Annotated in this window: 49 protein-coding genes and 1 tRNA gene (2 of these 50 cut by a window edge); 20 read left to right on the top strand and 30 right to left on the bottom strand. The window is 47.2% G+C overall.

Translation table 11 applies throughout. The features are described 5' to 3' along the window. Nucleotides 1–955, bottom strand: partial view of an efflux RND transporter periplasmic adaptor subunit gene (locus tag F5971_RS15505; protein WP_036512374.1) — the 5' portion only. The gene continues 98 nt to the left of window position 1, outside the view; the window shows 955 of its 1,053 coding nt (coding positions 1–955); its start codon is at nucleotides 953–955; the stop codon falls past the left edge of the window. Between the two features lie 66 nt (nucleotides 956–1,021). Between F5971_RS15505 and F5971_RS15500 the strand changes: the two genes are divergently transcribed. After that, entirely contained in the window at nucleotides 1,022–1,672 is a 651-nt protein-coding gene (locus F5971_RS15500) for a TetR/AcrR family transcriptional regulator (RefSeq protein WP_051514513.1), read from the top strand. Here the strand turns inward: F5971_RS15500 and F5971_RS15495 are convergent. The 3 genes from F5971_RS15495 to F5971_RS15485 all read right to left on the bottom strand — a co-directional run bounded on the left by F5971_RS15495 (nucleotide 1,633) and on the right by F5971_RS15485 (nucleotide 5,770). Further along, the gene (locus tag F5971_RS15495; RefSeq protein ID WP_246187827.1) at nucleotides 1,633–2,877 is read right to left on the bottom strand and encodes a glycosyltransferase; all 1,245 of its coding nucleotides are present in this window, start codon (nucleotides 2,875–2,877) and stop codon (nucleotides 1,633–1,635) included. The genes F5971_RS15500 and F5971_RS15495 overlap by 40 nt on opposite strands. Before the next feature lie 9 nt (nucleotides 2,878–2,886). After that, complete coding sequence (locus tag F5971_RS15490; protein ID WP_193495863.1) at nucleotides 2,887–4,434, bottom strand: plasmid pRiA4b ORF-3 family protein; 1,548 nt, start codon at nucleotides 4,432–4,434, stop codon at nucleotides 2,887–2,889. 112 nt (nucleotides 4,435–4,546) lie between these two features. Continuing rightward, a complete protein-coding gene (locus tag F5971_RS15485) occupies nucleotides 4,547–5,770 on the bottom strand; it encodes a pyridoxal phosphate-dependent aminotransferase (RefSeq protein WP_193495861.1) in 1,224 nt (407 codons plus the stop codon). Between the two features lie 89 nt (nucleotides 5,771–5,859). Here F5971_RS15485 and uvrB point away from each other — a divergent pair, with 89 nt between their 5' ends. After that, the gene (uvrB, locus tag F5971_RS15480; protein ID WP_193495858.1) at nucleotides 5,860–7,881 is read left to right on the top strand and encodes an excinuclease ABC subunit UvrB; all 2,022 of its coding nucleotides are present in this window, start codon (nucleotides 5,860–5,862) and stop codon (nucleotides 7,879–7,881) included. A 59-nt stretch (nucleotides 7,882–7,940) separates the two neighbouring features. After that, a tRNA-Val gene (locus F5971_RS15475) sits at nucleotides 7,941–8,017 on the top strand. 222 nt (nucleotides 8,018–8,239) lie between these two features. On the opposite strand, the gene F5971_RS15470 is transcribed toward F5971_RS15475, so the two are convergent. The 4 genes from F5971_RS15470 to F5971_RS15455 all read right to left on the bottom strand — a co-directional run bounded on the left by F5971_RS15470 (nucleotide 8,240) and on the right by F5971_RS15455 (nucleotide 10,858). After that, a complete protein-coding gene (locus tag F5971_RS15470) occupies nucleotides 8,240–8,752 on the bottom strand; it encodes a hypothetical protein (RefSeq protein ID WP_036512366.1) in 513 nt (170 codons plus the stop codon). Between the two features lie 8 nt (nucleotides 8,753–8,760). Then, nucleotides 8,761–9,945 carry an AAA family ATPase gene (locus F5971_RS15465; RefSeq protein ID WP_036512364.1) on the bottom strand — a complete coding sequence of 395 codons (1,185 nt, stop codon included), beginning with the start codon at nucleotides 9,943–9,945 and terminating at the stop codon, nucleotides 8,761–8,763. A gap of 195 nt (nucleotides 9,946–10,140) precedes the next feature. After that, the gene (locus tag F5971_RS18580; protein WP_425489367.1) at nucleotides 10,141–10,407 is read right to left on the bottom strand and encodes an LPD1 domain-containing protein; all 267 of its coding nucleotides are present in this window, start codon (nucleotides 10,405–10,407) and stop codon (nucleotides 10,141–10,143) included. Nucleotides 10,408–10,561: 154 nt separating this feature from the next. After that, nucleotides 10,562–10,858, bottom strand: a complete 297-nt coding sequence (locus tag F5971_RS15455; protein WP_081763865.1) for an HNH endonuclease — start codon at nucleotides 10,856–10,858, stop codon at nucleotides 10,562–10,564. A 94-nt stretch (nucleotides 10,859–10,952) separates the two neighbouring features. On the opposite strand from F5971_RS15455, the gene F5971_RS15450 reads away from it, so the two are divergent. The 5 genes from F5971_RS15450 (at nucleotide 10,953) to dksA (ending at nucleotide 15,795) form a co-directional block, all read left to right on the top strand. Next, nucleotides 10,953–11,351, top strand: a complete 399-nt coding sequence (locus tag F5971_RS15450) for an antitoxin Xre-like helix-turn-helix domain-containing protein (protein ID WP_036512358.1) — start codon at nucleotides 10,953–10,955, stop codon at nucleotides 11,349–11,351. Then, on the top strand, nucleotides 11,345–12,031 hold the full coding sequence (locus tag F5971_RS15445; protein WP_036512353.1) for an RES family NAD+ phosphorylase: 687 nt from the start codon (nucleotides 11,345–11,347) through the stop codon (nucleotides 12,029–12,031). Before F5971_RS15450 ends, F5971_RS15445 begins: the two co-directional genes overlap by 7 nt. A gap of 133 nt (nucleotides 12,032–12,164) precedes the next feature. Continuing rightward, entirely contained in the window at nucleotides 12,165–14,171 is a 2,007-nt protein-coding gene (gene thrS, locus F5971_RS15440) for a threonine--tRNA ligase (protein ID WP_193495856.1), read from the top strand. A gap of 9 nt (nucleotides 14,172–14,180) precedes the next feature. After that, on the top strand, nucleotides 14,181–15,383 hold the full coding sequence (zigA, locus tag F5971_RS15435) for a zinc metallochaperone GTPase ZigA (RefSeq protein ID WP_193495853.1): 1,203 nt from the start codon (nucleotides 14,181–14,183) through the stop codon (nucleotides 15,381–15,383). A gap of 4 nt (nucleotides 15,384–15,387) precedes the next feature. Next, nucleotides 15,388–15,795, top strand: coding sequence for an RNA polymerase-binding protein DksA (dksA, locus tag F5971_RS15430; RefSeq protein WP_193495851.1), 408 nt, complete (start codon nucleotides 15,388–15,390; stop codon nucleotides 15,793–15,795). Nucleotides 15,796–15,887: 92 nt separating this feature from the next. Here dksA and F5971_RS15425 read toward each other — a convergent pair whose 3' ends face one another. Genes F5971_RS15425 through F5971_RS15405 form a run of 5 tightly spaced genes read right to left on the bottom strand, consistent with a single transcriptional unit; the run spans nucleotide 15,888 to nucleotide 22,427 of the window. Continuing rightward, entirely contained in the window at nucleotides 15,888–19,955 is a 4,068-nt protein-coding gene (locus F5971_RS15425) for a pilus assembly protein (RefSeq protein WP_193495849.1), read from the bottom strand. A gap of 8 nt (nucleotides 19,956–19,963) precedes the next feature. Beyond that, entirely contained in the window at nucleotides 19,964–20,476 is a 513-nt protein-coding gene (locus tag F5971_RS15420; protein WP_193495847.1) for a pilus assembly PilX family protein, read from the bottom strand. Further along, nucleotides 20,476–21,423, bottom strand: a complete 948-nt coding sequence (locus F5971_RS15415) for a PilW family protein (protein WP_036512333.1) — start codon at nucleotides 21,421–21,423, stop codon at nucleotides 20,476–20,478. The genes F5971_RS15420 and F5971_RS15415 overlap by 1 nt, the downstream gene beginning before the upstream one ends. Further along, nucleotides 21,420–21,884 (bottom strand): type IV pilus modification protein PilV, encoded by a 465-nt coding sequence (pilV, locus tag F5971_RS15410; RefSeq protein ID WP_051514508.1) that lies wholly within the window; start codon nucleotides 21,882–21,884, stop codon nucleotides 21,420–21,422. Before pilV ends, F5971_RS15415 begins: the two co-directional genes overlap by 4 nt. A 15-nt stretch (nucleotides 21,885–21,899) precedes the next feature. Continuing rightward, the gene (locus tag F5971_RS15405; protein ID WP_036512331.1) at nucleotides 21,900–22,427 is read right to left on the bottom strand and encodes a GspH/FimT family pseudopilin; all 528 of its coding nucleotides are present in this window, start codon (nucleotides 22,425–22,427) and stop codon (nucleotides 21,900–21,902) included. A gap of 276 nt (nucleotides 22,428–22,703) precedes the next feature. Between F5971_RS15405 and F5971_RS15400 the strand changes: the two genes are divergently transcribed. The 6 genes from F5971_RS15400 (at nucleotide 22,704) to F5971_RS15375 (ending at nucleotide 28,320) form a co-directional block, all read left to right on the top strand. Beyond that, complete coding sequence (locus tag F5971_RS15400; RefSeq protein WP_193495845.1) at nucleotides 22,704–23,282, top strand: HAD family hydrolase; 579 nt, start codon at nucleotides 22,704–22,706, stop codon at nucleotides 23,280–23,282. Nucleotides 23,283–23,361: 79 nt separating this feature from the next. Next, entirely contained in the window at nucleotides 23,362–25,161 is a 1,800-nt protein-coding gene (locus tag F5971_RS15395; RefSeq protein WP_246187825.1) for a protein adenylyltransferase SelO, read from the top strand. Nucleotides 25,162–25,206: 45 nt separating this feature from the next. Continuing rightward, nucleotides 25,207–25,887 (top strand): pseudouridine synthase, encoded by a 681-nt coding sequence (locus F5971_RS15390; RefSeq protein WP_193495842.1) that lies wholly within the window; start codon nucleotides 25,207–25,209, stop codon nucleotides 25,885–25,887. Between the two features lie 130 nt (nucleotides 25,888–26,017). After that, nucleotides 26,018–26,236, top strand: a complete 219-nt coding sequence (locus F5971_RS15385) for a VF530 family protein (RefSeq protein ID WP_036512323.1) — start codon at nucleotides 26,018–26,020, stop codon at nucleotides 26,234–26,236. 86 nt (nucleotides 26,237–26,322) lie between these two features. Next, nucleotides 26,323–26,856 (top strand): Slp family lipoprotein, encoded by a 534-nt coding sequence (locus tag F5971_RS15380; protein ID WP_193495840.1) that lies wholly within the window; start codon nucleotides 26,323–26,325, stop codon nucleotides 26,854–26,856. Between the two features lie 246 nt (nucleotides 26,857–27,102). Next, nucleotides 27,103–28,320, top strand: a complete 1,218-nt coding sequence (locus F5971_RS15375) for an MFS transporter (RefSeq protein WP_193495837.1) — start codon at nucleotides 27,103–27,105, stop codon at nucleotides 28,318–28,320. A gap of 5 nt (nucleotides 28,321–28,325) precedes the next feature. On the opposite strand, the gene F5971_RS15370 is transcribed toward F5971_RS15375, so the two are convergent. After that, nucleotides 28,326–31,544, bottom strand: a complete 3,219-nt coding sequence (locus F5971_RS15370) for a DEAD/DEAH box helicase (protein ID WP_193495835.1) — start codon at nucleotides 31,542–31,544, stop codon at nucleotides 28,326–28,328. A gap of 329 nt (nucleotides 31,545–31,873) precedes the next feature. Here F5971_RS15370 and F5971_RS15365 point away from each other — a divergent pair, with 329 nt between their 5' ends. From F5971_RS15365 to F5971_RS15350, 4 genes are all read left to right on the top strand, one after another. Beyond that, on the top strand, nucleotides 31,874–32,347 hold the full coding sequence (locus tag F5971_RS15365) for a sigma-70 family RNA polymerase sigma factor (RefSeq protein ID WP_246187824.1): 474 nt from the start codon (nucleotides 31,874–31,876) through the stop codon (nucleotides 32,345–32,347). A 1-nt stretch (nucleotide 32,348) separates the two neighbouring features. Then, entirely contained in the window at nucleotides 32,349–33,362 is a 1,014-nt protein-coding gene (locus F5971_RS15360; protein ID WP_193495830.1) for a FecR domain-containing protein, read from the top strand. 69 nt (nucleotides 33,363–33,431) lie between these two features. Continuing rightward, on the top strand, nucleotides 33,432–36,170 hold the full coding sequence (locus F5971_RS15355; RefSeq protein WP_193495828.1) for a TonB-dependent receptor: 2,739 nt from the start codon (nucleotides 33,432–33,434) through the stop codon (nucleotides 36,168–36,170). Between the two features lie 8 nt (nucleotides 36,171–36,178). Continuing rightward, a complete protein-coding gene (locus F5971_RS15350; RefSeq protein ID WP_193495826.1) occupies nucleotides 36,179–37,300 on the top strand; it encodes a cytochrome-c peroxidase in 1,122 nt (373 codons plus the stop codon). A gap of 34 nt (nucleotides 37,301–37,334) precedes the next feature. Here the strand turns inward: F5971_RS15350 and F5971_RS15345 are convergent, their stop codons facing one another. Together F5971_RS15345 and F5971_RS15340 are read right to left on the bottom strand one after the other, a co-directional pair. Then, nucleotides 37,335–39,110 carry an ABC transporter transmembrane domain-containing protein gene (locus F5971_RS15345; protein WP_193495824.1) on the bottom strand — a complete coding sequence of 592 codons (1,776 nt, stop codon included), beginning with the start codon at nucleotides 39,108–39,110 and terminating at the stop codon, nucleotides 37,335–37,337. Between the two features lie 61 nt (nucleotides 39,111–39,171). Continuing rightward, on the bottom strand, nucleotides 39,172–40,617 hold the full coding sequence (locus F5971_RS15340) for an aminotransferase-like domain-containing protein (protein WP_193495822.1): 1,446 nt from the start codon (nucleotides 40,615–40,617) through the stop codon (nucleotides 39,172–39,174). Nucleotides 40,618–40,780: 163 nt separating this feature from the next. Here F5971_RS15340 and F5971_RS15335 point away from each other — a divergent pair, with 163 nt between their 5' ends. Continuing rightward, nucleotides 40,781–40,981, top strand: a complete 201-nt coding sequence (locus tag F5971_RS15335; RefSeq protein WP_036512308.1) for a DUF1127 domain-containing protein — start codon at nucleotides 40,781–40,783, stop codon at nucleotides 40,979–40,981. Between the two features lie 180 nt (nucleotides 40,982–41,161). On the opposite strand, the gene F5971_RS15330 is transcribed toward F5971_RS15335, so the two are convergent. After that, nucleotides 41,162–41,341 (bottom strand): PLDc N-terminal domain-containing protein, encoded by a 180-nt coding sequence (locus F5971_RS15330; protein WP_223116344.1) that lies wholly within the window; start codon nucleotides 41,339–41,341, stop codon nucleotides 41,162–41,164. A gap of 123 nt (nucleotides 41,342–41,464) precedes the next feature. Here F5971_RS15330 and lipA point away from each other — a divergent pair, with 123 nt between their 5' ends. Next, nucleotides 41,465–42,508 (top strand): lipoyl synthase, encoded by a 1,044-nt coding sequence (lipA, locus tag F5971_RS15325; RefSeq protein WP_193495819.1) that lies wholly within the window; start codon nucleotides 41,465–41,467, stop codon nucleotides 42,506–42,508. A gap of 83 nt (nucleotides 42,509–42,591) precedes the next feature. On the opposite strand, the gene F5971_RS15320 is transcribed toward lipA, so the two are convergent. The 13 genes from F5971_RS15320 to F5971_RS15260 form a co-directional block, all read right to left on the bottom strand. Further along, the gene (locus F5971_RS15320) at nucleotides 42,592–42,909 is read right to left on the bottom strand and encodes an AzlD domain-containing protein (protein ID WP_036512303.1); all 318 of its coding nucleotides are present in this window, start codon (nucleotides 42,907–42,909) and stop codon (nucleotides 42,592–42,594) included. Beyond that, complete coding sequence (locus F5971_RS15315; protein WP_036512300.1) at nucleotides 42,902–43,633, bottom strand: AzlC family ABC transporter permease; 732 nt, start codon at nucleotides 43,631–43,633, stop codon at nucleotides 42,902–42,904. Before F5971_RS15315 ends, F5971_RS15320 begins: the two co-directional genes overlap by 8 nt. 52 nt (nucleotides 43,634–43,685) lie before the next feature. Further along, complete coding sequence (locus F5971_RS15310; protein WP_193495817.1) at nucleotides 43,686–46,934, bottom strand: SbcC/MukB-like Walker B domain-containing protein; 3,249 nt, start codon at nucleotides 46,932–46,934, stop codon at nucleotides 43,686–43,688. Nucleotides 46,935–46,944: 10 nt separating this feature from the next. Further along, nucleotides 46,945–48,174 (bottom strand): exonuclease SbcCD subunit D C-terminal domain-containing protein, encoded by a 1,230-nt coding sequence (locus F5971_RS15305; protein ID WP_193495814.1) that lies wholly within the window; start codon nucleotides 48,172–48,174, stop codon nucleotides 46,945–46,947. A gap of 2 nt (nucleotides 48,175–48,176) precedes the next feature. After that, entirely contained in the window at nucleotides 48,177–50,957 is a 2,781-nt protein-coding gene (locus F5971_RS15300; protein ID WP_246187828.1) for a sensor domain-containing diguanylate cyclase, read from the bottom strand. Then, the gene (locus F5971_RS15295) at nucleotides 50,936–51,217 is read right to left on the bottom strand and encodes a hypothetical protein (RefSeq protein WP_193495810.1); all 282 of its coding nucleotides are present in this window, start codon (nucleotides 51,215–51,217) and stop codon (nucleotides 50,936–50,938) included. The genes F5971_RS15300 and F5971_RS15295 overlap by 22 nt, the downstream gene beginning before the upstream one ends. 81 nt (nucleotides 51,218–51,298) lie before the next feature. Further along, on the bottom strand, nucleotides 51,299–51,541 hold the full coding sequence (locus F5971_RS15290; protein WP_193495808.1) for a protein kinase domain-containing protein: 243 nt from the start codon (nucleotides 51,539–51,541) through the stop codon (nucleotides 51,299–51,301). Between the two features lie 110 nt (nucleotides 51,542–51,651). Continuing rightward, nucleotides 51,652–54,180 carry an EAL domain-containing protein gene (locus tag F5971_RS18425; protein WP_223116342.1) on the bottom strand — a complete coding sequence of 843 codons (2,529 nt, stop codon included), beginning with the start codon at nucleotides 54,178–54,180 and terminating at the stop codon, nucleotides 51,652–51,654. 93 nt (nucleotides 54,181–54,273) lie between these two features. Further along, complete coding sequence (locus F5971_RS15280) at nucleotides 54,274–55,338, bottom strand: DUF1176 domain-containing protein (RefSeq protein WP_193495805.1); 1,065 nt, start codon at nucleotides 55,336–55,338, stop codon at nucleotides 54,274–54,276. 162 nt (nucleotides 55,339–55,500) lie between these two features. Next, nucleotides 55,501–55,872, bottom strand: a complete 372-nt coding sequence (locus F5971_RS15275; RefSeq protein WP_193495802.1) for a VOC family protein — start codon at nucleotides 55,870–55,872, stop codon at nucleotides 55,501–55,503. Nucleotides 55,873–56,160: 288 nt separating this feature from the next. Then, nucleotides 56,161–56,583, bottom strand: a complete 423-nt coding sequence (locus F5971_RS15270; protein WP_036512281.1) for a GNAT family N-acetyltransferase — start codon at nucleotides 56,581–56,583, stop codon at nucleotides 56,161–56,163. Nucleotides 56,584–56,796: 213 nt separating this feature from the next. Next, nucleotides 56,797–57,243 carry a hypothetical protein gene (locus F5971_RS15265; RefSeq protein WP_157682351.1) on the bottom strand — a complete coding sequence of 149 codons (447 nt, stop codon included), beginning with the start codon at nucleotides 57,241–57,243 and terminating at the stop codon, nucleotides 56,797–56,799. 17 nt (nucleotides 57,244–57,260) lie between these two features. Further along, nucleotides 57,261–57,671: the 3' portion of an esterase/lipase family protein gene (locus tag F5971_RS15260; protein ID WP_193495800.1), read on the bottom strand. It continues 924 nt past the right edge of the window; 411 of the gene's 1,335 nt are visible here — the last part of the coding sequence; its start codon lies off the right edge, out of view — the gene reads right to left on this strand; it ends in the stop codon at nucleotides 57,261–57,263.

Genomic DNA, 57,671 nt, shown 5'->3' with positions numbered 1-57,671 from the left:
CATATTCCGTTGTAAGTTCAAGAACATCAACCGAAACGGGCTGTGCCTGCCCTTCAATCACTTGCCAAACCTGAGCCCCCAAACCTCGCTCATCCAATGCAGCCAATGGAACTCGTAGCACATCCTCTGCATTATCGGATTTAAACAAGGTCACCTGCACGACACTGCCTAACAGCAAAGACTCATTTGACTCCAGCAAACGATAGCGTGCCCGCCAACTGCGACTTGATGAGTCTGCCGCGCCAGCTATTTCACGTAATTCAACCTGTATTGAACGCTCACCTCTTAAATCTATCTGCCCTACTTGAGGAGGAGATTGCCCATCTGGCAGATAAACTTCGATCTCTTTATCGCCTTCTTGAGCCAAGGTTGCCAGCACCTGTCCTGCTGCAACGACTTGCCCCGCCTCAACCTCAACATTAATCATTACACCTGCATGCTCAGCGCTGAGTTCTGTATAGGTGCGAGTATTTCGTGCTTGTGCCAATACCGCACGTGCTGACTCACGCTGACTCAACGCTTCCCGCTCGGCCAGCTCAAATCGTTCAAGCGCTTGGCGACTAATGTAGTTCTGCTCCAGCAGCTGCTGTTGACGCTTCAGCTCATTGCGTGCGGTCGCGAGCGCTGCATCCGCTACCGCCAACTGAGCCATTGCGCTTCGTTCAACCTCGTCAACATCACGTGGGTCCAGTGTGAATAAAGGATCATTGGCATTAACCTTTTGTCCAGCAACAACATGTTTTGTCAAAACCCGACCATTTAGCTGAAATGCGATTGGCGACTCATAGCGCGCTTTTACGCTACCCGACAGTCGCACGTCCGCTCGCTCATCTTGAACCACTTCACGTGTTAACACCCAAGGTATCGGCTTTGATTCAAGACTTGTATAATCCTCTTTAAAGCAGCCACTCAACAGAAGAAGTGGTAACAACAGAACGCAGACTTTCTTTAACATAACGGTAAGCCCGATCAGAAATTAATTACTGAACGCAATCGTACATTAATCTATTTGGAATGCAAAGTGCCAACGAATGAACGCGCAGGCCGCCCTGTCGACCCGAGCAAAGATTTAGCCATTATTTGTGCTGCCAGAAGACTTTTATTTAGTGAAGGGGCATCTGCTGTCTCGATTGAAGCTGTCGCTAAACTAGCAGGCGTTTCGAAAGTAACCGTCTATGCACGCTATGCTAATAAAGAAGAGCTTCTAAAAGCCATCACCGAGACAGAAACAGCGCAGCTCATGATCGGTCTTAATATAAGTCCGCAAAAACAGTCGGATGTCAAAGATGCTCTGATCACGTTTGGCACACATTTGTTATCATTCTTGATTAGTAATGAATGCCTGCATTTTATGAGAATGCTCGGAAATCCTGGCTGTTTTCCAACAGACGCTGTCAATCAACTGTATGCAATGGGGCCTGAATCCACCCATACGCAACTCGTACAATGGATGAAAGATGCGCACGCAGCAGGCTTGGTGCAGATTCCACAACCCGACAAAAGTGCGGAAATGCTACTCGGGATGCTATTTGGTATTGATATTGTCAGAGCCATGTATGGGCAACCCTGTATACGACATGTAGAAACGGTTCCAGAGCACGTCGAGTGGGTGGTAAATCAATTTTTACGCATTCACTCAGTGGAAGGCGAATCTACTTTCAGCGAAAGCTGATTTTTAGCCTCAATCCATTGAGACATGTACTGTGTGCTCTTCATACTGTGATGGCGCAGCATTGAACTCATGAAATGCTGCCCTCGCAAACCATTGAGCTGTGAATGATGCATAACCAACTTTTCAATTAAAGCCGATGCATGCAGAGAGGCTAAAAAGCGCGATGCCAGCAGAGCATCACCCCGTTCTTGTGCTTGGTGCCAACGAGCGGAATCCTGATAAAGGGCTACGGCCTTTTCAATAAAATCCTGATCGTCGTAGGCAATAGCACCGGGCCAATCGTCACTGATACCCTCCGCCCCCACTGGGGTGGTCACACTCGGAGTGCGTACCGTCATGGCATCAATCAGCTTACCTTTAATCCCCGCACCAAAACGCAAGGGAGCCAATAATATACGTGCTTGGCACATCACCTGCAAAGCATCGTCCACCCAGCCCTTAACACAAAAGCCATCTTTAGCATTGTGTAACTGGGTCGCTTTGGGCGGTGGATACGCACCGTATATATGCAACTCCGCCTTTGGCAGTTTTTTACGTATACTCGGCCACAGATGTTGCTTTAACTGCAGCACCGCATCCCAATTCGGTGCATGACGGAAGTTCCCGATCGTAATAAAATGCTGACGCTCATCGAAGCTGGGTAGGTGGCATGATGACTGAGCTTCAACCATCAAAGGGATATAATGCAACTGTGTCGCAGGGACATGAAACTGATTCTGTAAGAGTGTCATTTCCACGTCTGATATCATCAATGTCAGATCACTGCGAAAGATCGCTGCGATTTCGCGCCACGCCATCGGCGTATGCATATCGCGCAACTCAAACTCTCGCCCCTCCTTGACCGCTTGATGACGCCCATCTCTCAAACTGTGTAGATCTTCGGTATTCAGGACCCTGAGCGCACTGGGTAGACACTTCTCTACACGCCAGCCAAATTGCTCCTCCATCATAAAACGATCAAAAACAACGATATCAGGTGCCAGATGTTGAATAAACCGATCAAAGGATGCTGAGTTCAGCTCTATGCTATGGCAGGCTATCTCGATACGAGACAAGTCGGCCATGTGCTCTGTCATCTGTGCCGGACTTGCAAAATGCACTTGCCAGCCCTGACCTCGAAACACCTCCAACAACTGCATCATCCGACTGCCCGCGGCAGAGGACTTAGGTTCAGGCCAGACGTAACCGATTACCAATAGCTTCAAAGAAACACCCTAACCATTTGACTTAACAGGAGAAACCCACTCTAGAAAACGATCTGAAAGCGACGTTCTTTTTAAACTCACCAAGACAATACGCTCAAGTGGCGACTCGCTCTCATAATCGTGCTGATACTCTATTAAGCCCGTTAAACCGAGCAGCATCTGTATCCGATGCGTAAACGCATGCCAAAGCGTAGACTCAGGATCATAACCGCTAGAATCATCCGCCTCCTCTAACATCATTGGAAAAGTTGCAACGAGACGCTCAACGCATTGATCCGTCGTCACCCAATCATTTCGGGTCTTTAAAAAGCGCATCAAAAAGAGAGAAGTCAATCGTATGGACTGCAGCTCGGGATTTCCGTCTAGGTAGCCCCAGTTTAATTTCGTAATCAAGCACTCGATCATCGGCTGATACAGCTTCGACCATTGTTGTTTTTCTAAGGCCGCTTCTGATTTACGCGTCAACAAAAGACGCCCCTTTTGCACACGGCATAAACCAGAATTCTGAGCCAAGAGTCGAGTAATGTGAACCGGCAAAGAGTCTTCTTCACTTCGCAATCGCGGCTGATACACATCAAACCCATAAAAATAGCGTTGGGTATCGAGTGCATCATGCATAGCACGCACGACGGTCAGGGGCAGATTTCCTTTGGGCGTGAGTTTATTATTGCCCTGAAGAATCTCATCTGCCAAAACCTTAAACATCGCCAAAAAAGGCACTTGATCTGGTGTGGCATGCTCGGGATGAAAACGTATCACCTCTTCAGCCTGAAAGGGTGTGTAGAGCAAATCATGCAATTGGTTGGGACTCAATCCCAACAAGTCATCTTCAATCGGCTGCTCAAACATGGACCGAAAAAAGTCCTCGATGACTTCATAGCGCATTTCATCGGTTTCAAATTCAAACTCTTGCAATAACGCTTCAAGCTCCGATTTAGCATCATCTGCTGCGGCGCGAATTTCGGGATCTGTCATCAATGGCCCAAAGCGCGTCACTAAATCTAAATCCTGGTTGACACGCTCAGTATCAAAACCATCGTTATATAAGTCATCATAATTAAACCAAGGGTAACGATCGCTAAAAACCTCAGCACTTAAATGCTGTACAGCTGACTGCAACTCTAAATACCCTTCAACCCCTCTGGAAGACTCTGGCGGACACGCCCTTTCACCCGCCAAACACAAAATCACGGGCTGATCATCATCAGCGAAATAAGGCAAGGTTTTTTCAAGTTGAATGAGATGCTCCCAGCCATCTTCCTCGTCATAGCCATACATTAAGCTAGGCTGCTTGGTATGGAGAACATCACTTAACGTATATAGCGTTTCATCACGCTCTTCAAGCGCTGCGCTCGAATCACCATAGCAATTTCCCGCCGCATCTTCGAAATAATGCTCACCAATATCTTCCCAGCCCATGGTGACCTGCAAGATACAATGCAATTGATATAGGGACAGATCACTGGGAAGCAGTAATCGACGCCAAATTTCAGGCTGCGCATGCTTTAGGGTAACTTTAATTTGAAGCAGAATGGGGGCATTATTCTTTGAGGGCATACTTCTCTAACATGCATTGTGACAAATGAAGGGATGAGTATAGAGACTCATTGCAGGCTTTGGCAACATCAATAAAAAAGGGGCTAGATCGCCCCTTCTCTGCTAAATCATCTTAGCTTAGTGCTTTTTTGATACGTGAAATCGCATCTTCCAGTATATCCATACTGGTCGCAAAGGATAAGCGCATATTCCCCGGAGCACCGAATGCAGATCCTGGAACCAGTGCCACGCCTGCTTCGAGCAGCAAGTATTCAGCCAATGCGATATCGTCAGCAAACTCTGGGCGGCTGTCGATCACCTTGTGAAAGCTTGGAAATGCATAGAAGGTTCCGTCCGCTGGGATACAATCCACCCCTTCGATTTCATTCAAAGCATTCACGACAAACTCATGACGTGCTTTAAAGGCTTTTACCATTTCAGCCACACAGCCTTGATCGCCATTCAATGCGGCTTCAGCGGCAACCTGGGCAATAGAGCATGGGTTTGATGTGCTTTGTGACTGAACCTTGGTCATAGCAGCAATCAACCAAGCAGGGCCTGCTGCATAACCAATACGCCAGCCCGTCATAGAATAGGCTTTGGATACACCATTCAATACGATGGTTTGATCGTAGAGTTCAGGACATGCATTTAAGATATTGCAGAAAGGCTCATCCCCAAAGAGAATGTGCTCATACATATCATCGGTTGCGACCAAAATATTTGGATAGCGCTTCAGCACTTCACCTAAGGCCTTTAATTCGTCTAGTGTGTATGCAACACCAGATGGATTTGAAGGACTGTTTAACACAACTAAGCGTGTTTTATCAGTGATGGCATTTTGCAACTGTTCCGGAGTGATCTTGAAACGCGCCGCTTGGGTCGTTTCAATAATCACTGGCTTGGCATCCGCAATCAGGACCATGTCCGGATAAGATACCCAGTAAGGTGCTGGGATAATTGCCTCATCGCCCGCATTCAATAATGCTAGCGCCAAGTTGAAGAAGCTTTGCTTCCCGCCACTGGAAACCAATATTTGATTTGGTTCGTAATTAAGGCCATTATCACGATTAAATTTGGCTATAATCGCTTTTTTAAGGCTTGGCGTCCCATCAACCGCAGTATATTTTGTAAAGCCGCCATTGATCGCGTTGATCGCAGCTTGTTTAATATGCTCTGGGGTGTCGAAATCGGGCTCGCCCGCACCTAAGCCAATGATGTTTTTGCCAGACGCTTTAAGTTCAGCCGCACGTTTAGTAACGGCAAGAGTCGGGGAAGGTTTGATACTGTTTACGCGGTCGGAAAGCTGCACGTCCAAGCTGAAATCCTCGTTATATTCTGGGGCACAAATATCCATCAAAAAACAGCGCAAATCATACAGTATTGCGCTCGCGGTCTAAATCCCTATAAGGGTGAATTTACATTTAATTTTTACAGGAGTCGTCTGTGAAGCAACGTTTCAGAGTTCAATCAGCCTTTAAACCCGCGGGGGATCAGCCTACGGCCATTGCTGCCTTGGTTGACGGCATTGAATCCGGCTTAGCCGCGCAAACTTTGCTTGGCGTTACCGGGTCGGGCAAAACCTTTACGATTGCCAATGTCATTGCAGCTGTGCAGCGCCCTACAATCATTATGGCGCATAACAAAACGCTGGCGGCTCAACTTTATGGCGAGTTTAAAGAGTTTTTCCCTGACAACTCTGTTGAGTACTTTGTCTCTTACTACGACTACTATCAACCCGAGGCTTATGTTCCTTCCTCCGACACATTTATCGAAAAAGATGCATCCATAAATGATCATATTGAACAAATGCGCCTTTCAGCCACCAAGGCCTTACTTGAGCGAGAAGATGCCATTATTGTCGCGACAGTATCGGCTATTTACGGCTTAGGTGATCCTAAGTCCTATCTCTCGATGATGTTGCATTTAGACCGTGGTGATCAAATTGACCAACGCACGTTATTGAGACGCTTAGCAGAGCTACAATACACACGCAACGATATTGAACTGCACCGAGGTAATTATCGTGTGCGAGGCGATGTCATCGATATCTTTCCTGCAGAATCCGAGATGGAGGCTATTCGTGTGGAGCTGTTTGATGAAGAAATCGAACAACTTTCGTACTTCGACCCTTTAACGGGTGAGATCCTTCGCAAAGTCCCACGTGCAACCATTTATCCAAAAACGCATTATGTAACACCCAGAGACACGCTAGTGGAGGCAACGCAACATATAAAAGCAGAATTACAAGAACGCCTGGCGTTTCTTAAAGAGAACAACAAACTGGTTGAAGCTCAACGTCTTGAGCAACGCACAATCTATGATATCGAGATGATTCTTGAGCTGGGCTACTGCTCTGGTATCGAAAACTATTCCCGTTACTTATCTGGACGCGATCATGGTATGGCCCCACCTACCCTGTTTGATTATCTGCCCGACAATGCGTTATTGGTGATTGATGAGTCTCATGTGACCGTTCCGCAGATTGGTGCGATGTATCGGGGTGATCGGTCGCGCAAAGAAACTCTGGTTGAATATGGTTTTCGCCTACCCTCTGCGCTGGACAACCGCCCCATGAAGTTTGAGGAGTGGGAAACGATTGCCCCTCAAATGATTTTTGTCTCTGCCACGCCAAGCAAATACGAAGCCGCGAATGCGCAACAGGTCGTTGAGCAGGTCGTACGCCCAACAGGATTAATCGACCCGCTTGTTGAAGTTCGCCCTGCCTCTTCTCAGGTTGATGATCTTCTGGGGGAAATTGATACAATTGTCCGAAAAAAAGAACGTGTCATCGTCACTGTGTTGACCAAGCGGATGGCCGAAGATCTAACAGACTACCTATCAGAGCACGGTGTCAAAGTTCGCTACCTTCATTCGGATATTGATACGGTTGAGCGTGTCGAGATTATTCGTGATTTACGGATTGGTGAGTTTGATGTGCTAGTTGGCATTAACTTACTTAGGGAAGGTATTGATATGCCCGAGGTTTCCCTCGTGGCTATTTTAGACGCCGATAAAGAAGGATTTCTACGCTCAGAAACATCCATGATTCAGACGATTGGCCGAGCGGCACGTAATATCAATGGTCGCGCCATTTTATATGCGGATCGAATCACAGGATCAATGCAGCGTGCCATGGATGAAACGGAGCGCCGTCGGAATAAGCAGATTCAACACAACCTTGAGCAAGGGATCACGCCTAAAGGTATTTTCAAATCTGTTGCAGACATTATGGAGGGTGCCCAAGCACCTGGCTCTCGTAAGTCATCGAGAGGCGCTAAAAAAGCGGCTGAAACAAATGCCGAGTATCGCGTGAATGAAGCGATCCTATCGCCGAAGGATCTTGCCAAGGCGTTGAGTCGTTTAGAAGATCAGATGTATGAAGCGGCACGCAATCTGGAGTTCGAAAAAGCAGCGAAATACCGTGATGAACTGGAGCGACTGAAGCACAGTACAAATATTTTATAAAAATCGTTAAAAAACAGTTGCAAGGATCTCAAAGCTCTCTATAATATGCACCACAAAACAGGACTATAGCTCAGTTGGTTAGAGCACCACCTTGACATGGTGGGGGTCGCTGGTTCGAGTCCAGTTAGTCCTACCAAATTTACAAACAAAAACAGCGAGTTAGCGCAAGCGGCTCGCTGTTTTTGTTTGTGAGTTTCCATAAAGTTTCCAATACACCGAACGCCCACTGGTCGCTTATTTCTCAGATTACTACCCCAAACACTATTGACTTCCGGCCCAATAATTTTTTAAAAATCAAATCGCCATGATCAATCTTCACAAGATCATTATTGATCATCTAATACTCAATAAAGTAAAGCTAAGCACCTAGCAGCAAATCGCGAACTTCAGCCACAGATGAGTTTTGTGTTGCTGCCAGCACTGGCTGGCTAAATAAAACAGCATAAGCTTCCGGCCGAGTATGGTGAGCAGCTAAACGTGGGTGTAGACGTTGCTTTAATGCTTGACTACTTTCATGCGCTTGCACTCCCTCCCCCAAAACATCCAGCAATGCCCCTTCTAAGCACTGTGGTTGCCACAAAATAATACCGTAACCCGCTGCTTGGGCATTTTTTTGCTCGGCAGGTGTTGGTGGAATATCGGCATCTAGCACTAAGTAGCGCTGATTGTACGCTTCAGCCTGATAAGCGCGACTCGCATGGGTAATGATATTGCCGGGCGAACCACCATCACCGGCTTTTACCGTGACTTTACGGCCACTATATCTTTGCTGAAACAAATTCTTCAGATGATCAATAAAGGCTTTATCATCACTGCCTTCACCAACAATCAGTAGTGTTGTCAGGCTTACGTGGCGTTGCTTCCTTGGCATCCTTCCTCCTATAGATCCGGCACTGCACCCAGTGCGCCTGCCATATACTTGGCATATAGGTTATCGTCGGCACGCAGGCCAATAATCTCATCCGCCCTCCAGGCTTCGCTGAATTGCCCAACCTTTTCTACCAGATAGATTTGATGCTTTTGCAATAGATTAAGCACTTCAGGCGTATGACAAGTAAAGATTAACTGCGCTTGCTTGGGGTTGGTATGCTCCAAGCGGAACCAGTCTAGCAGTATGGGAACCAGATGCGGATGTAAATCATTATCCAGCTCGTCAATTACCGCCACGCCCCCCTGTTGCAGCGTCTTTAAAATAGGCTCCAATAACACAAAAGCTGATTGTGTACCGCTGGATTCTTCAAAAAATGGCAGTTCAAAACTCTCGCCACTCGATGTTTGGTGCAAGCCAAATGGTACATGAATAGTACCCTCTTTACCCGTTTCATCACGGCTGACCAATTGCTTAATTTCAACACGGCTTAAGCCCAGATCAAACAGGCACATCGCCTCTATCATTGGTTCTATCAGCTCAGGTGTTTTAGCAAATCGTTCAGCCGCACGAATAAGGGCGCCATGCTGAAAATGTCTGCGACCGGAACTGGCTACATTGGTTTCAATGTGCTGAAAATAGTCCACAAATTCTTTGGCTTCAATGACGTCAAAATTATGCGCGGCACTAATGATAGAGGCATTGCTACGAATTTTTTCTGCTTGAGGTTTGGCAAAACCAAAGCCTTTTTGTTTAACACTGTAACCGTCTGCGTTTTTTTCTCTTTTTATCAAATAGCTAAACTGATTGCTAGTTTTTTCAAATATGGCCTCAAATTGTACCTCACCCTGATTGAGCTCAAGCTGATAGCGGTAATCTTTGTCATTTAACCGAAACTCAAGCACCAATAAAGTTGGTTTATCTTCAAGCAAACGATGCGAGGCGTAGGGAATATCATCATCCGGTGCAGTGCCTAAAAACGAGTCAGTAATAAACCAGCTTAAGAATGCCAACGGCTTTAACAGCTGTGTTTTACCCGAGCCGTTGGCACCAATAATAGCGACTGCTTTATTAAAACGCTCACCATTAAGATGAAGATCATACCCTGACGGAGTCGGCTTTTTGCCAAGCGCAAAATCGATTACTGTTGTTTCTGCAAAGCTATAAAAGTTACTGATAGTAATTTTTTTAAGCATAAAAGGTCTATTTCAACAAATTTTTGTTTATTTTGCGCTTTTAAATTAAGTTAAACAAGCCTTAGTCAGCTATCCAAGCCAGCATTAAGCCGCTTAACTCCACCATCAATAGCTAGGCAATTATTGACAATAACCGCGGTCTATCACATTCGCTGATACATCAGCTGTTTAGCCCAGCGCCCTTATCTCCAGTCATTATTTCGCACGGCTTCGTTTTCTAAGCGCATGACCCAAATGAAAAAAATAGTCCTCAAATGCGGCGTTTATTCGGCTTCTTTCGTCTCCTTGTGGATAGAGCCCTAACTGAGCCTCCTCAGATGATTTCGTCCCTTTCACCAAAAAATGATTACAAATCGAATGATCCTGCACGAAGGCTTCAAATGCTCTAGCTGCCATTTCTTCAGGCAAACTCCAATATAAAGTACCTTGTGCGCTATCGACTTGTTTAGATGATTGAAACAACTGACTTGAATCTCGCCCCTCCTCGTCAAGGAATTTTCGGCTCGCGTAACCCAGCGGCCCACTTCAACAGAACGAAAGTCATACAACTTGCGAATACTCAGAAAATCAACGATTTCACCGTAACGGTGTTCGGGTCCTCGGCGATAGTAGGATTTCATAAACTCAGTACTTTTTGTTTTCGGATCCAGACTATATGAGACGCCATGTCAGGATCTGACTTTAATGCCTCAAGCGAGTTAAACCGCAAGGCCAACTCCATCTCATCATGTCGTCTATGCACCGCTCGATGACAGGGATAACACAACCAAACGCCCTGTTGGAGTTGCTCTAGAGTGTAATGTTTTTGGAATCGTGCTCGACGATGAACCTTGCGGGGTATCAAATGATGAAATGTCAGTGGCGCATCTCTCTGGCACAACTCGCAGTGAGTATTTTCAGGTTTCTTTCGCACCTTGATCTCCTTTAGGCTGCAGTAGAGCACTCAACTTGATAAAAGACCCATATGAGACTAATATAACAATACAATTCAATATGGGATCAAAGCAATGACAACGGTAGCAGAAGCCCAACATGCTCCAAGTATCAACCATGGCGCAGCGTTTAAAATGGGCAACAATATCCTTGATAAATGGGGATGTTCTGCTGCTCAAAAGCAGGCCATCTTGGGCATTCCAAAAAGTTCGTTTCATCGCTATCAAAAAGATGCCAGTACCGTCTTTTTAAGCAGTGATCAGCTTGAGCGCCTTAGTTATCTTGCCAACATTCATCAGGCACTCAGAATGGTGTTCTCCAATCCTGATAACGTGTATGGCTATATGGGTATGGTTAATCATAATCCATACTTCAATGGCAGAACACCGCTATCAATTATAAGCACAGGCAATTTTGGCGCATTGTATGAGGTGTTTAAACGAATCGATAGCATGAGAAGCGGGCAATGGTAGACAAGCAACCGCGCATTTCTTTTTCAAAACAAGAAGCCTATCGAATGGTTAACTCAAAGTTCCCTCCCATTACGTTGTTCGATGACGTAATAAGCGCGGAGGACTTTGAGACGGCCTATGCCTTGCAAGCATTAACCAACCCTAGAATTCTTAACGCGCTTGGCGACCTAACGCTTATTCCTACAGAGGAGATACCTTTTGGTATTACAGGGGTAAATTATGCAACAGCCCCATTTACCCATGTTAATCCTGACGGTTCTCGTTTCAGCGATGGCTCATTCGGCATACTTTATCTTGCCGATACCACCGCCACAGCCATCGCAGAGACTCGATATCACCAAGAAAAGTATTTTCGCAATGTTGAAGGTCTCCATTACGACACTGTTGATATGCGATGCCTCAAATTTACGTTTTCGGCCGAGCTTATTGATGCAACATCGATTGATACAATCCACGCACCCGATGATTACACGACGTCCCGAATTTTTGGTGCGCAGGTTAAAAAGTCAGGAGAGGCTGGACTTCAATACCGCTCTGTCAGAAATGAAGCGTCTATTTGCTGGGGACTCATGTCTCCTTCATTTGTAGAGTCCGCCGTTCAAACGCGGCACTTTGAGTTCGTCTTTGATGGTGAGAGTATCTCAAAGGTTCGTGAGCTCAAGTACACTATGAGTTCATAGCACCTGAGTTTTCCGCTTCGAAGTCAAAAATCGCCAGATTTATAGACATTCCATAAAACCCACCTACCACCACACATCAAATATTATGTTATAGTATAACAAACAAATCTGCTTTTGGCCTTCTGAGTTAACCATGAATGATCTAAACCAAACGACCGATGTTCTTACTATCACCTTGCCAAACAAGGATGAGATCCACTTACCCTCACCCACTACACTGCTAGAAATCGCACAAAGAATTGGACCCGGTCTGGCAAAAAGCGCCATCGCGGGTCGTGTAAACGATCGGTTAGCGGACCTATCTGACCCGATTACAAGCGATGCCAGCGTCCAAATTATTACCGCCAAAGACCCAAACGCACTAGAGATCATTCGGCACTCATGCGCCCATTTGGTAGGGCACGCCGTCAAACAACTCTATCCTGATGCCGAAATGGTCATAGGACCTGTGATCGAAGATGGTTTTTATTACGATATTGCATACGACCGTCCTTTTACGCCAAATGACTTGCAAGCGATTGAGGAGCGGATGAGAAAACTCATCGCGCAGGACTATCAAGTTATCAAGAAAATGACGCCACGAGATGACGTCATCCGTCTTTTTAGTGAACGTAATGAGCGCTATAAATTACGTTTAATCGACGATATGCCCGATGAGACATCACTGGGCCTCTACTTTCATCAAGAATACGTGGATATGTGCCGCGGCCCTCATGTTCCCAACACGCGTTTTCTAAAACACTTTCAGCTGACTAAACTCTCGGGGGCCTATTGGCGAGGCGATGCCAGCAACGAACAATTACAGCGTATTTATGGCACTGCATGGGCCGATAAAGAAGCATTAAACGCCTATATAAAGCGGATTGAGGAAGCAGAGAAACGCGATCATCGCCGTTTAGGACGCCAACTGGGATTGTTCCATTTTCAAGAGGAGGCACCTGGCTCCGTTTTTTGGCACCCACACGGCTGGACTCTGCTTCAGATTCTCATCAATTATATGCGTCGTCGACAAAAAAACAGTGGCTATGTTGAAGTCAATACTCCCGATCTTATGGATAGAAGCCTCTGGGAAACCTCGGGTCATTGGCAGAACTATCGTGATCATATGTTTACTACGCAAACCGAGGATGAACGGCATTTAGCACTCAAACCCATGAACTGCCCTGGCAGCGTCCTTTTGTATAAACACGGTCTAAAAAGCTACCGTGATTTACCCATACGCATGGGTGAGTTTGGCAAGGTTCACCGCTATGAACCATCAGGATCGCTTCATGGCTTATTGCGCGTCAGGCACTTCACTCAAGACGATGCTCATATCTACTGCACGCCTGAACAAATGAATGAAGAGTGCCGTCGTGTTGTTGAATTAGTCTTAGACATCTACAAAGAATTTGGATTTGACAATATACATCTAAAGCTCTCTACCCGCCCCGAGAACCGAATGGGCAGTGATGCAGTATGGGACCGTTTAGAGGAAGCACTTGTCACCTCTCTAGAGTCAATGAGCTTGTCTTACACTTTCAACCCTGGTGAGGGTGCTTTTTACGGCCCTAAACTTGAATTTGTTTTACGCGATGCCATTGGACGCGACTGGCAATGCGGAACACTTCAAGTCGACATGAACCTGCCGGAAAGATTCGGTCTGGAGTATGTTGATGAGCAAGGCGAACGCCAGCGCCCAGTCATGCTGCATCGCGCCCTGTTTGGATCTTTAGAACGCTTCATTGGTATTTTAATTGAACATCATGCGGGTAAATTACCGGCGTGGCTTGCTCCCGTTCAAGCGGTGGTCATGTCGATCACAGAAGCTCAATCCGATTACGCCAATGCAGTGACGGATATCCTTTCAGGGGCGGGTCTTCGTGCAATAGCAGACATCCGAAATGAAAAAATCAGCTACAAAATTCGTGAACAAACACTGCAACGCATCCCCTACTTATTAATTGTGGGTGCTAGAGAGGCCGAAAACGCTCAGGTCACTCTAAGACACCGCGATGGAGAAAATTTAGGCACCTTCTCAGTTGAAGAAGTAGTAAAGCGTCTCAACACAGAATGCGCCGCACCCGATAGAGAAACACAGGAACGTCAGCAAGCGGCAAGACTCGCCGCTATCACACACTTAACCGCCTCAACCTGTTAGGGGTTTCATATGAATACGCTCGCAAAACGCTTACCCGTAACGGTTTTATCAGGCTACTTAGGCGCCGGTAAAACCACCGTCCTGAATCACATACTCAATAACCGCGACGGCCTCAAAGTAGCGGTGATCGTCAATGATATGAGTGAAGTGAATATTGATGCGGCACAGGTTCAACAAGAAGTCTCGTTAAATCGATCTGAAGAAAAACTGGTCGAAATGAGCAACGGATGTATTTGTTGTACCCTGCGTGAAGACCTGTTGATCGAAGTCAGAAAACTTGCAGAAGAAGGTCGTTTCGACTGTCTTGTCATTGAATCTACTGGGATCTCTGAGCCCCTACCAGTTGCAGAAACCTTTACCTTTGCAGATGAAGACGGCATAAGTCTTTCAGACATTGCTAAACTCGACACCATGGTGACTCTTGTTGATGGCGTTAATTTTTTACAGGATTATGATGCCGCCTATTCACTTCAGGACACGGATGAAAACCTTGGTGAGGAGGATGAACGGAGTGTCACGGACCTGCTAGTGGAACAGGTGGAATTCAGCGATGTTATTTTAATCAGCAAAACAGATCTAGTCAGTGATGAGGATATCAAGCGTCTAACCGGTGTGCTTCGAAGCTTAAATACGGATGCTGACATTATTCCGATACAAAAGGGTGCCGCTCCCCTAGATAAACTACTGAATACGGGACGCTTTAGTTTTGAGCGAGCACAACAAGCACCTGGTTGGCTGAAAGAAATACGCGGCGAGCACATTCCTGAAACGGAGGAATACGGTATTTCCAGTTTTGTGTATCGGGCACGCCGCCCTTTCGATCCCGCCAAATTTTATCAATTTTTAAATACCCGAGTGACCGAAGGCAAACTTATTCGCTCTAAGGGGTTTTTCTGGCTAGCCACTCGACCCGAGTTTGCAGGTCAATGGAGCCAAGCAGGTGGCATAGGTCATCACAGCATGGCCGGGCTTTTCTGGAAAGCTGTACCCAAAAACCGCTGGCCTGATGATCCTGAATACTTAAAGTCGATTGAAGACATATGGGTAGAGCCCTTCGGTGATATGCGACAAGAGTTGGTGTTTATTGGCCAGAACCTAAATCAAAAAGCCATGATTGATGCACTCGATCACTGCCTGATCACCGACGAGCAATTATTAGCAGGTAAGTCGGAATGGGCTTTACTAGACGATCCTTTTCCGGCTTGGGAGTAGGATCATGACAATAACAAAAGAGCAGCTACTCCAGGCCTCTGAATCAGCGTATATGAATGATGAGCAGCTGGATTTTTTTAAAGCATTACTGGAAGAAATAAAATTTCAGACTCTAGAAGACATTGAAGCAAGCAAAAATGAGCTCTCACATCCACCTGAAATGAATGATGAGGGAGACCGTGCAGCTTATGAGGAAGAGTCCAGCATTCGGCTCAGGACACTTGATAGAGATCGAAAGTTAATCCCAAAAATTGATGCTGCTCTGAAACGAATTAACGATAAAACGTATGGCTACTGCTTGGAGTCTGGAGAGCCCATTGGCATCCCCAGACTCTTGACTCGGCCCACTGCCGAGCTTTGTATTGAAATAAAAACACTCGCAGAAATGAAAGATAGGAATTACTCGAAGTAAGCTAAGGCCAGGGTTTGTTCCTTGGTCTAGCAATACTGAGTCAACCTGAATCACCTCCACCAACGGGGTGCAACGCACCCACAATAAGATCTTTAAAATAACACTTCACGCCATGAAGTCCGGAATATAATATCCGGCTGCAATTGAGTCTCGGATGAATCACAGTTGCCTTCTTCATCACAGGTAATCATTTTGTCTTCAATAAACACTGGATTTCCAGTTGGACTGGAAGTGCCCAGCCCAGACACAGGCACTTTTTCATCATCAAAGGTCACATAATCGGACTCATTAAACACTCCATCGGAATTCACATCAAAGAAGCTGTAACTCAGTCTTCCACCAGTAAATGGATCTATCACCATCTGATAGCCGCGACCACCCGGCATACACCGATCACTAAAATCAGGTATTCGAGTTGTTCCCAGGAGCACCCGACCTCTAAAAACATTACTCAGTACCATGCGTTCCCCTTCCTGACCAAACGTTGGGGAAATCAAAGGAATAAACCAACCAGATTTACCTGCCATTTCGTTTGTAGTTCCCTCGCTTATCACACGCAGATCGCGACCAGCGGCAACGACTTCAGCAAGAATTTGTCGCTCAACCAACTGATCTTTTTTAATCAACGTATTAGAATCCTTTAGTCCATACCAAGTTTGTAAAGACTTATCCGTAACATCTTCAGCGACTAAATAGCGTCCTGTACCAAAGAAGATCCAGCGTTGCAGATCACTAGTATACGGATTCTGACCCAACAAAGGTGCACTCGATATGGGTTGCCCACCTGTCTCGAATAGCTTGGTGACCACTGGATTCGGGCTCAATAGACTTGAGAATTTCCATAAATTTCCCTTTTGATCACCAGCAAAGACTAAATCTATAAAGCCTTGCTTAGATGAATCCCACACCGAAGCTGCCGATAACCCATTGCCTCCACCCACTCCAGTATCTATCCATTCCATTTTTCCAGTATCAATACTAACGAGTAATAATTGAGCCTTGCCAGACTGACTGTTTAATCCATTACCGAAAATAACACGCCAATCTCCATCCGCCACTTGAGCAATAACAGGTTTTCCTAATATCACTCCAAGTTCTGGAGCACTGTCAGCACTAATTTCCCACAGCAGGCTAATATTATTAGGGTTCGTAACATCTAAAGCAAAAATCCCCTTGCCTCCCAAGCCTAGACTACCCACAAGCACACTTCGCCATTGATTATTAATAAAGACATCCGCAGCCGCCAACTCCCCATCGACTAGATAGGCATGCTCATAGTCTGGATTTGCCAACTCAACCATTTGACCTTTAATCACTGCATTCGGCACAAATGCAAAGGTCTCAACACCCGTGTTTGCATCAAAACTATGCAGCATACCCGAGTTACTGCCAGCATAGACTCTTGCAGCACGCGACTTTTGAGATCTTGCCCAAGTTAAATAGCTATTTGCGCCTTTAAATGTATACCCTTCGTATCGTGCCACATTTTCTGGGCTGCCTATATAAATCGGAAGGGAATTAATAAATGTACCCAATACAGACTGCCGAGTCCGATATACGCCATTAGGTTGCGATTGCTCTAAACTACGATCGCCCCGCAAATAGTTAACAAGTGTTTCATCCCCAAGTGCCGATTTTTGTTCAGCAGTTAAAAACTCAAACACAAACGGCACTAGTGTAGGCTTATGATTTACACCATAAGTACCGGAGTGAGTATAGATCTTGCGCCCACCAATTGCTTCCCAAGTTGGCAGTTGCTCATTGGCTCTCCAAACACGTTCGTTGCCGCCAGCGACAAGTGGTTTATAGGCAACTAGATCGCCACTCCAATGATTAGAATTATATTCAGTCGTAAAGGTTAACGTATTGCTGTTGAGCTCGCTGCTGGTGGCAACCACACCTCCACCAGAGGCAAAGCGTTCAGAACTGATATTTTTGAATGCATCTTCTAAGCTTTGCACCATTTTATCGGCTTCACTGGCAACATAAAAATTCCGTGGACGTTTGTCGCCTGTTTGGGTGAGTACATCACCGGAATCATGCCACCAATGATCAGGAATTGGGCCAGTGAAGGTCTCCGGATCAAAATCATCTGGAATCTGCAATCCACCATATTTAGCGGCCAACCAGTACTGATTGCTGTTTTTGCCCGCTAAAGCTTGACCTTCTCGCACATCGACCCAATGCGTTGATAGGGTTTGCTTACCTTGAAGATTCGGCCTTAGATCAGACGTTCTTGCATGATAGGCCATGCCCACCATATAGGCTGAGTTCTCGCGTCCAGTGAAGGGGGTATTAATGGTGATACCCTCCAGCTTCGCCACCTTATCCGTCCAACTCACAACGCCTTTGTCTCCATAGCTCGTATCTGAGGCAACTCGCTGAGGAACCGAAGAGGGCTCACCCTCCATCCGAGTGTTACCGGGCAGGTTTTTATCTCGGTGCGTATTCACATCTCCAATACCTAAAATAGCACCTGCTTGGCACCAATACTGGTAGGGATCGTCCCAATCAGTGATTACGGGAAAAGCATCCGCTAACTCCCAACGCTGCTTGTCCGTCAGTTGACCTTCTGGAACCGATGAATACGCCAGGATAGGTAGCTGATTCTTCATGTAGCGTAACGCGTGATAATACAGCTCACTGACTGGGTCATGTGATTTGTGTTGTTTTTCTGTTAACTGTCCAAATTTATTCAAATAGTTAATAACACCACTATTAGTTATATGAAAGTTTGAGTCTTTGATTGCATAGTAGGTATTGGTGGCACTTGCATCATTAGGATCTGGATTAGTGACAAGCACCCCTGTAACGGGATCCCATTCCCGATTGGGGTTCTCTTCCATTTGTCCTGATACTGGATTTAAGCGAACAGGGCCAACATACTTCTGTCTAGCTCGCATAACACCACCATCACGGAGTGCGTCATGATCGTTTAAAAAAGCGAACACGCTATAACGCATTCTTGATGCATACTCCTGAATTAAGCCTTCAGGTTTCCAGCCTTCTTTATATTGAACACAATTTGATTCAAGCAAACCTTGTACGCATACGGCCACTCTCACATAGAAATCGATGGGTGCTGACGACAGGTGAATATTATTTAAGACACCGCCCACACTGTCTTTATTGGCAGCACGAAACTCCAAACGATGTTGACCCGTTCGATTTGCATTGAGCGTTAACTCAATCACTTGCCAACTCGTATTGCTACCTGACAAGCTACGAATCAATGCTCCATCCCAGTAAACGTTTATGTTTGAAGAGTTCACATGACCTGAACGTGGCGCATATGAGAACTTCAACTGGTAAGTTTCTCCACTTCGAGCAGAAAGATCTCGATATAGATTGGACGCATCATTTGTATTCCGCTCTAACTCGATGACTAAGTCATCTCCCCCGGCGACTCCAAACGCAGAGGCTTTATTAATCTCTACCAGCCCATTGGGATTATCCGTTTGCCAAAAACCATCTCCCAGCCGATTGACAGGGACATTGGTGCCAATCAAGGCCGTTGGAATTTCAAAATCCACGGACTCTGATCTTACAACGCGCATACGATTCCCTAATCCATGCGCCACTTCTGATACCAACGCATTCGAGAAAGGTGTCACTTGATTCACATTGTTTTGCAAACTACGATTGCCGAAATACTGATTATTGCGATCATAACGAGCTTTCTCTAGCCAAGTAACTGTCGGAGTATCTTTTACTCTCAGCCCCCCCGTCAGCGCTTTTCGGAAGGGATCAATCGTCTGCGTTGCAGCCCAGTTAAGATAGTTACCACTCCACATAGCCCCTTCACATGAATACCCTGTCGTAAACATGAGTGGAAAAAAGTGCTCTTCCGATTTATTGGCAGAGGTTTGATAGCCATAACATTTATCTGAATCAAAATAACCTGAGTAACGCTGATTAAGAGAAAACCCACCCAAATTGGCAACACTCAAAATGGTCGGCCATTCCACTGAGGGGGTGAGTACTAAATTCGATGGCAAGTTTGACACTACCGTTAAAGGCTTAGTCGGAAGTTCAAGGGGCGTTGCAAATACCGAACCCGCATATGCAAAGAATAAGGTACTGGTAAACAACAAAGAGACTCTATTCTGAATAGCGAGTCCTTTTCGAGAAAACTGACGAAGCATTTGTCGAGTATCCATTTTAGTTCTCACTGAAGTTTTACCATCATTTGTAAAATCACTCTTCCACGCTCATCCCCAACCGAGCCACTCACGCTCGTCACTCTAAAATATCGAGTTGGGATTTTGGCGGACTCGCCATAGTTTTGAGTGGAGGACTGGGTTAAGTTCGATAAATCCTTTGATGCACGTGTTTCAAGGTATTGAATCATGTACTCGGCTCCAGAAGAGCCCGCACTCACCCACCCCTTCTCTTTCTGATCCGGCATACTGGCAGAACAGTCATTCGAGACTAGAGTGCAGTTTATAACCTGATTTGAGGAGATGAATGCATGAATATCTTTTTTTGCTTCTTGCAGTATGAGTGCTTCTGCATCATTTAGCGCATCCTCAGCGCGCTGAAACGCAAACGAGCGCTCTTGTAGATTGCCTGCCATTCGTTCTTGAAATAGTGTGGAGCGCATGACCGACAGACCTAAAACAGTCGAGATCAACAACATCACCAACGCGGTTAATAAAGAAACACCCGCTTGCCTTTGCATTAGTTTCGCCTCGCGATTGTATAGCAAAATCCTTGAGAACCTACATCATTGCAAAAGTCTGTTTCCGACATTAATGATCGCTCAATACGTTGAGACGGATGCGAAATTGACTCTAGACCAAAGGCAATTTCAATCACATTTGCGTTTCCTGCCCAAGAACGAATATTGAGCTGCGTCACGCCAGGGACAACTTCATCTATCACACTATTGCTTCCATCAAGCCTTACCCGGAACAATGCTCTGCCACTTGAGTTACTGGGCGAATGACCAACGTACCAAGTTTCAGCATGCAAAAATCCAAGAAGGGGTAAGGTATAGGATGACAAATTTAAAGACGCATCAAAAAAAATTGATTTTTTATTCGTACCCGTTGGGGCTGTAGCATTAAACAAAGCGACTCCACCGGCATCACACGCCATTAAGGCATCGCCCACGGACACATCATGCTCGGATGTGCTCAAATCAGAAATAACTCTAAAGCCTGAAGCAAGCCTTTCAGTCACTATCCAGGGATCATCTGCCATTCTTCTGATCATCAGAGCACTCGTGCCGTTTATCCGCTCCCCAACTTGATCACCAAATGCCACGGCTGGACTCGCTACATTCGCCGGATATACGGTTAATGCGTCATTCCAAGATGCTCCAGCCCACCAGGGTGACGGTGTGTTGGTTAGCAAGCTTTCCAATGGCTCATCGGGAGCACATCCTGTTGAGCCTGCTTCTCTGACTTCTCGCGCAAGGATTTCAAACGTCAAGCGAGCGCGGTCTTGCACTTCTGCAAGGGTTTGATTGGTTTTAAACGTTTCAATATTGGCTAAAACCACTGAGGTAATAGCACCCACTAGGACCAATCCAAGCAACATTGAAATCATTAACTCGATTAATGAAATTCCTTTGCTGTAGATGGGTAACAAACATCTTTCAAGTTTGTTTCGATTTAAAGTCATAACGTTATATCAACCGAAAATTGAGAAACGGCTAGGGCTTTTGCATCAGATTCGTTTAGTGCAGCTCTGGAATCATCCCACTCTACCGTGATTTGACATGCACGAACGACGCAACTGATTTGCCCTCGCGCACCGTTAAGTTGAGTGGATAAGTTTCGCCTCCACACCTGAACAGCTTGTGCTTGATAGGAACTGCCAGACGGAGTCGATGCGGACAAGGCAACGTTATAGACTGAATAGTCCTGTGTTTGAGAATCAGCCCTCATCATATCGACCATCGAATATACTTGACCCACCACTAACGAGCGATCCATCGCACTTTGACTTTGTTTAAGCGCAGAGACTTGCAGCGATGCGAAGCCTAAAATTCCGACAGTCACCAATAGTAAGGTAATGAGTATTTCTAAAAGACCAGCCCCATGTTGAGAGAAGTACCGAACTGTTCGCAATTTGATTGGCATTGAATGGGCGTCTCCTTAACACACGGCTTTAACTGGATCCAATGTCATGATTTGCTGGGAGGATATCCCTAAAACCACTCTTCGAGTCCGCTCAGGTAGTGCCACTGAACACACTTCGATCCAAGGTTGGGGGTTAGAAGAGAGTAAATTACGGCCTTCATACGCAAAACCATTCCCTCTAAAATCAATACGGTTCCCGTTTAAATTGGATTGAACCTGCAATATTCCCGGAGTGATATCACCGCGCATACTGACCTGATTAGACTGATTATCTCTCAGGAGCCAAAAACGCCAAGGACCCGCAACGGTGGAACAGGCTATTGCTGTCTCAGAGTCCGCCTTACAAAATGAAAAGCTTGTATTACGTTTAATCGCCTCAGAGCGTGCCAACGACAAGGCTGCATGAATTTCATTAATCTGCGAATTAACACGATTACTCAGAACAAATGTCTGGTAATTGGGTAAAGCAATTGTGATTAGAATCGCAAGCACCATGATGCTAACCATCAATTCTATTAAGGTAAGGCCTTGATGACGTTTCATACGCTCACTGTTTCAAACAAGATCTTTCCGTAGTATAGATCAAAAAAATTTGATAATGAACAAATATAACTCACCCACATTCCTCAAGCGACACTCTGATCCCTACAGGCATGTGCAGTTAGAAAATAACGCAGCGATTCCCTTCAATCCGTCCTTTCCCCTGCAGGATTACGCTCTGAAAAAGAACCCATAGCTTAGTCAAAAGCGTACCTTTTTTTAGCTCATAACCAACATGAATGATAAACTCTTTAAACCAAGACAATGCGAGGCCATACAATGAAGCACATTCGGGGCATAATTTTCGATTTAGATGGCACTCTGGTGACCTCATCTCTCGACTTTTTGGCCATTAAGCATGAAATTGGCTGCCCTGATCATGAGGACGTGTTGTGTTTTTTGAAATCCCTGCCTGAACAGAAACAACACGAAGCTATGAGCATTATTCATCGCCACGAATTACGCGATGCTGAACGCAGTGAGTGGATGCCAGGCGCTCGGGCTTTTGTCGATCAATGCCTCGCTGAGAATATACCCATGGCGATCGTGACTCGAAACTCGCATCACCCTACAAGGGTAAAAATCAAGCGCAACTCAATCCCTATTCACCGTGTCATCACTCGGGAAAACTCAAAACCTAAGCCCGACCCTAGCGCCTTGCTCCAGATTGCAAACGACTTCGGACTCTCCACCTATTCAATGCTGATGGTAGGCGACTACAAGTACGACTTAGAGGCGGGTCGGAACGCAAAGATGCACTCTTGCTTAATTAACTATCCTTCTTTACCTGACTATCATCACCTAGCGGACTACACGTTTGAGCATTTTGATTTACTGCACCAAGCCATGTTTAAGTGATTCATAGACAAATAACTGTTAGTTTGAGTCCAAAGAGCCAGCGATAATATCCATTACTGCCAAATTCAGGGTTATTCAATTGAAAGCAAATAATAAAATAGGGTCTACCACCGCAGATAATGAGTTAAAGCCGGATGACTCCCAGTCGCATAACGGGCCTAATACTGCTGAAAAAAACGCTCCAACCATTGCAATTCTCGATGACCTTGCCAAACTGGCCAATTATTCACTGTTAGACGCGCTCAATTGCGACCCTGATGCAACCTCTGATGGAGTGGATCATAATCCACGACAGGTTTTCTCCGGTCATTATGTCCCTGTTAAACCCACTCCTATCGAAAACCCTGAATACGTCGCACATAGTAAAGACTTCTTTCAAGAGTTGGGACTTGCTGATGACCTCGCGCAATCCGAAGCCTTCCTGCGCCTATTCTCTGGTGATATGAGCCAAGTCCCTGAACCCATGCGTGACCACGGATGGGCCTGTGGCTACGCGCTGTCCATTTACGGTACTGAATACACTCAGCAATGCCCTTTCAAAACGGGTAACGGATACGGCGATGGACGCGCTATTTCAATACTTGAGGCTGTGATCAAAGGGCGTCGGTGGGAAATGCAATTAAAAGGGGGTGGTCGAACGCCCTACTGCCGTGGTGCTGATGGCCGAGCTGTTTTGCGATCTAGCGTTCGGGAGTTCCTAGCACAAGAGCATATGCATGCGCTTGGCGTTCCTACGTCACGGTCTTTAAGCCTGTATGTTTCAAAGTCAGAAAAAGTTAAGCGGCCCTGGTATTCAGAGGGGTCACACTCTCTCGATCCGGATAGATGGGTACTGGAACCTGTTGCCATCTCAACGCGTGTCGCACCTTCGTTTATTCGGGTGGGTCAACTCGAACTCTTTGGCCGTCGAGCCCGAAAACAGGAACACCCGCAAGCTATGATTGAGCTGAAACAACTCGTACTTCATTTAATCGATCGAGAATACAGTCAGGTCATCGACCCATCGCTCAGTCTGGAGGCGAAAATACTGTTACTCGCACGAGCGTTTCGTGATCGTTTAACCTCGCTGGTGGCAAACTGGATCCGTGTCGGCTATTGTCAGGGCAATTTTAACAGCGATAATTGTGCCGCTGGTGGCTTCACCCTTGATTACGGCCCGTATGGTTTTTGTCAGGCATTCCACCCCTACTTCCAACCCTGGACAGGTGGCGGACGCCATTTTTCGTTCTTTAACCAACCCATGGCGGCAGAACGAAACTTTCAAATGTTTTGCTCGGCCTTGCGCCCCTTGCTTGAAACTCATTCAGAGGCTGTGGTGCAACTTGATGAGATTCAAGAAGGCTTTACAGAGGTTATGCAAACTGAGCTGGAAAAGATGTGGGCTGCCAAACTGGGCCTCAATACATTTAACTCAGAGTTATTCAGCGAACTCGTCATGCTTATGCTACAAACGCCCGTTGATTATACGATCTTCTTCCGCGAGCTCTCTAATCTACCTGATGATATAGCGCCCCTTACAAAAAGTTTCTACACGGAGGCCATGTCTAAATCAGAGTCACAACAATTGGATGCGCGCTGGGCCGACTGGCTCACTCAATGGACGTCACTGATCGCGGAAAGAACAGCACTACTCTCTCGTGATGAAATATCCAGTCAGATGAAATGCGTTAATCCTAAATACACTTTACGGGAATGGCAGGTGGCACCTGCTTATCAGCAAGCGAGTGAAGGTGATTACGCTCTTCTTCGAGAAATTCAAGACGTCATGACACAGCCCTATGCCGAGCAGTCGAAGGAAGTGGACGATAAATATTACCGACTGCAACCCGCTGCTTTTTTTGAGGTGGGTGGTTTATCGCATTACAGTTGTTCGTCGTGACAGACGAAGTATTCGGCGACACGTATCAAGTATGAGCAATCATTAATGGCAGCCGCATCTAATCGACTCGACCGTTTTTTAGCACGCAGGTTGCAGCGCTCACTAAAACAAATACGGCTGGACCTCGTTAAAGGACAGGTAAACGTCGACAATGAACTTTGCGATGATCCCTCTCGGTTGGTGAATCAATTTACCCAAATTGATTACGATGGGCTGGTGCTGCAAAACAACCAGCCTATCTACATTCTGTTACACAAACCCATTGGTGTGGTATGCGCGACGAAAGATGCTCAGCATAAAACGGTCATTGACCTAATCCACCACCCTCAAAAAAACGAGCTGCATATCGTCGGTCGACTGGATTTAAACAGCTCTGGTCTGGTGTTACTCACCAACGATGGTCGCTGGTCGAGTGCACTGACCGATCCTAAGCATAAGGTGAATAAAGTCTATGAAGTTGAAGTCGAGTACCCGATTACCGAGGACTACATTACCGCCTTTGCACAAGGCATGTATTTTGAGTATGAAGACCACATCACCGCACCTGCTTTGCTGAAAATTCTTTCAGTAAACAAAGCACAAGTCGTACTAACCGAAGGTAAATACCACCAAATAAAGCGTATGTTTGGTCGGTTTCGCAACCCTGTACTTAAACTGCACCGAGTTGCAATTGGAAATTACACTTTACCGCCTGATTTAAAGGTTGGTGAATGGCAGTTACTCTAAATGCACAAGGTGTATTATTTGTTTTTTCGGCGACTAGGCCGAATACTCAAACATCTCTGTTAGAATTTGTTCTTTGTAGCCAGCGATGGACCTACGCATCGCCTTTAAAAATGACAACCGGATTGACACAATGAACCAAGAGCAACCGAACAACCCTTTACATGGTTTAAGTCTCGAAAAAATCGTCACTCGCTTGGTCGAGCATTACGGCTGGGAGGGTTTACATGCACACATCAATATCAACTGCTTCCACAAGGATCCATCAATCAAATCGTCACTCAAGTTTTTACGCAAAACCCAGTGGGCTAGAGACAAAGTAGAATCTCTGTATATCAACACCTTTGCTTGACATCTTCCAGCCTCAGAATGACTGGGTTTTACGCGCTATTCGATAAATCACACATCGACTAATGTATCGTCACAGGAGCCTTCGACATGAACCGTATGATGCTTTTATTAACCGCCCTTGTGATCAGTGGCTGTGCTTCGATTCCCTCCGATTTGCAAACAAATACTGAACAAGCACTCCTGCCTTTTTCAGCGACAGCGACGAATGGACCAACGGGCCAAAATGTGCGTTGGGGCGGTGAGATTGCCAAAATACAGAACCTACAGGAAGGTAGCCTACTGGAAGTGGTTGAGTTTTCATTGAATAGCACAGGTCGTCCAGTGAAATCAGATACCAGCGGTGGTCGATTCCGTATTTTAGTATCTGGATTTATCGACCCCGCTATTTATGTGCCGGGTCGCCTCGTCACAGCCTTGGGCAATTTCTCAACCACTGAAGACGATAAGGTAGGAGAGCAATCTTACGTGTTTCCGGTACTCCATGCCCAACACCTGCATCTTTGGCCTGAGGTTAAAGAGTCTCCAACCCAACAATGCAATTGCGATCCCTTTTTTCTACACAGAAGCCTTATGATGCGGCCGATCATCGTCGTACCCGCCGATTCGAAAAGATCTGACTAGTCGCTAACTTGCATTAATTTACCTGTAATTGGCAGACTCTCTGCCTCAGATCAATCCTATTGAAGGAGCCCTATGCAGGTTGGATAACACTTGCATAAGGACTCTACACGACGTCCATCAATTTAATTTATGCTCTTTGCCATGGCCTACTCACACCAAAATCGGTTATGTTAGGTCTCCTTTCAGACGATGACGCACCTAAAGGTTATTCGGTCGCGCCACAGCAGCTATTTCAGGATTTAAACCATGTCATTAAGTCAACGTCCAACGACCTGGGTGATGATCTTTCTTCCCTTTGCTCTGGGCTATTATCTTTCTTACCTGTTACGGACCGTAAATGCCGTCATTTCGCCCGAACTGACAAGGGATCTAGCCCTGTCTGCAGCGGATCTTGGCTTATTAACCAGCGCCTACTTTTTGACCTTTGGTATCGCACAAATTCCGCTCGGCATTGCACTGGACCGTTATGGACCCAAGCGAGTTCTAGGCTGTCTATTGCTGCTGGCGGCTGGTGGTTCTGCCGCCTTTGCAATGGGGAATTCATTGGGACAATTAACCTTGGCACGGGCACTAATCGGCTTCGGCGTGTCGGCCTGTTTGATGGCAAGCCTAAAGGGCTTTGCTATGTGGTACCCGGCTGAGCGTCAAAGCTCAATGACGGGCTATATTATGGCCGCCGGTGCATTGGGCGCATTGACCGCCAGCACGCCGATGGAGGCCATGCTTCCCTTCCTTGGATGGCGCGGTGTGTTCTGGCTCATTGCATGTATTGCTGCCGCCTTGTCAGTCTTTGTTTTTATCGCCCTCCCTGGGGATGCTCAACAAACCTCACGGGAATCGCTTAGCGCCACATTAAAATCGGTCGGAAAAATCTTTGTGGCACCAGACTTCCTGAGATTTGCAGGCTCTGCAACTTTCTTTACAGGCGGTTTCATGGCAATGCAAAGTCTTTGGGCTGTGCCTTGGCTCATGAACGTCAATGGCTTATCCCTTAGTCAAGCGGCCAGCTATTTAATGACGCTCAATCTTGGCATGTTAACGGGACAACTCTCGGTTGGTATCTTTGGGACAAGACTGAGCCAACGAGGCATCACTCCACTGAACTTTATGCAAATAGGCTATGGCTTGATGCTGATTGTGCAAGGCTTGATTTTGTCCGGTTGGGGTCCGATTTTAGTCTTTTGGTTCATGCTTGGCATGCTATCAGCCGCCAATGCACAAACCTATATTGCAACAGCGGCTAACTTCCCTAAATCCGCCTTTGGACGAGTCAGCACCGCCATCAATCTGATGGCTTTCGCAGGCGCCTTTATTGTTCAGTGGGGACTGGGCATTGCACTGGATATTCTTCAGCAAAATGGCGTATCCATGTCCGGTTCATTGCGCATGGCATTCGCCGGACTCATCGCCTTGCAAATACTGAGCTTTATTCCTCTGGTATATAAAAAACGCTTAGGTAAATAGAGGCCTTAAGCCAACAAAGCCAACAAGGTTTCTTGATCCGTTGGTATACCTGCACGACCTGTTTCATCAAACAAGGCATCGGCCAGTGCTTGCTTTTGCTGTTGCATCTGCTGGATACGCTCTTCCACCGTATCCGCTGCAACCAGCTTGTACACAAACACAGGCTTATCTTGGCCTATACGGTACGCACGATCCGTGGCTTGTTGCTCAACCGCTGGATTCCACCAAGGATCCAAATGAATAATGGTATCTGCCGCCGTCAGGTTTAAACCACTGCCTCCGGCTTTCAAACTAATCAGAAACACCGGAACATCGCCAGATTGGAAACTGTCGATTGCTTCCTGGCGCTTTCGCGTCTGGCCTGTCAGCTTGCTGTACTCCACATTCAGCTCTTTTAACAAGACCTCTAGCAACCCCAATACGGCGGTGAATTGCGAGAAAATCAGCACTCGCCGCCCTTCGTCTAATAACTCAGGCAATGTATCCCGCAGCCAATCCAGCTTAGCACTTCCCTCTATCTGAGCAGCCTTGTCCAGCTTTACCAGTCGAGGGTCAATACAGGCTTGGCGCAGTTTCAGAAGTGCATCAAGAAACTCAATGTGGCTGCGAGCCAAACCTTTCGTCTCCACTAATTGTCGAATCCGTTGTTCCATACTGATGCGAATACTCTCGTAGAGCTCACGCTGCTGTCCTTCGAGCTCCACATACTGAATGATTTCCGTCTTGGGTGGCAGCTCTTGTACGACATCTGTTTTGGTTCGGCGCAGCATGAAAGGCGCTACCCGCTTCGCAAGTGCTTGCTGCGACAAACGATCCCCCTCCTGCTCAATGGGATGGCGATAGAATTGATTAAACGACTTTAAACCTCCAAGAAGCCCTGGCATTGCAAAATCCATTAAGGCCCAGAGTTCACCCAAATGATTCTCCAAGGGCGTTCCCGTTAAACAAAGGCGATTGGCTGCATCCAGAGTGCGAACCTGCTGAGCAACCTTAGTATTGGGGTTTTTGATCGCCTGCGCTTCATCCAGCACAAGTAGTGAAAACTTACGCTTTTTATAGCGATCCGCATCACGCAAAAGCAGCGGATAACTGGTGATCACCAAGTCACATTTACTGATTTGATCAAACTGTGTGGCGCGGTTCGAACCATGAATCAAACAGGTTTTTAACTCAGGGGTGAACTGAGCTGCTTCGCGTTGCCAGTTGCCCATCAAACTGGTCGGTGCCACCACTAGAACAGGCCGCTTATATAAGCGCTTCTTGTCTTTCAAGCTTTGAATCAAACAAAGAGTCTGCAGCGTTTTGCCCAGACCCATATCATCCGCCAGAATGCCACCAAATCCATACGCTTGTAAAAACCCCAACCAGTTCAAGCCTTGCTGCTGGTAGGGGCGCAATTGTGCTTGAACATGCATAGATAAAGGTAACTCTTCTAGCCCAGCATAGCTTTTAAGTTGTTTGACAAGCTTGGTGGTGAGCGGTGCCTGACGCTCATCCAATTCCAACGTGTCAGCCAACTGTGCTGCCTGAAAAGGGGGTAAGGAGACAGGTTTATCGAGTTTATTTTGCGAATAAAGCTCTAAAATCAAGCTATACAAGGACTTCAAGGGTTGCGTATCAATTCGTATCCAGCCATCCGTCAAAGGCAAACAGAGTTCATCCGGACTGCCCTCTTCTAGCCATTGTGCAACAATATCCTGTGTACTCAGACTTCGTTTATCATCAACGGGCAGATTCAATGCAAAATTGAACCAATTATTTTTACCATCACGAAGATGAATATCAAATGCCGCCGATTGCACTGGCAATGCATAATCCGGGTCAATCTCAATCTGCCAGCCTTGAGCTTCTAAGTCAGACAGCCCCGTCTCCATAAAGGCTTGCCAATCATGCAACATCTGACGGCCATTAGGATTTTTGGGCACCCAAACATCGCGAAAGCCGCCCATCCGCCTTACCAATCCCAACTCATAGGGTAGCAACTGCTGAAGCCAAACCTCCTCAGCAGACACATCTCGTTGAACAAGGTAGGTTTTGCCATTGTGTACACACACCTCAGGCTGGGTAGAGATCATGGCATCAAAATCAAGACCAACTCGATAGCCACCGTAATCAAATGCGACGAGGACACCTGGCAAAAGAACACCGCCATCAACCTCTCCCACGAACACTCGTAAACACGGAATTGGTGTATTCTCAATAACTGTATCGACCTCTTCAGGGAGCGGAACTTGCTCTGGAGTCAGATAACAGCGCAATGTCGCACTAAATTCAGCCATTTGTGCAGGTTCGATAGGTGGCAACTGAAGAAGGTGCGTGATTTGCTGACTATCGAGTAACGACTTTAGCACTCCGATACCATTGCGTTCTAAATCCATATAGCGCGGTGGATTAACGGGCAGGAGTTCCCAGCGGCTGGCATCCTGCACCTCAGGCAATAAGTGCTGTCCTTCATCCCCCTCTTCCCAGCGCCAACTTAGAGTTGTTGTTGGAAGTAATTGGATAGGCAATAACGCTGAATTCGACGCTTCCACCCGATACATGCGCTCAGTACTGAGTACTTGGTCCAGCAGGAATGCCCCTGACTCCCCTTCAATCTGAAAACCTGAAGGGCCTTGCGCGCAGCCCATTAAAAGACGCAATATCTGCACATCAATTGGAGACATGAACTCCGGTGCTCTATAAATCAAGCTGTAAGGTTCCGGAGTATAGCGACTGATCTGACTCCACGTTCCATCCTGTCGCAAATAGGCCTTGCGAAGACTCAGAAACCATTGGTCAGATGCGGCCTTATTCAAAAAATACAGTAGATAGAAGCGACTGGGAATCGGTGCTAAAGCAGCGGCGCGATCCGACAAGGGCAAAGCATCTAGCCACTCCCGCCAAGCAGTGGTACCCTTTTTTTTGGCATTCGCCTGTTTGATCTCATCAGCGTGCTCAACCTGTTTAGGTTTAATTGATAACCAATGAAGTGCAGCGGCGACGCCATGCTTGCAGTCAAGTGTCACTGGGCATGTACAGATAGATGAAGGCCCATCCTCCGTCATAAACACATCGACATCATAACGATTTCGGCCTCGTCCCTTCACCTGTGCACTAAAGGTCTCACTCGCCTCGTCATAGCCTAACATCTTCACACGCTTCTGTTTGAAATACTCCACTCCTCTCTGAAAGGTTGCAGAATCCGTCATTTTTTGGATGCCAGTGATAGTGAAGTTGAGCATAGTGACCAATGTAATCCTTAACCAAGTGGGCATTTTATCAATAGATTGCGATTGTAACGCTCAACAAGGATAAACACGAACGCTAAGTCGAAATAAGTTAACGGATTTGTTTCCCTCCTTAGCTGTGAAAACAGATAGACATCCCTTTCATCACTAAAGATAAACCTTAAGCTTAATCATTTGCATTTATAATTAGATATCTATATGATCAAATGCATTCCGTAACAGGCTAGCCAGTGTATTAGCCAGCGCAGGGTCCTATCCATCAACTTCGTCATCCTGACTGCCTCATAATGCTTAAAGAACCTTCGACTCATAATGATTTAGGTATGCTCTACCGTCAAAACAGGCAATGGTTATTGGGTTGGCTATGCAAGCGGCTTGGCTGCAACCACAGAGCAGCAGATTTGGTGCAGGACACCTTTGTGCGTTTATTGAAGCGAGATGAATGGCAGCATGCTCGTGAACCTAAAGCCTACTTAATGACCGTTGCAAAGCGGGTATTGATTGACCATTGGCGACATCAGCGCATTGAAGACGCCTATCTTGAAGCATTGCAGCATCTACCCGTTGCCGACGCGCCCTCACCGGAAACCCAACATCAACTCCTTGCATTGCTTATTGAAATTGATCGACGACTGGATGGGCTTCCGGAGATTACCCGCCGTGCTTTTTTGTATGCTCAGCTTGATGGCATGACCTACGCTGAAATTTCCGAGCAGCTTAACATCTCGGTCAGTACGGTCAAACGCCACCTGATTCAGGCGGCCAGCCGATGTTACTTTCCTGACTTGAACCTCTGATATGACCACACCACTCCCTCATCAGAACGAAGCCTTTCAGCCAACACACGACATACCTGATCAGGTGGCACAACATGCCATTGAGCTTTTAATGGACTGGCAAACCCAAGCGGCTCCAAACACATGGGATCGAATCCTTGATTGGCGCCGAGAACACCCTGATCATGAGCGCGCCTGGCAACAGATTGAAGTCACTTACAAACACTTTGCCGCACTCTCTCCAGCCTCCACCGAGCTTGCACGCCAAACACTTAACTCATCCCAGCAGACTCGCAGGCGTACTGTAAAAATGCTGACGCTGCTCTGCGTTGGTGTTGGTGGCGGTTTACTGCTCAGCCAGCAACCCGATCATACGATCCAACAGGCCTATCACCAAACGGACACAGGAGAGCAGCTGACACTTGAGTTAACGAACGGAAGTCTCGTACAGCTCAATAGCCGGACGATTATTCAACTTGAGCGCAACTTGGAGGATATACAGATACGTTTACTGCAGGGCGAAATTTTTATTCGCACGGCGGCACTGGACTCAAGTGCTCCACGCCTACCCTTGTTCGTTACCACACAACAAGGGCTACTCACGCCCGTTGGCACAGAGTTCAATGTGCGTCAGTTAGCAACGACAACCGAAGTCTCCGTTCTAGCCGGGCAGGTCTTGTTGCTTTCCGGCCCAATCACACAACCTCACGTCATCCCGACTGGACACGTTATAACCTTTTCTAAAGATCAGCTACTTGAACAGCGCCCCATACACCCATCGGATGCGGCATGGACACATGGCATGCTAATCGCAGAAGGTATGCCCCTACGGCAGTTTATTAATGAACTGTCTGTTCACCACTTGGGTGTGATACGGCTAGATCCTGCGCTAGACACCTTAAGAGTCTCTGGGAGTTACCCAATCCACGATACCCAGAACGTCCTAGAAAGCCTCAGCTATAGTCTGCCGATACAGTTAAAGCACGTCTCGCGCTACTGGATTTCTCTGCATCCATCAAAGGAACTTAAAAAATGAAAAAAGATGGACTGATTTTCATTCTTAACCGTCAAGGTAGGTAAATGACGTTTCTTTGAGGATGTATTCATGTCATACACGGTGATTGCTGTACCTTTTAAACGTAAACCTATATCGCATTTGCTGTTGCTCGGTACCCTTTGTGTCGGTATCCCGGCGGGCATGCTCCCCTCCTCTGTAATGGCCTCATCGATGCAGGAAGCATCAACAAGCCGTCACTGGAATATTTCGGCAGGTCCCTTAGGACAAGCGCTCAATACACTGGGTCAACAAAGCGGCATTCTACTTTCTTACTCAACCGATTTAGTCGAGGGTAAATTCAGTGCGGGGTTGTCCGGTCATTACACGGTACAAGAGGCCCTCGATCTTTTACTGTCTAGCACCGGGCTCCAATCATCCCCCATCATGAGTGGCGGTTTTCTAATCCGCGCTAGAGGTCAAACAGATACAGATCAAACCGTTTTATTGCCTCTAATGAGAGTTGAAGGTGGATACGCTCGCTCAGGTTTTTCATCTCTTGAAAGCGGTGAAATGCGCAATGCCATGCGAGGGGATCTTGCAGAATCGCTCAGTATCATCCCGTCAGTTCGGGTTGCAGATCGTAGCAGCTCCAGCTTACAGCAAGGGGATATTAAACCAGCCGAGTTTTCCATCCGAGGTGCCGCACCCTATCAAAACAAACTGATGCTAGATGGTGCCGCGATTGATAATCTAATGGACCCTGCACAGCGTGAGGGGGTGGGTAATTACACCAGTGTTGCTGGCCACTCGCAAAGTATTTTTATCAATAGCGACTTTCTGCAACACGTAGAAGTCATCGACGTAAATGCATCCGCAAGTGAAGGAGGATTCACAGGCGGGGTGATCAAGGCAGAAACCAAAGCCTACCAAGGTGAAGATAGCTTTAGCATCAGCCGTCGTATGACCCGTGACAGCTGGACAACCTTTCATGTTGACCCTGTGCAGCAGGGTACGTTTGGTGATGCGGCGGCCCAGCTGCCTGTCGGACTACCGGGTGAATTTCAGCCCAACTTTCGCAAAGACCAAACCAGCATTCAGGGTGCCACTCGCTTAGGGGATATCGGAGTGTTTGCAGGATTGGACGAGAAAACGTCTCGCATCCGACAGAAACAACATGTCAGCATTGATTTGGCTCACTTTGCTGAAACAGGTCGTATTTTCAGACCCAGTGAAGAGCGCACTCTCGACACCTATTCCCGCTCAGGGGTGCTACGTCTAGATATGCTTGAACAGGATTATCTTCTGAATGCATCCTTAGCCTTTAGCGAATACGATCAGGATAGTTTCTTCATTAACTTCCCCGATTCCGATTTTGATAGCCGACACCAAGGGCTGAACCTTAGTGTTAATTTTGCTAAGAACTTCGGCGATACGCGCATGGATTTGAATGTCAGTGCAGGGCTCAGCTCAGATGAGCGCTACTTTGAAAAAAATATTATGGACCAGTACAAAAACACAACGGTCTATGACGGCGGCATGATCGGTGGCTATGGTGAGTTAGAAAACGAACAACACACCCTTAATACCACACTAAAATTCAGTTCTCCCTTGGCTGATACCTTAAGCTTTGATTATGGCGGTGAACTGCGCTGGACTCACTTCCGTCAAAATCGACTCAATGATTTTATTTTCAATGAATACAGACTGGATTTTACCCAACCACTGCCTCCTCAAATAGGCCTGGGGTCTTGGTCTCCGGCGGATCAATTTAAATACCGCCAAGTCATTTACCAAGCAGGTAAAACACAATTTTCCAACCTAAACTCAGCGGCTTTTGCTGAATTGCACAGCGATCAGCAACGTATTTTCTGGCGCACGGGTTTGCGTCTTGAGCGAGATGCCTGGCTAGGGAATACCAATGTCGCACCGCGATTAAGTGGGGGGATTTATCTGGATGACGAGAAACGTTACCGCCTCAGTGCTGGCGCAAACCGCTATTATGGCAAGTCGTTCTTAGCCTACCGACTCAGAGAAAAAGAGCGTGATTTAATTGTCGAAACCTCACGGACCTCTCCTACTGGTGAGTTTATGCCAGTTGACCTGAGTCGCCGCTGGCTCTACCAAGATCTCGATACACCTTACGATGATGAAATTAATCTGGGCATTAGTGGCCCCGTATTATCCGGTGAAGCGGGTCTTGTCATGGTTGAACGACGCGGAGAACGGCAGGTACGTACACAGCAAGACACTGCAAAGGATCTCAAATGGTTTGATAACTCAGGGTCCAGTCGTACTCACCAGATTGATCTCTACTGGCGCTCAACACCAGCCGAATGGCTAGGTGCCTATTGGGCTGTCAATACCTCTGCATCCTGGATGGACAAACAAACTGACACAACCTATGGCAATGATTCATCGGGCTATCTGTCTAGCATCAACGGCGATGAAGAGGTTTGGTTTGACGGTAAGCGCATCCTTAAGCGAGATCTACCTGCCAGTAATTTTGCCACACCCGTCAGTGTCAATTTAGACCTGATTACTCGCAGCCCTAATGATCGTATTCAATTGCGCAATGCCTTTGCCTTCACGAATGGCTATCGTTACTTACGTAACCTGGGTCGTGATACAGCGACAGGTCTAAGTCGATACGATGTTTACAAACAAGGCAGTACGCTTCGTTGGGACATGAGCCTAGACTTCCGCTTACTGGAGTCAAAAAACTCACCCTATTTACGCGTTGATGTCGTCAATGTCACTGACAATCAAAACGTCGTGAGTGCTGAATCGAATGTCCAATTGTTTGGAGTGGGACGCCAGTACTGGCTGGAACTGGGGTATAGGTTTTAGGCAAGACGATGCAGAGAAGAGTATCCATCACCCGCGTCACAATCCTGCTTGCCGTGTTGCTCTTCGTGAGTCTAGCAAGGGCAGCAACGGATCCAATGATCGAGGCTTACCGACAGCCTCCGTCCTTGTGGCCTATGGCGAATATCGATCCGGGCGTTGAGGCTGCAGAGCTCGCGCCCTTGCCCAGTCTCGACAGCCTCCCTGAATGGCAGCAACTAACACCCGACAAAGTCGTATTGGGCAAACAGCTGTTTTTTGAACGCCGCCTGTCTGCTTCAGATCAGATCGCCTGCGCATCATGCCATGATCCAGACCTAGGCTGGGCCGATGGGCGTCGAGTTTCCATCGGCCACAACCGACAACAGGGCGATATGAATGCACCCAGTATTATCAACAGCATATTTCTACATGAGGTCTTCTGGGATGGTCGAGCAGCCAACTTAGAGGAGCAAGTCATTGCCAGCTGGAGCAACCCCATCGAGATGGCCGGAGATCTTGAAATCTCAGTCGAAAAACTGTCTAAGATAGACGGCTACTCACCCTTGTTTGAGGCGGCCTTTGGTGACCCACAAATAACGGTTGATAGAATCGCAACGTCTATCGCCTCATTCATGCGCAGCGTGAATATGACCGACACCCCCTATGACCGCTTTCTTAAGGGTGACTATCAGGCGCTCAGTACTGAACAGATACGCGGCCTACATCTCTTTCGAACTAAAGCTCGTTGCATGAACTGTCATCATGGCAGTCTGCTAAGCGATCAACAATATCATCATTTAGGGACCTCTTTTGAACGGGTCGGCAATTTTCTTGGGCGCTACCGCATCACCGCGAACACTGGAGACATGGGGGCCTTTCGGACACCAGCACTCAGAGGTATCAGCGAAACAGCACCTTACATGCACAATGGTTTTGCTCGCGACCTGGACATGTTACTTTCGCTGTACAATATCGGTTGGTGGCAAAATGCAGCACTGCCTGACAAACACTTAGACCTCCCCTTAGCGCAGCTTTCCTCCCTCATTCAACCGCTTGAATTGAGCAAAGATGAAGTAGCAGACCTCAAAGCATTTTTGCTGTCACTAACAGGCCACCTGCCCTATATGAAACCACCGCAAGAGTTACCCTAACGACCACAAGCGTTGATCGGTATAAAGGTTATTCTTACACCCTATCAACGACACGGGTCTCTGCTCCAAACTGCAACGCGGCCAGACGTTGATACAGACCGGACTGCTGCAAAAGCTGCTGGTGTGTACCGGATGCCACCAATTTTCCCTGATCCATCACTAAAATTCTATCGGCGGAAATCACCGTAGACAGCCGATGCGCAATCACCAGCGATGTGCGCCCTTGCATGAGCTGATCCAAAGCGGACTGAACCAGTTGCTCACTCTGAGCATCGAGTGCACTCGTCGCTTCATCTAATAAGAGAACCCGAGGGTCTCGAAGTAAAGCACGCGCAATCGCCATGCGTTGACGCTGTCCACCCGACAACTGAATTCCACCGGAACCCAAAGGGGTTTTTAAGCCTAGCGGCAAACGTTGGATAAACTCCCAAGCCTGCGCCTGCATAGCCGCTTCAATTAAGTTCGCTTCTGTTGCGTCGGGACGACCAAACCGTAAATTGTCTTCCACTGTCCCCGTAAACAAGATCGTTTCCTGAGCCACCAGCGCCATACAACTGCGCAATGCTTGAGGATCCAAAGCTTTAATATTAACGCCATCCAAGCGAATTTCACCCTGTACCGGATCATAGAAACGCAGTAACAGTTTCAACAAACTGGATTTACCTGCACCCGAAGGTCCGACTAATGCAATACGCTCACCGGGTTGGATCGTCACAGACACCTCATCGACGACCGACGTTTCTGGGCGTGCGGGATAGACAAAACGGACCCCTTGAAAAACCACTTCACCACGCAAAGGCTGAGGCAAAGGGGTTACCGATAAGGGGGGCAAAATACTAGGCGTCGCATCCAGTAGCTCAAGCAAACGTTCAGCTGCACCCGCCGCCCGTTGCACTTCTCCAGCAACCTCGGCCAGAGTGGCGACAGCGCCTGCTGCGATCATGGCATAAAACACAAAAGCTGTTAGCTCCCCTGGGCTCATTCGGCCCGCCAGCACAGCATGCCCACCCTGCCAGAGAATCAATCCAACAGCCGAGAAAATCACCATCAGCGCAAAGCCTGTTAACAACGCACGCTGAACAATCCGTGCCCGCGCACTCTGAAATGCCTGCTCCACTCGGTGCTTATAATGACGCTGATCTTCAGCCTCGTGCACCGAAGCCTGCACCGTTTCAATCCCTTGAATCACTTCCCCCGCATAACTCCCAAGCTCGGCAACCCGATCCTGACTGGAACGTGACAGACTGCGCACACGTTTCCCAAACCAAACCACCGGTATCACCGTCACTGGAATACCCACCAACACCAACAAGGTCAACTGCGGGCTGGTGATGAACAGAAAAATTAGTGCGCCGATAAACGTCAACAGATTCCGCAAGGCCATGGAGATCGACGAGCCAAATAGGCTTTGCAAAACGGTGGTATCCGCTGTCAGTCGGCTTTGAATCTCACCTGCACCATTGCGAGCAAAAAACTCAGGTTCCATGGTCAGCAAATGCTTGAAGACCTGTTCTCGAAGATCCGCCGCCAAACGCTCACCTATCCAGCTGACATAGTAAAAACGTGCGGCTGACGCAATGGCCATCACCAGAACTACAACCAATGTCACCAGCAAACCAAAATTCAGCCACTGAACGTCATTCGCAGCAAAACCTCTATCGACAACCAACCGCAGCCCCTGCCCCAGCAACAACACGCACCCGGCTGCGACAATTAAGGCAATGGCCGCCACCGTCATCTGTATTTTGTAAGGCAACAAAAAAGCGGACAAGCGCAATAACAATCGAGGGTGTGTTTTTAATTGAGTCATGTGGCTCCTGAGAAGATGGCAGACAAACATTACTGTGAGTGTAGCGTGATCAAGCGTGATTTTATGCCACTTCTGCCTCATGCTGTCGCGCCTCTCGCACCATTTCTGAGGCAAGCTCGCCAACCGTCCGCACTGCGCGTTCTATAGCGGGTGTTAGAGTAAACGCATAATTCAGGCGTAAACATTGACGATACTTGCCAGAGGCTGAAAACAAAGATCCGGGCGCGACATAGATCGCGTGTTTTACCAAGCGTTCGTTAAGGCTCACACAATCCACAGCAGCAGGCAACTCAACCCATAACAGAAAGCTGCCTTGAGGGTAGCTAATACCCGAACCTCTAGGAAAGTAGCGTTGCACCCAGCTAATCATGATATCGCGCTGCCGCTGGTATTGACGAATAGCATAACGAAGATGGCGTTCGTAATGCCCTTTAGCCACAAACTCTGCCAACGCCAATTGCGGCAATGTCGCCGAAGCGCCGGTGGAAACATACTTCATATGCAAGGCAAGATCACTGTAACGACCGGGTGCCAGCCAACCCACCCGCAAGCCAGGGCCTACCGTTTTAGAAAATCCGCTGCAGAGCAAAACGCGCCCATCCTTGTCGAAGGACTTTACAGTGCGGGGTCTAGGGTGTGTAAATGCCAAATCTCCGTAAATATCATCTTCGATGATGGCAACATCAAAGCGCTGGGCGAGCTGAAACAAGGCTCGCTTACGCGTCTCAGGCATGGTGTACCCTAGCGGATTATTGTACGTCGGCGTAACTTGTATTGCTCGGATTGGCCACTGCTCTAACGCCAGCTCCAATGCTTCCAAGCTTACGCCAGTTTGTGGATCGGTGGGTATTTCCAACGCTTTTAAGCCATTGGCTTTCAGTATCTGCATAGTGCCGTAAAAACTCGGTGAGTCCACCGCCACGACATCGCCAGGTTGGGTCAACGTCCGCAATGAAATCGCCAACGCCTCTTGGCACCCCGTCGTAATGATAATGTCGTCTGGATGCAACAGACAGCCGGAAGCCGTGGCTAAACGCGCCACCTGCTGACGAAGCTCAGGACTGCCGTTTAGTTTATCGTAATTGAACCCATTCAAGTCATTGCTTCGGTGTAAGCCGGACAGAATTTTCGACAAGGGTTTAAGCGTGTCATATGCCAAATTAGGCACTCCACGTCCCAACAGCAACCGCGTGTCATCACGCTGAGTGGCGGCAACCAGCTCCAATACCTGATCCCATTGCGAAATATCCAATGGACGTCGTGCAGGGCGCGACACTGAGGGTAATATCAAAGGCACTTGGCGCGGCAGTACAAAGTAGCCCGACTTAGGCCGCGACTCAATCAACGCCGCATCCATCAATTGCCGATAGGCCTCTTGAGCCGTTGAGATACTGACGTCTAATTCTTGGCACATTGCGCGGATAGAAGGTAAACGATCCCCCACTCGATAAAGGCCATGCTCAATACGTTCCCGCAATACACCCGCGACTTCTTCATAGCGCGTCATAACAACCACCCAGTTCTAGTTTAACAACAATACAGATGATCTAAAAATTGACCATACAGACGTAAAAATAACCAATCTGTATCTTAAAAATACAAAAACCTACATCTGTATTCAAAGCGTAGCACCGAATATTCTAGTTAGGCAAATTAAGAGGAGATAAATCATGAAATACTTCAGCCTTACACAGCTTTGCCATCAACTACGCAACTATCTCGAATACCGCCGCAGCCACCAGCAATTGCTTAGGCTCGAAGAGCGCTTGCTCAAGGATGTTGGCATTACTCGTTCACAAGCACAGAAAGAAGGACAGAAGCCCTTTAGGAAACACTCGTTATTTAAGAAACACGTGAATAAAGACAGTTGAGTATGGCCTGCTCAACGATATATAGGGTTATTAGCCAGACTGATTCATGTTCGCCCATAGCCGACACTACAGAACTGTTGGCTAAGTTAGGCTTTTTGAACCGAAAACACACCATGGCACTTAAGCCACTTCCATCAGGGAAGGACGTTAGCCTTCCCCTTTTTATCATTAAAACATCATTCATTTCGGTCCCATTAAGTACCAGATAATTAAGCCCAACAAAGGTAACAACAGAATTAACACCACCCACAGTACTTTAGAGCCGTTAGTTGCGTTACTTTGCAGAATCCTGATGATGGCATAGACATTCAACGCCAACAACACAAGCCCCAGAAGACCCGAAATTTCAATCGATATCATAACCGTTTCCCTCATTCTTCGAAAAAATAGCTCTACTCAGCCATCCTCAGCACACCTAGTGTTAACATCTATGATAGACTATAGCGTATTCTTGCAACCGGTGATCAGAGAGCACAGCATCCGATGAGCAATGGTAAAACCCGCGTCCCGAGTGGACAAAAATTTCGTACAGAACAAGGCATTGCTGCCATCAAAGATGGTATCAAGCAATCTCACAACTCATCCACCGAAACCTTTTCTCCGAAGCCATCGTGGCTGCGCGCAAAGATGCCCGGCGGCGCTCGCTTTGAAGCCGTTCGTCACAATGTAAAAGAACATCGATTGAGCACCGTATGCCAAGAGTCCCACTGCCCGAATATCGGTGAATGCTGGAGCAACGGCACGGCTACAATCATGCTGATGGGCTCTGTTTGCACACGCGCCTGCCGCTTTTGTGCTGTGGACACTGGCAATCCCAAAGGTTGGTTAGATGTTGATGAACCGGAAAACACGGCTAAGTCCGTCGAATTGATGGGTTTACGCTATATCGTGCTGACCTCTGTCGATCGTGATGATCTTGCCGATAGTGGTGCTGCTCACTATGCCGCTTGCGTGTCCGCAATCAAAGCACGCACTCCGCAAGTGATCGTCGAAGCCTTAACACCCGACTTTGACGGTGTAGAAGAACACATTGAGCTTGTCGTTGATTCTGGGTTACAGGTTTTTGCACAGAACATTGAAACCGTTCGCCGCCTTACCCACCCCGTCCGCGATAAGCGCGCAGGCTATGAAAAAACCTTGCGAGTTCTTGCTCACGCCAAACAGTACCGTCCTGACATCATCACCAAAACCAGTATTATGGTGGGCTTAGGCGAGACCGACGAAGAGATTTTTGAAACCTTTGATGACTTACGTGCTGCAGGCGTCGACATTGTCACACTGGGTCAATATCTGCGCCCCACCAAAAATCATCTGCCCGTTGAGCGTTATGTGACACCAGAGCAGTTCAACCACTATCGTGAAGTGGGATTGGCGAAAGGCTTTATGGAGGTTCCCTCTGGTCCCATGGTTCGCTCAAGCTACCGTGCTGATCGCGTGTTCGAAAAGAATAATCTTGGCTTGGCCGCGCCAGCAACGGTTCCGGTCAGCAATGCAATTAACCAAATTCCGTTGAAACAAATCAACTGATATCGTATCTAGGCAGAGCGCTTAAGGGCTCTGCCTAAATCTCGCAATGGTGATCGTTACTTTCTGTCAATCACCAACACAGGTTAATTTATCCACCATCGCAACAATGCAAAACTGACCATTCCAACAACAATTGTCGTCAATAGGTCTTTGCGGACCCAAGCAACGATAGCGGCGATCCCTCCAGCTATCAACCATGGGTTTCGCCAATCCAACCATAAACTGCCCTGTGGCATTGCAATCGCCGGCATGACGATTGCGATGAGTACAGCAGGTGGAACAAAGCCCAGCGCTTTGATGACGCCCTCCGAAAACGTGACTTTCCCTGCGATTGCGAAAAGTACGTATCGAACACTGAACGTGGCTAAAAACATACCTAGAATTAATACAACTTCATTCATGGCTCGCACCTCTTTGCGCATACTGCCGACGTTGTTCTAACCAAAGCAGCGACACTCCAACAGCAATGCCGCAAGAGGCCGACAGTATTAATCCTAATTTATGAGGCATTGAATAGGTCGTTAAGGCTAAGGCTCCCGACACAATTACCGCCGCCCACATCGGACGGGATGTTAGATACGGAATAATCATACCAATGAAGGTCACCGACATAGCAAAATCTAACCCCCAGTTGCCGATATTTGGAAAGACACCACCTAACGTAATGCCAATCAACGTACAAAGCGACCAATTTAGGTACATAGGAATAAACGAGCCCAAGTAAAACCAGTGAGCTAAACGCTTATCCTTCTGCACCAAAAAACGGTTACTGACGGCGGCATAGGTCTCATCCGTAAGGCCAAATGCCATTAATACACGCCAAGGATGAGACAAGTGCCCCACGTGGGGCACGAGGCTTGCGGAATACAGCATATGACGTAAATTGACGATAAGTGTTGTTAAAACAATGATCGGGATACCCGCCCCTGCCGCCAACAACCCCAAGGCAATGAATTGACTGGAGCCCGCAAAGACGAATAGCGACATTGCAATGGCGCCGAAGGCTGATAAACCACTCGTCTGTGCAAGCGTACCAAATATAATTCCAAAGGGTATCGCACCTACAATCAGTGGCAAAGTGGCTTGAGCGCCCGCTAGAAATTCGTGCCGAGGTGAAGAGCTCATATCAACCTTATTAAAGAGACGCTAAAAATGGGGAATCGCATGTTATTCACTTTCAAGACAGATGTTTACAACCTGCGCCAACAATACGGCTTCGTCCACCCGTCTGGGGAATAACATTTATTTGGGTGCTGATCCTCTCTTTCAAGGCCGCCACATGCGAAATAATCCCAATCATTTTTCCATCCTGATGCAAACTCGACAAGGTTTCCAGCGCTGTCTCCAATGCCTCTTCATCCAAAGTGCCAAACCCTTCATCCAGAAATAATGAATCAACACGAACATTTTTACTCGCCATCTGCGAAAGCCCTAATGCAAGCGACAAACTCACAATAAAACTCTCACCGCCCGATAGATTTTTGGTCGAGCGGATTTCGCCAGCCTGATAGTTATCCAACACATTTAACTCAAGGGGCTGCATTGCATCCCTAACCAATAGGTAGCGGTCTGTCATTTTTTGTAGCTGACGATTGGCATAAACAATCATCATTTCGAAGGTCAACCCTTGTGCAAAGTTGCGATACTTTTTGCCATCAGACGAGCCTATCAACTGATGCAGGTTACCCCAACGCCTACACTCAACTTGCTGTGCTTCAATCGCTTGTTGCTTATCCTGGATACGCAGTTTAGCAGCAGCATTCTCCCTTAAGCGATGCCGACTGGTTACCAGTCGTTCACTAAGAACGTGGAGTGCTTTAGTTTGCTCATCAAGTTGTGCTTGCAGCACTTCAATAGGCTGATCCGTCAGTTGCTTGGCCTTCTCTTCCGCCAAACGCTGACGACAGTCCTCCTTGCGCGTTTGAATTTGGGTGTTCTGAGCATCAAGGGCTTGAGCTTTTTCGGACCAGGCATTGCGCTCCGAGATAGACAACCTGGCATTAAGATAAGCTGTCTCGTCCGCAAAATTCTGTGACTGCAATGCATGAGTGAACTCGACATCTAACACCGCAAGCTCTTTTTCGCGCTGCTCAGTATCCTTTTGCAAGGTTTCAATTTGTGCCTGCAGGCGCCCGAAGCGATCAGCGGTTTCTGCATACTTATCCCTCGCCGCTTTTTCCGCTGACTCTGCGAAGCGGACAGTATCCTGCAAACGCTGCTCTTCGATATCTGGAACCCGATCTCCATACCGCTCAGAACGCTCAGATAACAACTCATCTCGTGTGATGTTGATACGCTCACGTGCTTGCTGTTTCTCCAATAATACAGTCTGCTGAGTTTCGATAATGGCTTTCTGACTCTGGATTTTACTCTGCAGATCGTAGATTTCTTTCTCTAGCTTAGACTGAAGCACATCCTGTTGCTGCCATTGATCAAGTCGAGTCTTCAATACGTTGAGTTGTTGCCGTATTTCAACTTGATCTATTGATGAAATACCCAGCGGCTTCAGTTGGGCTAACACTTTGGTTTGTTGTTCTAAAAGCTGTTCTCGATTGACGGCCAGCGCTTCGCTCAATTCAACGCAGGCTTTTTCGGCTGAGCGTTTGTCGACCTCTGCCAATTGCAATTGGTGCTGAGACTCCATTAATGTGGCTCGCGCTTGCGTCTCTTCATGTTCGCGCGCCTTGATCTCGGCTTCTTTATTCTCTGCCGACGTAATCAACGGCTCTAAAAACTGAATCCGTTCCTCTACAGCATCCACAGCCGGTACATTGCCCTCTGCAAACGGATGCTCCTTTGCGCCACAGAGTGGGCAAGGCTGACCCTCTTCTAGCTTGGCCCGATGCTCTTCAAGTGCCGCAATTTTTTTCAGAAAGGCCATTTCACGAAACAGTGTTTCTTTTTCTTGGCGGTATTCACGCAACAGCTTACCGTCCAACAATGTGGCTAAATCAGAACGCGCCTGCTGCAGCTGCTTGTTCACATGATCCAGTGAAGCGTGTCTTAGCTCGACGTTTTTCAGACATTGCTGATACACCTTTTCAGCATCCCCAGCAAAGCGTTGTGCCGCTGAGTGAGCCATGACCTGTTCAGCCATTCCTTCATGCTGAGCCAACAGCCCATTGAGTTGCTGCTCTATTCCGGTCAAACCTGACACCAGCCACTCATCGGCGGCATGCTTCTCACGATATTGATGAACAGCCTCTAGCTGATGCTTAGCCGTATCCAGTAACGTCTGCTGTTGTTTTGATGCCAGCTGCCCCTCATCCACTTTACTCAGCACGCTCTTATACTGAAGATCCAGCTCCTCAATCTGCTGATTGCTCGCATTGATCTGCTGATCGATCTGGCGGATACGTTGTATCAATGGCCACTCTTCATTCAGCGTCGTTTTATGCCTAACTAGCTTTTGCTCTGTCTCATGGTGCGCATTTTTATGTGAATTCAAGGCATCATTTAAACTGGGCAGTGCTTCCTGATACTCGGCCAGCATTTTCTGGTCTTTACACTGTTCATCACGTACGCCCTGCAAGGTTGCATACTGGCCATCTAAGCTCGCGGCCGCCTGCGCTTTGACGAGTTTCACACGCTCCGGCTCAAACTGATCAAATGCCAACTGCCACTGAACCTCTTGTTCGGCTATCGTCTTCAAGTGTTCATTTAGACTTTGGATTCTATTGAGCCAGTCAACGGCTTGAGCGACCTCAGCGACGCCTTCTCGCAATCGTTTTTCATCCTGCTCTAGTGAACTCACCTGCTGATCAAGGGTGTTTTCTTCTTCCAATGAAAGCAGTTGAATACCTGCTGTTTCCGCCTGCAGCACTTTAAGTTTCTCTTGCTCGAATCGTTGCAACTCATGAACACGAACCGAAATCTGACTGTAAATTTCGGTTCCAGTGATCTGTTCTAAAATCGGCGCACGTTCATCCGCAGCCGCCTGCAAAAAAGCAGCAAAGCCGCCCTGAGCCAGAAGCATAGAGCGAGTGAATCGATCAAAATCCATGCCTGTGGCGACTTCAATCTGATCCGCTACACCTCGTAACTTGGATTCAAAAATTTCGCCCGTGAGTGCATTGGCAATTTCATGCTTCGGGGCTTGCAACTCGCCATCTGATTTTCGTCGAGAACGATGTTGGCTCCAGTGGCAACGAAATGTACCTGCCTGTGTTTCAAAGGTGACCTCGGCAAAACACTCACCTGTTTGCCGTGACATAATCTCGTTAGCCCCTTTGCTCACACGATTTAATCTTGGTGTGCGCCCGTATAGTCCTAGGCAGATGGCATCTAGAAGGGTGGTTTTCCCCGCCCCTGTCGGACCCGTTATGGCAAAAATCCCATCGGAAATAAACGCGGGGTGGGTGAAGTCAATTAACCACTCACCCGCCAATGAATTAAGATTCTTAAAGCGAACCTGGAGAATACGCATGCTGACGTCCTTATATCGCTCTTAGATCTTCATCTTGAATGGATTGTAAGGTTTCCTGATACGCTCTCAGCAAGTCAGGCCGCTGGTCATCTGGAACATCATGCAGATCCAAACAACGTATAAAAACATCCTGCACATCCAAATCATCCAGGGTTTCGTCTATCCGCTCCTGCCCCATCACGCGCTCAATTACACGGGTGTTTTTTATACGAAGTATGTCAAGTTCAGTACCTAATGTCGCTTCGTCTAATCGCTCTCTGAGGTCCCCGATCACCTCTTGTCCTGTAAAAATGATTTCCAACCAAATAGATGCGCGTTGACTGGCTAACACTGCAATCCGGCTCGAAAGCTGGCCCCAATCACCACTGATGCGTTCCAAGCGCTGAAACACAGGAATATCCAAGAGGGTTAAACTGGGAATCCGGTTGTTAAAATCAACCAAGCAAAGCCCCTTGCGTTGTGTTGCCTCACCAAATCCCATTGGCAAAGGCGATCCACTGTAGCGGATAAACTCGTTGCCACCTACCGCTTGTGGCACATGAAGATGACCCAGTGCAACATAGTCAAAACACTCAGGGAAAATGGCTGCACTGATATGGGCTAACGAGCCAACATAGAGTTCTCTTACACCATCACCCTCCAGAGTTTTCCCACCTGCCGCAAACAAATGCCCCATGCCAACAATCGGCACTTCAACACCTAAACTCTGGCGCGTTTGCTCTGCTAACGCACCAACACTGGCATAATGCTGACGTATTCCATCAAGCAGTTTACGTTCTTTATCCTCTAGGGTTTCTCCGGCTTCAGCGGTACGAATATCACGGTCACGTAAATAAGGGACAGCGCAGACAATCAGTTCGGGCTCTCCCTGCGAGTCTCGAAGCGTAAGCACTTCATCGTCCAGTCGATCGGAGGCACTCCCCACCACATGGACATCCAAAGCCTTTAACAACTCTTTAGGTGCGTTAAGGAACGTGGGGGAGTCGTGATTCCCAGCAATCACAACAACATGACGGCAAGCTGACGCCGCAATACGACATAAGAATCGGTAATATAACGTTTGCGCACGGTTGCTGGGGGTACTGGTGTCGAAGATATCGCCAGCCACCAGAAGCGCGTCTATTTGTTGCGTTTCAATCGTGTCAGCCAGCCAATTCAAAAAGCCTTCAAACTCTTCGTAGCGCTTTCTGCCATAAAGCGTTCGACCAATATGCCAATCTGAAGTGTGGAGGATTTTCAACGTTAGATGTCCTGTTGGTGAAGATTGTCTTTTATATGATATACACATGTACGGTTTTTACCGTCTCTTTTGGCTTGGTATAAGGCTTCATCTGCACAATGTATCAATTGATCGATACTGCTTTCCAAACCGACATGCAACCCAATACTCATGGTGACCCGAGGAGAAACTGACGAAACAACATGCACAATATCACGCTGGCGAATGACCTGATGGATCTGTTCAGCAATGTGCACAGCACCCTCACGATCAGTAGCGGATAAAATTATTGCAAACTCTTCGCCACCATAACGAGCCACTAGGTCGCTGGGGCGTTTGACCACTGAATTGAAACACTCTGCCACTGCAATCAAACATTCGTCTCCAGCCTGATGCCCATAATGATCATTGTAGGCTTTGAACTCATCCAAATCGCAAATCAGTAACGAAAAAGGCAATTCATGTCGCTTGCAGTATAGGTATTGCTGCGTCAAAAACTGGTTAAAATGTCGACGATTGCTGAGTCCAGTCAACCCATCCGTCGTCGCTAGAATTTGCAATTGTTGATTGGCATCCTGCAACTTTTTCTCTGCCAACTTACGTTCATCATTTTCCTCCGTTAACCGCTGATTCAAATGACGAATGGTATCGTACTGGTTTTGTAGCTCCTCCTTCTGCCGCTCGATATCCTGAGTGCGCTCTCCCACCCTTTGCTCCAGCTTTTGATACACCAATGCATTTTCAATCGAAATGGCAATCTGCCCTCCCAGATAATGCAATAAGGCAAAACGGTCTTGCGTAAACACCCCTGCGGCCGTGTCGTTCTCCAGATAGACAATTCCTTTTACCTGTCCATGAATCATCAGAGGTACACAAAGGACTGACAACACCTGATAGCGAGCAAAGTAAGGATCATTGGCAAAGACATCGTAGTGGCGAGCATCATCTATCAAAATCGGCTCATGCGATGCCATTACATAGTTAATGACCCGACGCGGCAGATTATCTGTCTGATCATAGGGTTGACTCTGCATGACCTGAGTCTCAACCCCTTCAACCGAGGACTCAGCCTGAATCAGAAACTGTTGATCCTCTTGCAGCATGAGCACACAACGCCGCGCCAGAGTATTTTCCTGCAGAATAGACATTAGGGTTTCGAGTAATCGAGGCAATCGACGCTCTTGGCTAATCACTTCGACAGCTTTGGCAAGGCTATCTAAATCAAACTGGTCTGTTCGCCGTACACGACTAGAACCTTGAGCTTGAGCATTTTGACGACTCACCCCCCATTTTTCAGCCAACTGCCTTTTTTCCAGTTGATGGCACTGCGCCGCTAAAAGCTGACCTTGACTGGCATACAACTGTTCTGTCAATTGATGGCCAAGTACCTGAAGATTGAGATGACCATAAAACTCGGCTGTTTTACAGGCTTCTTGGTAATGTTCAAGTGCCTTACCATAACGTCCGGCAATTCGATACAACTCCCCTCGCAACAATTGCGCTCTATCCAGAAAGTTGTCAGGACAGGATTTGGCCCAGCACTTAAATTTCCGTACATAGCGTTTAATACGGACGTGAATCCAATGCCTTTTTAAGCCATCAAAGGATCGAAGCGTTTGGGCCAAAATCAGCGCGTGTACAAAGCAATGCTCAGTCGCATGCAACATGCCCTGACTGTCTTTCATATACCCCTGACTGTTCAGCGCAACCTCTGCTGCTGCCTTATAATGACCTTGAAAATACAGCACCCACATTTTATTAATGAAATACATATGGGCAAAATGGCGAGAGCCATACTGGCTTAATTTATTCAGATAAGCACGTTCGTCAAAGCCATTATGGCTAAAGGTGGGTAAAGAAGATGAAGAATGACATAGATTCAACAACGCTTGACGAATACCGACCAGCACTTGGCCATGCTTAAATGCGCCTATGCGCTGCAAAGTGGCTTGGTAATAGTTACATTGTTGCAGCACTTGCTCAAGAGGCTGTCCACGCATCAGTTGGCTTTGCACAATTCCAGTGGCTGCACAGCCTGCATGAAACCAATCGCCAACCTTAAGCCCCTGCTCAAATGCACGCAGCCAGTAGCGCTCGGTATCACTGGCCGGATGCAACCAAGAGTGTGCAAAGTAACCATACACAAACGGGACTTCCGCACTCTGCATCTGATTGTTGTAACGCTCTAGCATTGCGAGAGACAAACGACCGTATTCACATCCTGCTTCAGCGTGGCCTCGGACACCACCCAAAAAAATCACGCCAAACACCATATAACCGACCACAGCCTCTCGGGTATTTCCATAACGTAAACACAAACGCACCTGTTTAGCGGCAAGTGCGACACAAAGCTCTGGACGTATCTGGTAGGCCACTTTCTGCATGGCAGACAACAATAGAATTTGATCCCGAATACACGCCTCACTGACCTCGGGCAAAGCCAGTAATGTCTCCGTGGTAGCTCCGCGTAATTTGTATTTAAGGTGGAGATAATCTGCTAGGAAGTTAACAGGGTTGAAACCCGCAGGCACCCGAAAGCCAAGATAGGAAAGAGCGGTTCTACCCGTTTCAAACGCGATCTGGAAGTCACCGTAATCGGTATGAAACTTAATCAACAACTCATAGATTTTTGTACGCTGTCGTGCATCCGAACAGACAAGCAGTGCCTGATGATAATAGTTTAATGCCGTTGACTGTTGACCACACAAATGCTCGCATTCTGCACGCTCTTTTAGAATTTCGGCGCGAAGGTGTGCATCCGTAATCTGCGGCAATAGGAGCTTCATCGCTTGAATGATATACACCAGCGCCAAATGAAAATCGCCATTAGCCTTGTGGTCCTTAGATTCAACTGACCCACCTTGATCAATTGTTGCGGATCGGAGATCCGATCTAAAGCTGCCGTATAGTGATAGACACAATCCAGCAGGTGACTTTCCATTTCCGCTTGAGTCTCAAGATACTGCGCGATGGACAAGTGCACTTTTTGAAGCGTCAGTGTATCCATAAGCCCAAAGGCTGCCTGCTGAATGCGATCATGGGGAAAGGCATACTCCCCAGCCATCGCATGACCAACCAACCACCCGCTTTGGCATTTGCCAGCGCCCGCTCAACGTCTAAATTGGGAAGTAGGTGCTTCAACATGTCACGACTGCGTATGAATACAGCCAGCATCATGAATAGACTGCACAGCCTCGACTATTGCCACAGCCAAGTGTAAGCATTGATGCTCTGTTAAGGAATGCGTGTTCAGAAACTGGTCCAGTGGCTGACCTTCAAAGTACTCCCGCAGCAACACAGGAGTATTATTCCAAGTCGTAATGCCTTTTACGGCGATCAGTTTAGCATGTGAGAACTGTCGAAGACGGTCATACTCGTTGTGAAGCATGTCAGCATGTGTCCAGTGTTTAACACTTAACTAGGTCTTTACTCCGCACTCGATGAGTCATACAAGGACTTAAGCACATTGATTGAGACGACAACCTACCCTCATCTAGACTATTTTGAGTTAAGCGCACTCTTCATAAACTCTTCAGCGGACACAGGACGTCCAAATAAGTAGCCTTGATACCCAGGACACCCTATCGCTTGCAGGAATTTCCACTGAGCCTCTGTTTCAACACCTTCAGCAACGACCCATAGGTTAAGCTCTTTAGCTAGACTGATAATAATACGGGTAATCGCGGCATCATTGGCATCGTCAGGTAAACCGTCGATAAAGCAACGATCAATCTTCAGCTGATCCAACGGCAACTGTTTAATATAAGCCAAAGACGAATACCCTGTACCAAAATCATCCAATGCGAAACCAACCCCTTTCTGTTTCAAGTACTTCATCCGCTCAATTGAAAACGCCATATCGTCAATCAGCAGGCTTTCGGTCAATTCCAATTTAAGGCGCTGTGGCACCAACTGAAAGCGCTCAACCAATGCCAGTATTTCGTCGACAAATCCAGGCTGTTTAAACTGATGCACACTAATATTCACCGAAAGACTTAACTCTGACAAGCTCGGCATGCTTGCCCAAACTGATAACTGCTGGCAAGCTTGGCGCAATACTATGCTACCCAACGACAAGATTAGTCCAGATGCTTCAGCTACTGGAATAAACTCAGCCGGTGCCACCAAACCACGTTGGGGATGCTGCCAGCGTACTAAGGCTTCAGCACCAATCAATTTACCTGCGGCATTCACTTGTGGCTGGTAATAGAGCAATAACTGTTCTTGCTGCAATGCAATGCGTAATTCAGACTCCATCTGCGCCCTTGCTGACAGTGCCTGTTGCATTTCTGGATCAAAAAAGTACAAACAATTACGACCTGCATCCTTCGCTCGGTACATTGCCAGATCTGCTTGTTTCAGCAGCTCCTCTGCAATGGCACTGCCATGAATCAGGGTAATACCAATACTGGGGGTACTGAAATAATGCTGTCCGTCGAAATGATACTCTTGACGCAAGGTCGTCAGAATTTTTTCAGCCACAACTCGAGCGCGAGCGGCGGCATCCGCTTCATCGTAGCTAAGAGTGCCCAGCATCACCACAAACTCATCCCCACCAAAACGCGCTACCGTATCCTCTTCCCGCACACAGAAACTAATACGATGTGCAACTTGGCGCAGCAGATCATCACCTTTGTCATGACCCAATGTGTCATTGAGGGTTTTGAAATTATCCAAATCAATAAACAAAAGTGCACCAAAATTTGTACTGCGCTGATTTTGATGCAATTGCTGCTGCAGTCGGTCAATCAGTAAACGTCGATTTGCCAAGCCTGTTAATACATCGTGAAATGCAAGATGACGGATATTACTTTCGCTCAACGTCAACTCATCGGCCTTGCGTTTTAGCTCTGCACTCTGAGCGCTCAGCTCTTCGTGATACGCATGAAACAAACCTGAAGACCAACGGGAAAACAGCCAAGACCCAATCACGGCAAAAATCAGTGATACTAAAGTAACCGCCAAATAGGTGTACCAATTGCTTGACGTACTGGCTTCAAAAACCTGTACTTCATCCTTTAAAATGCCACTGACCTCATCTTCAAAAATGGTGGAAACCAACACCCAATCCCAATGGCCTGCTGGCTCAACCAACGCTGTTTTCCAGGTATTCTCGCCAGTTATCGGGCTGGGCCAGAGGTAACGGATAAAACCACCACCTTCTGCTGCCGCCTCAAGCATCAATACAATCGCTTCTTGCTCTAAGACGGATGGTGCATCTTCCCCTTGCTCTGCAGGATACTGACTATCAAATGACAGAAGTACCTGCCCCTGCGTATCAATCACAGCGGTAAACCCTGTCTCACCGATCCGTCGATTACGTATTTGTGCCAAGAGTTTAAGTTGCAAGCGGCTTTCCCATTCATAGGTGTAATCCCCTGCACCTATCAACCAATCAAAGGGAGCAAAATGACGCACATACACATGTTTATCGGCCATACGCTCAGCATCATCGGGACGATACCAACGATAGGAATGGAACCCGGCACCCTCAGGGGAGTGAGCAGCCTCCAACAGCCCACGCACGATATAGTTCCCCCTATCATCTTGATTGTCAGGCATCAGTAGGCCTTCAAGTTCAGGCGATGTTGGAGTGAGCACAAAACGTCCACTCATTTCTCCAACAAAATAGTAGCCACGCCCATCAAAGAAGCGTAACGGACGCAACGTTTCGACAAGCAGACTTTTCAGACTCGCCTGATCAAAATCGGGGCTTTGCTCCAGATACAGTGCATTAGCGGTTGTCCAAGCAACATCGACCATTTCAACTAGGCGCTGACGTAACTCCACCTCAGTTTGTGCTTGTGTATAATCAATATCGGTTCGGATGGCCGACATTTCCCGGCGCAAACGTTGCTGCAACTGCTGCAATGATAACGCCTCTATACGCTGTATCGAGGCGTTGTGCTCATGAATTCTCTGCCAAGTAAAAAAACCCGATAAAAACAACGTTAGGAAAGTGACCAGTAACAATGTCCCTGTCAAATGAAGACGCGGAAGCGTTCTGGATTTATCAGACAGTTGCATGCTACTCGACCCAATAGTCAGAAATACAAGTATAATAGTACCTTAGTCGTACCATGACCAGTTTCAGTTCGAGCTTCACTGGGGACTCAATCACTACGTCGCATCGCTACGAACACTCGTAACGAGTGTGGGCAAAGTCCATGCTCCACCAGGAGCCATTAATTTGCACAGTCCACTGGTAGATGCTTCGGTATGGACAAACTGTTCGCCATCCCAAGTCCATGCCTCTGAACTCCAACAATCGCCAAGACCACGTCCCTTGTGAGAGGCTGAAATGACTCCATCGCTGTGATCCGAACCCATCGTAGTTACCAATATAGGCTGATAAGGTGACGATGCATTAATGATCCAAAAACCGTATCCAAAATTGTATGCACCCATCCAACACTGAGCTGAAATCAGTACTTTGGTATCGTTCAGACGAGTCGCTGTTAGCTCGGCATTTTCTCCCTCAGCCTCGGTAAGCCTCTGGCAATCATCTTCTCCTAGAGTGGTATGGATCGCATCCATCAAGGCTTTTGAATCCATCATGGCAAGGGGTTGATCATCCGATAATGACGTTGGAAGAGGTGCTGCAATAACAACAGGAACCTGTTCTGCAGGGAGGACGGATTTTTCGTCCTTAGCCCCCTTCTTGACGAGGGCACCTAGCGTATTGATACGACCTTGGTATTCATCCATTTTCAAGAGCACCGCTGTGGCACCTTTATCAGAGAGCGACCAGACGGCCTCCCCAGCAGATAGCTCGATGCGTGACGTACGGACAAGCGATGCCAATAGCGCATCAACCTGACTCGAACTGAGGTCGGCAACAAACGAGTCCTTGGCAATCGCTACCTGCCCAATGAGACGATCATTGATGCGCAACGAAAGTTCAAATACCGCCGGAAGGCTATCAAGCTTAGGGTTCTCTTCATAGTGGCCGATCATCACTTGTCCTGTGACGGGTTCGTTGGGTCCCGCCTTTCGCGTTAGGAGTACCGATACGGCCATTTCCTCGTTATCGCTATGATAGCCTGCGGCTCTGCATGTACGTGTATTATCACATGCCAACTCCCAGTCATGATGCGAAAATCGTAGCCCTGACGGCCACTGGGCTAAGAGCTGTGATGGCAGAAGTACCAAAAAAAGAAGCAGAGATTTGGACGGAAGCGCCATGCATTGTTCCTTATGTTTGAACCTGAGCGAAGCTACGTGCTAGCCCATGACGCCACTGTAATTTACACGGCTAGGTGAGTGCCAGTAAAAATAACCGATGCAGGTTTATGGCTATTGGTGCTTGTCGGCTCATGTCCACCTAGCACAACTGCCGTACATTGATTATGCATTTTTTCCAATTCTCAACTGGAAAATATTACCCTCACAATCATACGCATCACATACCTGACGGCCACCAAAATCCCAATTTTTGGGCGGGTATACAGCTCCACCTTTTTCTTCTATCTTTTGGCCAATTCGTTCAAGAGGTGCATCAACAAAGAATGTTGGCTTTATTGGCGTATCGTCTCTGGCTTTATCTAGACTAAATGCCTTTTTTGAAATCTCTGTCTCAAGCAACACTAGCTCAACATCACCCGCCATCAGTAAAGCATACGACTCATCTTTTTCGAAGACCTCGAAGCCAAAGACATGACAATAGAATTCAGTTAAGCGGCTGATTGACGAAGAGTAAATAACCAATCCTGTTCTCACCAAGGGCGCTCCTTCCTAGACTCAATGAGCTTTTACAATAGCATTGATCAACGTTATTGTGGAATAGATTTGCCTTTATTAGAGTGCATCAGCATGCAAAGCTCTGGGCTCTTTACAAGCGGAACAGAATCCTAGACAGATAGAAGCTGTCACGTCACGATGGATGGCACGAAAAAGCCAGAAATGCTGATCGCTAGACGTATACTTGGCGACCTTCGGCATTATTTTTATTGGGCAAATAGAAAGCAGATACGTCGAATTTTTGGAAGTCATCTGGATGAGACGGATTTAGCGATAGACCATAATGAGTTCGGGGTGCCCTGTGTGCACATCGACTTGCTCAGAAAGTAGAACGAACCTGTGTTTCTCATAAAACTGGATGCTTTTAGTATTTTCTTTATAAACAGTAAGTTGTAAGTTTTCCCGCCTTTTTTTAGCATCATCAAGCAAGATAGAACCCAACCCCTTACCCTGAAAGTTCGGTAGGATAAAAATTGCAGCAAGTGTATCCTGATAAAGGCTATAGAATCCAACAATCTCGCCCTCCACTTCATACACAAAGGTATCCGATGCAGGAATATAAACCTCACGCATCTCGTTGATCTTCGATTCCCAGAATGCAGACTCTATAAAATCATGGGCTTTGATCGACGCAGATAGCCAAATTGCCAAAATTTGATCAATATCCGACACACGATAATCGCGAATCATCTGTTTACTCCCTAGTACTCGTAACGTCGCATGAAAGTAGCTTTAACTAGCACAGAAATTTCATCAAAGTCTTCTATATAGACATATCGCATGATGGTTTTCAGGTTGCACCTTAGCTGCTTATTTTTAAGGCACTAAGCCTTCTAATACATATTAGAGGGTATACTTAGTTTGGCTAATCACCAAAACATTAACACGTAATCTACTCAGAAATCACTTAATACGAGTAATCACCACCAGAAGTGGGCCACCCTGCGACTCATCAAGTTCATAATTGTTGAAATACATAAAAGGAATATCATTCGCGAACAGATAAAGGCAACCACTTGGCTCGCCGACCAAATTAGCAGGGACTGTCCACTCTTTCTGCACACCAATCGGGAATGCATGACGGTCATCCCTGCCAACTACACCGCACAATAAAAAATACGGCTGGTACGGTATTCGGTTGAAACGCATGAAAATCCTTATCAATCCATCGCTCCAACCTTCCGCATCGCAGATCTTGTGACAATCTTTCCACTTACCGCGCGCTGAAAAACTGTATTGTTCGCCAACACTCACCAAAAGGCCGGATTCAACATATTTAATTTTTGGATTAACCGTTGCTTCTGCCGACTCACCAATCGTGAGTTGTCTATCACATGATTTTATGGCCATGCCAACAGCCCCCACAATCAAGAAAGCCCAAATATTTTAAATACTTTCTCAGTCTGTTCTCTGTGGATTTTTATATCTATCAACACTGTTCGATCTGGATGAAAGAGTTTCTGCAACCGATCAGAAGTAAGCTTGATACTGCCAATATCATCGTATCCGAAGGTTGAATAGCCCACGGTTTTGGTCTGGCTGATATCTGGCATAGCGGTCAAACTGACAAAAAGTGGCAAGCCTAGCGTCACAACTTTCTCGTTCAGCACAGTCGTATCGAATAACAAACTGCGATAGGCCGAATTATCACTATACACATGTACTTTTTCGAAAATTTCTTCTTGTACTACACGTGTCAGACGGTTATCGACCTTTTTAAAAAGTTTGTCTTTGGCGAATATTTCCAAGAAATAGTCAGTTACAAAGGCATCCATATC

The organism is Nitrincola alkalisediminis (genome assembly GCF_009821115.1).
Lineage (GTDB): Bacteria > Pseudomonadota > Gammaproteobacteria > Pseudomonadales > Balneatricaceae > Nitrincola > Nitrincola alkalisediminis.
Note: the sequence above shows the minus strand (reverse complement) of the source record. Positions and strands in the feature narration are given on the sequence as shown.

Bases quoted from the DNA above. Each gene is read 5' to 3' on its own strand.
- F5971_RS15490 (WP_193495863.1), bottom strand. From the start codon at position 4,434: ATGCCCTCAAAGAATAATGCCCCCATTCTGCTTCAAATTAAAGTTACC.
- F5971_RS15485 (WP_193495861.1), bottom strand. From the start codon at position 5,770: ATGGATATTTGTGCCCCAGAATATAACGAGGATTTCAGCTTGGACGTG.
- F5971_RS15470 (WP_036512366.1), bottom strand. From the start codon at position 8,752: ATGCCAAGGAAGCAACGCCACGTAAGCCTGACAACACTACTGATTGTT.
- F5971_RS15465 (WP_036512364.1), bottom strand. From the start codon at position 9,945: ATGCTTAAAAAAATTACTATCAGTAACTTTTATAGCTTTGCAGAAACA.
- F5971_RS15450 (WP_036512358.1), top strand. From the start codon at position 10,953: ATGACAACGGTAGCAGAAGCCCAACATGCTCCAAGTATCAACCATGGC.
- F5971_RS15445 (WP_036512353.1), top strand. From the start codon at position 11,345: ATGGTAGACAAGCAACCGCGCATTTCTTTTTCAAAACAAGAAGCCTAT.
- thrS (WP_193495856.1), top strand. From the start codon at position 12,165: ATGAATGATCTAAACCAAACGACCGATGTTCTTACTATCACCTTGCCA.
- zigA (WP_193495853.1), top strand. From the start codon at position 14,181: ATGAATACGCTCGCAAAACGCTTACCCGTAACGGTTTTATCAGGCTAC.
- dksA (WP_193495851.1), top strand. From the start codon at position 15,388: ATGACAATAACAAAAGAGCAGCTACTCCAGGCCTCTGAATCAGCGTAT.
- F5971_RS15425 (WP_193495849.1), bottom strand. From the start codon at position 19,955: ATGGATACTCGACAAATGCTTCGTCAGTTTTCTCGAAAAGGACTCGCT.
- F5971_RS15420 (WP_193495847.1), bottom strand. From the start codon at position 20,476: ATGCAAAGGCAAGCGGGTGTTTCTTTATTAACCGCGTTGGTGATGTTG.
- F5971_RS15415 (WP_036512333.1), bottom strand. From the start codon at position 21,423: ATGACTTTAAATCGAAACAAACTTGAAAGATGTTTGTTACCCATCTAC.
- pilV (WP_051514508.1), bottom strand. From the start codon at position 21,884: ATGCCAATCAAATTGCGAACAGTTCGGTACTTCTCTCAACATGGGGCT.
- F5971_RS15405 (WP_036512331.1), bottom strand. From the start codon at position 22,427: ATGAAACGTCATCAAGGCCTTACCTTAATAGAATTGATGGTTAGCATC.
- F5971_RS15400 (WP_193495845.1), top strand. From the start codon at position 22,704: ATGAAGCACATTCGGGGCATAATTTTCGATTTAGATGGCACTCTGGTG.
- F5971_RS15390 (WP_193495842.1), top strand. From the start codon at position 25,207: ATGGCAGCCGCATCTAATCGACTCGACCGTTTTTTAGCACGCAGGTTG.
- F5971_RS15385 (WP_036512323.1), top strand. From the start codon at position 26,018: ATGAACCAAGAGCAACCGAACAACCCTTTACATGGTTTAAGTCTCGAA.
- F5971_RS15380 (WP_193495840.1), top strand. From the start codon at position 26,323: ATGAACCGTATGATGCTTTTATTAACCGCCCTTGTGATCAGTGGCTGT.
- F5971_RS15375 (WP_193495837.1), top strand. From the start codon at position 27,103: ATGTCATTAAGTCAACGTCCAACGACCTGGGTGATGATCTTTCTTCCC.
- F5971_RS15370 (WP_193495835.1), bottom strand. From the start codon at position 31,544: ATGCTCAACTTCACTATCACTGGCATCCAAAAAATGACGGATTCTGCA.
- F5971_RS15365 (WP_246187824.1), top strand. From the start codon at position 31,874: ATGCTCTACCGTCAAAACAGGCAATGGTTATTGGGTTGGCTATGCAAG.
- F5971_RS15360 (WP_193495830.1), top strand. From the start codon at position 32,349: ATGACCACACCACTCCCTCATCAGAACGAAGCCTTTCAGCCAACACAC.
- F5971_RS15355 (WP_193495828.1), top strand. From the start codon at position 33,432: ATGTCATACACGGTGATTGCTGTACCTTTTAAACGTAAACCTATATCG.
- F5971_RS15350 (WP_193495826.1), top strand. From the start codon at position 36,179: ATGCAGAGAAGAGTATCCATCACCCGCGTCACAATCCTGCTTGCCGTG.
- F5971_RS15345 (WP_193495824.1), bottom strand. From the start codon at position 39,110: ATGACTCAATTAAAAACACACCCTCGATTGTTATTGCGCTTGTCCGCT.
- F5971_RS15340 (WP_193495822.1), bottom strand. From the start codon at position 40,617: ATGACGCGCTATGAAGAAGTCGCGGGTGTATTGCGGGAACGTATTGAG.
- F5971_RS15335 (WP_036512308.1), top strand. From the start codon at position 40,781: ATGAAATACTTCAGCCTTACACAGCTTTGCCATCAACTACGCAACTAT.
- F5971_RS15330 (WP_223116344.1), bottom strand. From the start codon at position 41,341: ATGATATCGATTGAAATTTCGGGTCTTCTGGGGCTTGTGTTGTTGGCG.
- lipA (WP_193495819.1), top strand. From the start codon at position 41,465: ATGAGCAATGGTAAAACCCGCGTCCCGAGTGGACAAAAATTTCGTACA.
- F5971_RS15320 (WP_036512303.1), bottom strand. From the start codon at position 42,909: ATGAATGAAGTTGTATTAATTCTAGGTATGTTTTTAGCCACGTTCAGT.
- F5971_RS15315 (WP_036512300.1), bottom strand. From the start codon at position 43,633: ATGAGCTCTTCACCTCGGCACGAATTTCTAGCGGGCGCTCAAGCCACT.
- F5971_RS15310 (WP_193495817.1), bottom strand. From the start codon at position 46,934: ATGCGTATTCTCCAGGTTCGCTTTAAGAATCTTAATTCATTGGCGGGT.
- F5971_RS15295 (WP_193495810.1), bottom strand. From the start codon at position 51,217: ATGGCTGGGGAGTATGCCTTTCCCCATGATCGCATTCAGCAGGCAGCC.
- F5971_RS15290 (WP_193495808.1), bottom strand. From the start codon at position 51,541: ATGCTTCACAACGAGTATGACCGTCTTCGACAGTTCTCACATGCTAAA.
- F5971_RS18425 (WP_223116342.1), bottom strand. From the start codon at position 54,180: ATGCAACTGTCTGATAAATCCAGAACGCTTCCGCGTCTTCATTTGACA.
- F5971_RS15280 (WP_193495805.1), bottom strand. From the start codon at position 55,338: ATGGCGCTTCCGTCCAAATCTCTGCTTCTTTTTTTGGTACTTCTGCCA.
- F5971_RS15270 (WP_036512281.1), bottom strand. From the start codon at position 56,583: ATGATTCGCGATTATCGTGTGTCGGATATTGATCAAATTTTGGCAATT.
- F5971_RS15265 (WP_157682351.1), bottom strand. From the start codon at position 57,243: ATGGCCATAAAATCATGTGATAGACAACTCACGATTGGTGAGTCGGCA.